Source organism: Aliiroseovarius conchicola, assembly GCF_041403445.1.
GTDB classification, from domain to species: Bacteria; Pseudomonadota; Alphaproteobacteria; order Rhodobacterales; family Rhodobacteraceae; genus Aliiroseovarius; species Aliiroseovarius conchicola.
Genome location: NZ_JBGEHL010000010.1, coordinates 1 through 56,863 on the forward strand (window position 1 = coordinate 1; position 56,863 = coordinate 56,863).

The 56,863-nt window shown below is 56.3% G+C and carries 56 protein-coding genes and 3 tRNA genes (1 of these 59 cut by a window edge); 23 read left to right on the forward strand and 36 right to left on the reverse strand.

What is annotated here, in order from left to right:
- Window positions 1-142: 142 nt before the first annotated feature.
- The 6 genes from V6N04_RS14725 to ypfJ all read right to left on the reverse strand — a co-directional run bounded on the left by V6N04_RS14725 (window position 143) and on the right by ypfJ (window position 5,843).
- Window positions 143-1,255: a cystathionine gamma-lyase gene (locus V6N04_RS14725; RefSeq protein ID WP_371170954.1), complete on the reverse strand. Its 1,113-nt coding sequence runs from the start codon at window positions 1,253-1,255 to the stop codon at window positions 143-145.
- A gap of 159 nt (window positions 1,256-1,414) precedes the next feature.
- Window positions 1,415-1,500: transfer RNA gene (locus tag V6N04_RS14730), tRNA-Leu, on the reverse strand.
- A gap of 73 nt (window positions 1,501-1,573) precedes the next feature.
- Entirely contained in the window at window positions 1,574-2,926 is a 1,353-nt protein-coding gene (locus V6N04_RS14735) for a TRAP transporter large permease (protein ID WP_371170955.1), read from the reverse strand.
- Window positions 2,923-3,507, reverse strand: coding sequence for a TRAP transporter small permease (locus tag V6N04_RS14740; protein ID WP_371170956.1), 585 nt, complete (start codon window positions 3,505-3,507; stop codon window positions 2,923-2,925). The genes V6N04_RS14735 and V6N04_RS14740 overlap by 4 nt, the downstream gene beginning before the upstream one ends.
- Window positions 3,508-3,618: 111 nt before the next feature.
- Window positions 3,619-4,656, reverse strand: coding sequence for a TRAP transporter substrate-binding protein (locus tag V6N04_RS14745; protein WP_371170957.1), 1,038 nt, complete (start codon window positions 4,654-4,656; stop codon window positions 3,619-3,621).
- 344 nt (window positions 4,657-5,000) lie between these two features.
- Window positions 5,001-5,843, reverse strand: coding sequence for a KPN_02809 family neutral zinc metallopeptidase (gene ypfJ / locus V6N04_RS14750; RefSeq protein ID WP_371170958.1), 843 nt, complete (start codon window positions 5,841-5,843; stop codon window positions 5,001-5,003).
- A gap of 168 nt (window positions 5,844-6,011) precedes the next feature.
- Between ypfJ and V6N04_RS14755 the strand changes: the two genes are divergently transcribed.
- Both V6N04_RS14755 and V6N04_RS14760 read left to right on the forward strand, forming a co-directional pair.
- Window positions 6,012-6,590: a YqaA family protein gene (locus V6N04_RS14755; protein WP_371170959.1), complete on the forward strand. Its 579-nt coding sequence runs from the start codon at window positions 6,012-6,014 to the stop codon at window positions 6,588-6,590.
- Window positions 6,587-7,063 carry a disulfide bond formation protein B gene (locus V6N04_RS14760; protein WP_371170960.1) on the forward strand — a complete coding sequence of 159 codons (477 nt, stop codon included), beginning with the start codon at window positions 6,587-6,589 and terminating at the stop codon, window positions 7,061-7,063. The genes V6N04_RS14755 and V6N04_RS14760 overlap by 4 nt, the downstream gene beginning before the upstream one ends.
- 43 nt (window positions 7,064-7,106) lie before the next feature.
- On the opposite strand, the gene V6N04_RS14765 is transcribed toward V6N04_RS14760, so the two are convergent.
- Complete coding sequence (locus V6N04_RS14765) at window positions 7,107-7,862, reverse strand: RNA methyltransferase (RefSeq protein WP_371170961.1); 756 nt, start codon at window positions 7,860-7,862, stop codon at window positions 7,107-7,109.
- A gap of 71 nt (window positions 7,863-7,933) precedes the next feature.
- Here V6N04_RS14765 and V6N04_RS14770 point away from each other — a divergent pair, with 71 nt between their 5' ends.
- Together V6N04_RS14770 and V6N04_RS14775 are read left to right on the forward strand one after the other, a co-directional pair.
- A complete protein-coding gene (locus tag V6N04_RS14770; protein ID WP_371170962.1) occupies window positions 7,934-8,263 on the forward strand; it encodes a TfoX/Sxy family protein in 330 nt (109 codons plus the stop codon).
- 80 nt (window positions 8,264-8,343) lie between these two features.
- Complete coding sequence (locus V6N04_RS14775; RefSeq protein ID WP_371170963.1) at window positions 8,344-8,973, forward strand: thiamine phosphate synthase; 630 nt, start codon at window positions 8,344-8,346, stop codon at window positions 8,971-8,973.
- Here V6N04_RS14775 and olsA read toward each other — a convergent pair.
- The 3 genes from olsA to V6N04_RS14790 all read right to left on the reverse strand — a co-directional run bounded on the left by olsA (window position 8,970) and on the right by V6N04_RS14790 (window position 10,877).
- The gene (gene olsA / locus V6N04_RS14780; RefSeq protein ID WP_371170964.1) at window positions 8,970-9,806 is read right to left on the reverse strand and encodes a lyso-ornithine lipid O-acyltransferase; all 837 of its coding nucleotides are present in this window, start codon (window positions 9,804-9,806) and stop codon (window positions 8,970-8,972) included. The two genes, V6N04_RS14775 and olsA, sit on opposite strands and share 4 nt — an antisense overlap.
- Window positions 9,803-10,585 carry an L-ornithine N(alpha)-acyltransferase gene (olsB, locus tag V6N04_RS14785; protein ID WP_371170965.1) on the reverse strand — a complete coding sequence of 261 codons (783 nt, stop codon included), beginning with the start codon at window positions 10,583-10,585 and terminating at the stop codon, window positions 9,803-9,805. The genes olsA and olsB overlap by 4 nt, the downstream gene beginning before the upstream one ends.
- Window positions 10,586-10,685: 100 nt before the next feature.
- Window positions 10,686-10,877, reverse strand: coding sequence for a DUF3553 domain-containing protein (locus V6N04_RS14790; protein ID WP_371170966.1), 192 nt, complete (start codon window positions 10,875-10,877; stop codon window positions 10,686-10,688).
- 27 nt (window positions 10,878-10,904) lie between these two features.
- On the opposite strand from V6N04_RS14790, the gene V6N04_RS14795 reads away from it, so the two are divergent.
- On the forward strand, window positions 10,905-11,504 hold the full coding sequence (locus tag V6N04_RS14795) for a histidine phosphotransferase family protein (RefSeq protein WP_371170967.1): 600 nt from the start codon (window positions 10,905-10,907) through the stop codon (window positions 11,502-11,504).
- Here V6N04_RS14795 and V6N04_RS14800 read toward each other — a convergent pair.
- The 8 genes from V6N04_RS14800 to V6N04_RS14835 all read right to left on the reverse strand — a co-directional run bounded on the left by V6N04_RS14800 (window position 11,501) and on the right by V6N04_RS14835 (window position 17,731).
- Complete coding sequence (locus tag V6N04_RS14800) at window positions 11,501-12,748, reverse strand: glutamate-5-semialdehyde dehydrogenase (protein ID WP_371170968.1); 1,248 nt, start codon at window positions 12,746-12,748, stop codon at window positions 11,501-11,503. The two genes, V6N04_RS14795 and V6N04_RS14800, sit on opposite strands and share 4 nt — an antisense overlap.
- Window positions 12,749-12,782: 34 nt before the next feature.
- A complete protein-coding gene (proB, locus tag V6N04_RS14805) occupies window positions 12,783-13,889 on the reverse strand; it encodes a glutamate 5-kinase (RefSeq protein WP_371170969.1) in 1,107 nt (368 codons plus the stop codon).
- Complete coding sequence (gene obgE, locus V6N04_RS14810) at window positions 13,877-14,908, reverse strand: GTPase ObgE (RefSeq protein WP_371170970.1); 1,032 nt, start codon at window positions 14,906-14,908, stop codon at window positions 13,877-13,879. Before obgE ends, proB begins: the two co-directional genes overlap by 13 nt.
- A gap of 91 nt (window positions 14,909-14,999) precedes the next feature.
- Window positions 15,000-15,515: a GNAT family N-acetyltransferase gene (locus V6N04_RS14815; RefSeq protein WP_371170971.1), complete on the reverse strand. Its 516-nt coding sequence runs from the start codon at window positions 15,513-15,515 to the stop codon at window positions 15,000-15,002.
- Window positions 15,512-16,030: a GNAT family N-acetyltransferase gene (locus V6N04_RS14820; protein WP_371170972.1), complete on the reverse strand. Its 519-nt coding sequence runs from the start codon at window positions 16,028-16,030 to the stop codon at window positions 15,512-15,514. The genes V6N04_RS14815 and V6N04_RS14820 overlap by 4 nt, the downstream gene beginning before the upstream one ends.
- Window positions 16,031-16,039: 9 nt before the next feature.
- Window positions 16,040-16,579, reverse strand: coding sequence for a GNAT family N-acetyltransferase (locus V6N04_RS14825; protein WP_371170973.1), 540 nt, complete (start codon window positions 16,577-16,579; stop codon window positions 16,040-16,042).
- A 197-nt stretch (window positions 16,580-16,776) separates the two neighbouring features.
- Complete coding sequence (rpmA, locus tag V6N04_RS14830; protein WP_371170974.1) at window positions 16,777-17,046, reverse strand: 50S ribosomal protein L27; 270 nt, start codon at window positions 17,044-17,046, stop codon at window positions 16,777-16,779.
- Window positions 17,047-17,068: 22 nt separating this feature from the next.
- The gene (locus V6N04_RS14835; protein ID WP_371171046.1) at window positions 17,069-17,731 is read right to left on the reverse strand and encodes a 50S ribosomal protein L21; all 663 of its coding nucleotides are present in this window, start codon (window positions 17,729-17,731) and stop codon (window positions 17,069-17,071) included.
- Window positions 17,732-18,059: 328 nt separating this feature from the next.
- Here V6N04_RS14835 and V6N04_RS14840 point away from each other — a divergent pair, with 328 nt between their 5' ends.
- Complete coding sequence (locus tag V6N04_RS14840) at window positions 18,060-20,231, forward strand: tetratricopeptide repeat-containing sulfotransferase family protein (RefSeq protein ID WP_371170975.1); 2,172 nt, start codon at window positions 18,060-18,062, stop codon at window positions 20,229-20,231.
- Window positions 20,232-20,357: 126 nt separating this feature from the next.
- On the opposite strand, the gene V6N04_RS14845 is transcribed toward V6N04_RS14840, so the two are convergent.
- Both V6N04_RS14845 and V6N04_RS14850 read right to left on the reverse strand, forming a co-directional pair.
- A complete protein-coding gene (locus V6N04_RS14845; RefSeq protein WP_371170976.1) occupies window positions 20,358-21,239 on the reverse strand; it encodes a hypothetical protein in 882 nt (293 codons plus the stop codon).
- Entirely contained in the window at window positions 21,236-22,144 is a 909-nt protein-coding gene (locus tag V6N04_RS14850; RefSeq protein ID WP_371171047.1) for a DUF2059 domain-containing protein, read from the reverse strand. Before V6N04_RS14850 ends, V6N04_RS14845 begins: the two co-directional genes overlap by 4 nt.
- 86 nt (window positions 22,145-22,230) lie before the next feature.
- On the opposite strand from V6N04_RS14850, the gene V6N04_RS14855 reads away from it, so the two are divergent.
- Window positions 22,231-22,320, forward strand: a tRNA-Ser gene (locus V6N04_RS14855).
- Between the two features lie 260 nt (window positions 22,321-22,580).
- Here V6N04_RS14855 and V6N04_RS14860 read toward each other — a convergent pair.
- From V6N04_RS14860 to V6N04_RS14875, 4 genes are all read right to left on the reverse strand, one after another.
- On the reverse strand, window positions 22,581-23,219 hold the full coding sequence (locus V6N04_RS14860; protein ID WP_371170977.1) for a MarC family protein: 639 nt from the start codon (window positions 23,217-23,219) through the stop codon (window positions 22,581-22,583).
- A gap of 125 nt (window positions 23,220-23,344) precedes the next feature.
- Window positions 23,345-24,799 carry a betaine-aldehyde dehydrogenase gene (gene betB, locus V6N04_RS14865; protein ID WP_371170978.1) on the reverse strand — a complete coding sequence of 485 codons (1,455 nt, stop codon included), beginning with the start codon at window positions 24,797-24,799 and terminating at the stop codon, window positions 23,345-23,347.
- Window positions 24,800-24,966: 167 nt separating this feature from the next.
- Window positions 24,967-25,698, reverse strand: a complete 732-nt coding sequence (locus V6N04_RS14870) for an RlmE family RNA methyltransferase (protein ID WP_371170979.1) — start codon at window positions 25,696-25,698, stop codon at window positions 24,967-24,969.
- Window positions 25,698-26,810 (reverse strand): Ppx/GppA phosphatase family protein, encoded by a 1,113-nt coding sequence (locus V6N04_RS14875; RefSeq protein ID WP_371170980.1) that lies wholly within the window; start codon window positions 26,808-26,810, stop codon window positions 25,698-25,700. Before V6N04_RS14875 ends, V6N04_RS14870 begins: the two co-directional genes overlap by 1 nt.
- Window positions 26,811-27,088: 278 nt before the next feature.
- On the opposite strand from V6N04_RS14875, the gene V6N04_RS14880 reads away from it, so the two are divergent.
- From V6N04_RS14880 to V6N04_RS14915, 8 genes are all read left to right on the forward strand, one after another.
- A complete protein-coding gene (locus V6N04_RS14880) occupies window positions 27,089-27,385 on the forward strand; it encodes a virulence factor (protein WP_371170981.1) in 297 nt (98 codons plus the stop codon).
- A 26-nt stretch (window positions 27,386-27,411) separates the two neighbouring features.
- The gene (locus V6N04_RS14885; protein WP_371170982.1) at window positions 27,412-28,350 is read left to right on the forward strand and encodes a methylenetetrahydrofolate reductase; all 939 of its coding nucleotides are present in this window, start codon (window positions 27,412-27,414) and stop codon (window positions 28,348-28,350) included.
- A 3-nt stretch (window positions 28,351-28,353) separates the two neighbouring features.
- On the forward strand, window positions 28,354-29,427 hold the full coding sequence (locus tag V6N04_RS14890; RefSeq protein WP_371170983.1) for a methyltetrahydrofolate cobalamin methyltransferase: 1,074 nt from the start codon (window positions 28,354-28,356) through the stop codon (window positions 29,425-29,427).
- 188 nt (window positions 29,428-29,615) lie between these two features.
- Window positions 29,616-31,043 (forward strand): alanine/glycine:cation symporter family protein, encoded by a 1,428-nt coding sequence (locus tag V6N04_RS14895; RefSeq protein WP_371170984.1) that lies wholly within the window; start codon window positions 29,616-29,618, stop codon window positions 31,041-31,043.
- Window positions 31,044-31,239: 196 nt separating this feature from the next.
- Window positions 31,240-31,671, forward strand: a complete 432-nt coding sequence (locus V6N04_RS14900; RefSeq protein WP_371170985.1) for an ion channel — start codon at window positions 31,240-31,242, stop codon at window positions 31,669-31,671.
- 165 nt (window positions 31,672-31,836) lie between these two features.
- Window positions 31,837-33,879, forward strand: coding sequence for an ASKHA domain-containing protein (locus tag V6N04_RS14905; protein WP_371170986.1), 2,043 nt, complete (start codon window positions 31,837-31,839; stop codon window positions 33,877-33,879).
- 53 nt (window positions 33,880-33,932) lie between these two features.
- Window positions 33,933-34,006 (forward strand) — tRNA-Gly (locus tag V6N04_RS14910).
- A gap of 53 nt (window positions 34,007-34,059) precedes the next feature.
- Window positions 34,060-34,548 carry an acyl-CoA thioesterase gene (locus V6N04_RS14915; protein WP_371170987.1) on the forward strand — a complete coding sequence of 163 codons (489 nt, stop codon included), beginning with the start codon at window positions 34,060-34,062 and terminating at the stop codon, window positions 34,546-34,548.
- A gap of 4 nt (window positions 34,549-34,552) precedes the next feature.
- Here the strand turns inward: V6N04_RS14915 and V6N04_RS14920 are convergent, their stop codons facing one another.
- A complete protein-coding gene (locus V6N04_RS14920; protein ID WP_371170988.1) occupies window positions 34,553-35,377 on the reverse strand; it encodes a sulfite exporter TauE/SafE family protein in 825 nt (274 codons plus the stop codon).
- 12 nt (window positions 35,378-35,389) lie between these two features.
- On the reverse strand, window positions 35,390-36,442 hold the full coding sequence (gene dusA / locus V6N04_RS14925; RefSeq protein ID WP_371170989.1) for a tRNA dihydrouridine(20/20a) synthase DusA: 1,053 nt from the start codon (window positions 36,440-36,442) through the stop codon (window positions 35,390-35,392).
- A gap of 205 nt (window positions 36,443-36,647) precedes the next feature.
- Between dusA and V6N04_RS14930 the strand changes: the two genes are divergently transcribed.
- Window positions 36,648-37,373, forward strand: coding sequence for a hypothetical protein (locus tag V6N04_RS14930; RefSeq protein WP_371170990.1), 726 nt, complete (start codon window positions 36,648-36,650; stop codon window positions 37,371-37,373).
- An 89-nt stretch (window positions 37,374-37,462) separates the two neighbouring features.
- Here V6N04_RS14930 and V6N04_RS14935 read toward each other — a convergent pair whose 3' ends face one another.
- Window positions 37,463-38,143 carry an ABC transporter ATP-binding protein gene (locus V6N04_RS14935; RefSeq protein WP_371170991.1) on the reverse strand — a complete coding sequence of 227 codons (681 nt, stop codon included), beginning with the start codon at window positions 38,141-38,143 and terminating at the stop codon, window positions 37,463-37,465.
- Window positions 38,143-39,363 (reverse strand): KpsE/RkpR family capsule polysaccharide export protein, encoded by a 1,221-nt coding sequence (locus tag V6N04_RS14940; RefSeq protein ID WP_371170992.1) that lies wholly within the window; start codon window positions 39,361-39,363, stop codon window positions 38,143-38,145. The genes V6N04_RS14935 and V6N04_RS14940 overlap by 1 nt, the downstream gene beginning before the upstream one ends.
- Window positions 39,364-39,546: 183 nt before the next feature.
- On the opposite strand from V6N04_RS14940, the gene V6N04_RS14945 reads away from it, so the two are divergent.
- Window positions 39,547-40,344, forward strand: coding sequence for an ABC transporter permease (locus V6N04_RS14945; protein ID WP_371170993.1), 798 nt, complete (start codon window positions 39,547-39,549; stop codon window positions 40,342-40,344).
- Window positions 40,345-40,412: 68 nt separating this feature from the next.
- Here the strand turns inward: V6N04_RS14945 and V6N04_RS14950 are convergent, their stop codons facing one another.
- The 4 genes from V6N04_RS14950 to V6N04_RS14965 form a co-directional block, all read right to left on the reverse strand.
- The gene (locus V6N04_RS14950) at window positions 40,413-41,345 is read right to left on the reverse strand and encodes an NAD-dependent epimerase/dehydratase family protein (RefSeq protein ID WP_371170994.1); all 933 of its coding nucleotides are present in this window, start codon (window positions 41,343-41,345) and stop codon (window positions 40,413-40,415) included.
- Between the two features lie 89 nt (window positions 41,346-41,434).
- Complete coding sequence (locus V6N04_RS14955) at window positions 41,435-42,499, reverse strand: sulfotransferase family protein (protein ID WP_371170995.1); 1,065 nt, start codon at window positions 42,497-42,499, stop codon at window positions 41,435-41,437.
- The gene (locus tag V6N04_RS14960) at window positions 42,496-43,743 is read right to left on the reverse strand and encodes a glycosyltransferase family 4 protein (protein WP_371170996.1); all 1,248 of its coding nucleotides are present in this window, start codon (window positions 43,741-43,743) and stop codon (window positions 42,496-42,498) included. Before V6N04_RS14960 ends, V6N04_RS14955 begins: the two co-directional genes overlap by 4 nt.
- 1 nt (window position 43,744) lies before the next feature.
- Window positions 43,745-44,746, reverse strand: coding sequence for a glycosyltransferase family 2 protein (locus tag V6N04_RS14965; protein ID WP_371170997.1), 1,002 nt, complete (start codon window positions 44,744-44,746; stop codon window positions 43,745-43,747).
- A 289-nt stretch (window positions 44,747-45,035) separates the two neighbouring features.
- Between V6N04_RS14965 and V6N04_RS14970 the strand changes: the two genes are divergently transcribed.
- From V6N04_RS14970 to V6N04_RS14980, 3 genes are all read left to right on the forward strand, one after another.
- Window positions 45,036-45,971 (forward strand): glycosyltransferase, encoded by a 936-nt coding sequence (locus V6N04_RS14970; protein WP_371170998.1) that lies wholly within the window; start codon window positions 45,036-45,038, stop codon window positions 45,969-45,971.
- Between the two features lie 175 nt (window positions 45,972-46,146).
- Window positions 46,147-50,019 (forward strand): hypothetical protein, encoded by a 3,873-nt coding sequence (locus tag V6N04_RS14975; RefSeq protein ID WP_371170999.1) that lies wholly within the window; start codon window positions 46,147-46,149, stop codon window positions 50,017-50,019.
- 457 nt (window positions 50,020-50,476) lie between these two features.
- Window positions 50,477-50,809 carry a TfoX/Sxy family DNA transformation protein gene (locus V6N04_RS14980; protein ID WP_371171000.1) on the forward strand — a complete coding sequence of 111 codons (333 nt, stop codon included), beginning with the start codon at window positions 50,477-50,479 and terminating at the stop codon, window positions 50,807-50,809.
- 22 nt (window positions 50,810-50,831) lie between these two features.
- Here the strand turns inward: V6N04_RS14980 and V6N04_RS14985 are convergent, their stop codons facing one another.
- Both V6N04_RS14985 and ndk read right to left on the reverse strand, forming a co-directional pair.
- Complete coding sequence (locus tag V6N04_RS14985; protein ID WP_371171001.1) at window positions 50,832-51,467, reverse strand: hypothetical protein; 636 nt, start codon at window positions 51,465-51,467, stop codon at window positions 50,832-50,834.
- A gap of 114 nt (window positions 51,468-51,581) precedes the next feature.
- Entirely contained in the window at window positions 51,582-52,004 is a 423-nt protein-coding gene (ndk, locus tag V6N04_RS14990; protein WP_260519041.1) for a nucleoside-diphosphate kinase, read from the reverse strand.
- A gap of 134 nt (window positions 52,005-52,138) precedes the next feature.
- Here ndk and V6N04_RS14995 point away from each other — a divergent pair, with 134 nt between their 5' ends.
- From V6N04_RS14995 to V6N04_RS15005, 3 genes are all read left to right on the forward strand, one after another.
- Window positions 52,139-53,995 (forward strand): ABC-F family ATP-binding cassette domain-containing protein, encoded by a 1,857-nt coding sequence (locus V6N04_RS14995; RefSeq protein WP_371171002.1) that lies wholly within the window; start codon window positions 52,139-52,141, stop codon window positions 53,993-53,995.
- A gap of 2 nt (window positions 53,996-53,997) precedes the next feature.
- On the forward strand, window positions 53,998-54,621 hold the full coding sequence (locus V6N04_RS15000; RefSeq protein WP_371171003.1) for a MarC family protein: 624 nt from the start codon (window positions 53,998-54,000) through the stop codon (window positions 54,619-54,621).
- A gap of 74 nt (window positions 54,622-54,695) precedes the next feature.
- Complete coding sequence (locus tag V6N04_RS15005; protein ID WP_371171004.1) at window positions 54,696-55,277, forward strand: retropepsin-like aspartic protease family protein; 582 nt, start codon at window positions 54,696-54,698, stop codon at window positions 55,275-55,277.
- A 27-nt stretch (window positions 55,278-55,304) separates the two neighbouring features.
- Here the strand turns inward: V6N04_RS15005 and V6N04_RS15010 are convergent, their stop codons facing one another.
- Complete coding sequence (locus V6N04_RS15010; protein ID WP_371171005.1) at window positions 55,305-55,817, reverse strand: DNA polymerase III subunit chi; 513 nt, start codon at window positions 55,815-55,817, stop codon at window positions 55,305-55,307.
- 4 nt (window positions 55,818-55,821) lie between these two features.
- Window positions 55,822-56,863: the 3' portion of a leucyl aminopeptidase gene (locus V6N04_RS15015; protein ID WP_371171006.1), read on the reverse strand. Its footprint extends 431 nt past the window's final position; only the last 1,042 of its 1,473 coding nucleotides appear in the window; the start codon falls outside the window, past its right edge — the gene reads right to left on this strand; the stop codon is at window positions 55,822-55,824.

Sequence of the window (56,863 nt, forward strand, 5' to 3'; positions counted from 1 at the left end):
ACATTCCCGCGCTGGACTGGCAAGTAGGGCTGGATCAGCGCGTATTGATTTTCTGTTATCTCATTCATAACAGATACCTAGCATCAAATAGCACTAAGTAATAGTGTTAACAGGCCCTAATTCGGGCACTGATTCTCAAAGGTCAGACGGTATCAAGTGCCGCACCGAGATCACGGATTAATACATCCACTGGCTCGCAACCGATCGAGATTCGGACAAAGCCGTCCGCCACCGCATCACCCCAACGCGCGCGCCGCTCGGCAGAGCTGTGGACCCCACCAAACGACGTCGCCGGACGCAGGTAAGCGCTAGCCTCGATGAAGCGTTCCGCAGTGGTTTTGTCCGACAACGTCAGACCGATCAAAAACCCAAAGCGCGACATCTGAGCCTGCGCCAGACCATGCGATGGATCGGTCGGCAATCCAGGATAGCGCAGAGATTTGACCGCACTGTGCTGAGTGAGCACCTCTGCCACCTGCCCCGCCGAACGGCACATCCTGTCAAAGCGAACCTCCAACGTTTCCAGTCCACGGTGAAGCTGCCATGCCGCGTTAGGGGACGGGATCGCGCCTGACATCTTGCGCCAATCGGTGACCGCTTCAAGAAGAGCGGGTTGACGGGTCGCAACATGCCCCATCAGCAGATCAGAATGACCACCGGGCGCTTTGGTGTCTGATGCAACGACAATGTCGGCGCCAAGGTCCAAAGGTCGCTGCCCAAACGGCGTCATGGTGGTATTGTCGACAATCGTGATGCCACCGGCAGCACTCACCTGCGCGGATATGGCCGCGATGTCACACAGGTCCAACCCCGGATTCGATGGTGTTTCAACAAACACGACGTCGATCCCGTCAAACCCGTCTTGGGCGTAGCGCACCGTTTCACGTTCGATAACCGTCACGCCAAGCTGTGACAGAAAGCGTGACGACAACAGCCGGGTCACATAGTAACCATCCGAAGGGACCAACAGAGTTTGACCGGCTTTTAAGGTGGAAAACAACGCTGCTGAAATGGCTGCCATACCAGACGGGAACGCAACACATGGGGCATCCTCCAAAAGAGCAAGCGTGTGCTCCAGCGCCTCCCATGTCGGATTGTCGACGCGCCCATAGGCAGCACCGCCGTCAGGATCACCCGGTAGGTGAAACATCGAGCTTGTGACCAACGGCAATGCCACAGGATCTCCCTTGGACAACCCCTGCCCCCGAAGGTGCAAAAGTTGCGCGGCAATATCGCTGTCTTGCTTGTCAGTCATATTCGTCTCCTCATCTCCTCGACAAACTAGACCGAGAGATGGCCGGTGTACTATCGAAAAGCGGTGAAGAGCCCGACGGGAAATTGGAACTCAGGCCCGGTGAAGGTGGGGCTTCGAATATGTATCAAGGCCGCAACAAATCTTGATCTGAAAGTTCGTTGGTGCCTCTCCCCGGACTCGAACCGGGACGCCCTTGCGAGCAAGAGATTTTGAATCTCTCGTGTCTACCATTCCACCAGAGAGGCACTGCGTTGGAATTACCCAAGCCGCGAGGCGAGGTCAACGGGCAAACGCACCCCGCCCGTCGCATTTTTTTGACTAGAACATAACTCCAACAAGCCAGAGCGTGATGCCGGGAAAGGCGACCAGAACGACGACCCGGATCAGATCGGACAGTACAAATGGTGCGACCCCACGATACGTGGCTGACATCGGAATATCGCGCGCCATTGAGTTGATGATGAACAAGTTCATACCCACAGGCGGTGTGATCAAGCCGACCTCGACCACAATCAGTGCAAGGATTCCAAACCAGATGCCTGCCTGCTCCGGCGTCAGGCCAAAATCGAGAATTTCAACGATAGGATAGAAGATCGGGATGGTCAGAAGGATCATCGACAGGCTGTCCATAACGCAGCCAAAGATCAGGTAGGCCGCCAGCATGACCGCCAGCACCATGAGCGGAGCAAACCCCTGCCCGACCACCCACTCTGCCAGCATTTGTGGGGCTTGTGTGAAGGCGAGGAACGAGTTGAATATCTGCGCGCCCAAGACGATGAAGAAGATCATTGCGGTGGATTGCGCGGTGGACAGCACGCTATCAAGGAACCCTTGCCACGTGAGCCCGCCCGTCATCACACCGTAGATACCGGTCGCCACTGCACCGACGGCGGCGCCCTCGGTCGGTGTAAACAAAGCCTGCACGCCGGGTTTGACCCAATTCCAGTCACCGGCAATACCACCCATCACCAGACCGAAAATCACCACCACAGGCCAGATCGATATCAAGGTCTTGAAACGATGCGCGTAGGGAACGCGCTCGGCGGTGGTTGCGCTGTCGGGATTGATGCGCACCATGACGGCGACGGTCAGCATATAACCAAGTGCGGCGAGTATACCGGGCACCAAAGCGGCGATGAACATCTTGACGATGTTCTGCTCGGTCAGGATCGCGTAAATCACCAGAATAACGGATGGTGGGATCAAGATGCCTAATGTCCCGCCGGCAGCGAGCACCCCGGTCGACAGCGCGTCCGAGTATCCACGTTTGCGCATCTCGGGCAGAGCCACCTGCCCCATGGTTGAAGCGGTCGCCAGCGACGACCCGCAAACGGCACCAAACCCCGCACAAGCACCGACGGCAGCCATCGCAACGCCGCCTTTGCGATGGCCAAGCCAATCGCTAGCAGCTTCAAACAGGGACCCCGACATCCCGGACTTGGTCGCAAATTGCCCCATCAGCAAAAAGAGCGGTACGATGGACAGCGAGTAGCTGGAGAATGTGTCATAAGACAGCGTCTTCAACTGGCTCAGCGTCACATTCGGACGCCCCATCATGTACCAAATTCCAAAGAACCCAGTCAGTCCCATCGCAAGCCCGATAGGCAGGCGCAGGAAGATCGCCAAAAGCATCAACGCAAAGGCGATGATGGCCAGTTCAATACCGGTCATACCCGTTCCTCCTTACCATCCAGCACCCAGTTGAGGGACCGCCAGACAGTGAAAATTGCTACGATGAAGAAGAACGCGGCGCCAATCAGGCAAAGGCCAAACGGGATCCAAAGTGGAACCTCAAGTTCATACGTGCTTTCAGCAAAGAATGGTTTTGACCCCATGCTAAGCGCCGCCCGAAACGCGTCAGATCCAAAGGGAACTTTCTCGCCAAACCCAAGCCACAAGCGCCACAAGATAATATAGGCCGCCCCCGCCAAGAACACGTCGCCAATCAGTCCCAACACGGCTTGGGAACGTTCAGATAGCCGCGAGATAAAGATATCGACGGTCACATGGCCGCGCTTCAATTGGCACCATGGCATGAAAGCAAAGACGGCAATTGCGCAGCCCATCTCGACGATTTCATAGTCGCCTTTGATCGGCCCCAACCCGAAGCCAAGAAGGGCGCGTCCGATCACCGAAAACACCGTAGTCAGCGCGATGCCCGCCAAGACAACCCCACCGGAATAGGCCATCCAACGGCTCAGAACCGTTATGACACGACCCACCCGCATCTCTGCCTGCTTTGCTATTGCCACGTTCTCTGCCTCAAAATTCTGTCGTGATCTGATTGTGCCACATACGTTGTGGTTGCGGATAAAAAATCTCCGGGCAACCACCGTCGCCCGGAGAGAATCCAAGTCTACAGATCAGTTGCCGCTGTGCTTCGCGACAAGGTCTTTTGACATCGATACCATGCCGTCGCCATCCAGACCCTTGGAGTTCATGTCTGCAATCCATTCTTCGGTCTGTTTGTCGCCAATGGCTTTAAGTTCGGCCACTGTCGCGTCGTCCAAAGTATAGATTTCATTGTCCAAACCTGAAATCAGCTCTAACGAACGCGCGTCGCCCTCGTCCATGGCGCGACCGGCCCAGCCAGACGCATCAATGCCAGAGTTGGCATCAATGATCGCCTTCAGATCATCCGGCAGGCCATTGTAGGTATCGTTGTTCATCGCCCAGATAAAGAACGTATTATAAAGCGCGCGATCGCCCCCAATTACGGTGTGGCTGTCCGCCAGCTCATTCACTTTCAGGGGGACAGTGATCTCCCAAGGGATAACACCACCATCGACAACACCCTTAGACAGCGCTTCCGGGAAGGCTGGGACTGGCATGCCAACGGGCGTCGCACCCAAGGTGGACAGCAAAGCATTGGCCTGACGCGATGGCCCACGAAGTTTCAAACCCGAGAAATCGCCAGAAGATTTGATCGGGCCGCCCTTTTTGTGAATGACACCGGGGCCGTGGACGTGAACCGCCATGACATGCACGTCATTCATGCGTTCTTTCAGATACTTATCAGTAAACTCCCATGCCGCACGAGACGAGTCTTCGGCACTTTGTGACGTCATGAACGGCAGTTCAAACGCCTCAGCTTCGGGGAAACGACCAGGTGTATAGGCAGGCAACGCCCAGCCACAATCAATCACGCCATCACGGATTTGATCGTAAAGCGCCTGTGGTTTTCCACCAAGCTGCATACCGGGATAAATCTCGACCTTGATCCGACCGCCAGATTCTTTTTCGATCTTCTCGGCCCATGGGGTCATAAAACCGCTTGGCACCGCGGATTTCGGAGACACAAAGTGTTGGCACCGCAGTGTCACTTCTTGTGCAAACCCGGCCGATACAGAAAGGCCCAGTGCCGCTGCACCCAACAAGGCTGCTTTCATGGTAAATTTCATCTCGCTTCCTCCCACGCGAACATTGTCTGTCTGGACACAGTGAGGCTCCTCCACCCTGCGCACACCCAGATAAGAACAGGCTCGAAAGCGTCACGCAAGTTTTTTTGACCGCGCGGTCGGCTTTGTGATTGACCCTGTCGCTGAAATATTCGTAATCAAAATTCGTTGCAAGCGCAACAAGCTTATAATTACTACATAAATACTGTTATTTAACAGGTACAGCAAATCAGGCGGCAGGTCCTAAACCTCCCGACACGAAAGCTCTGTACAGCTATCAGATAGAATCAAATTAGCGGTGAAAGCTCCAAACAATGGCTGTATCAGCGCGCAATCATTCCAGAGAATTATAGCTGCTGTGCCGAGAACGTGTCACAACTGCGCATGTCCCCGCTTTCATATCCGCGCACAAACCAGCGCTGCCGCTGCTCGGACGTTCCGTGGGTGAAGGTGTGCGGCATCGGCACCCGACCGGCGTTGCGCTGCAACGTGTCGTCTCCGATTTGGTGTGCTGCATTCATCGCCTCAGCAATGTCGCCGCGTTCCAATGATCCAAAGCGGGATTGCGCCTCGCGGGCCCAGATGCCCGAATAACAATCCGCCTGAAGCTCAATCCGGACCGAAATCGCGTTGCTTTCTTCTTCGCTCACCTGACTGCGGATCGAATTGGCCTGCCCCAGAATGCCAAGCTCGTTTTGGACGTGGTGTGCGACCTCGTGGGCCACAACATAGGCTGCCGCGAAATCGCCTTTAGCGCCAAGCTGGCGTGACATCGTGGTGAAAAAATCCGTGTCCAGATAGACTTTGCGATCACCGGGGCAATAGAACGGCCCGGTCGCGCCCGAGGCCCCACCGCACGGGCTTTGGGTCACACCTTTGTAAAGAACCAGCGTTACGGGATTGTACGCTTCGCCGACCTGTTTGCGAAAAAGATCGGTCCAGACCTCTTCTGTATCTGCCAGCGTGACAGACACGAACTGGCCAGCTTGTTGGTCGGCCTCTGTGATCTCTCCGCCGCCGCTGCTGCCGATGGTGCCACCGCCACCTTGCAGGAACGGAGACACGTCGACCCCCAAGAACAGGCCAATGGCCAAGACGGCCAGCATACCAAGTCCGCCAATTTGCGCCTTGCCGCCCATCCGACGACGATCTTCGATATTGCGGCTTCCGCGCCGACCCTGCCATTTCATACGCTCGTTCCCTTTACTCGTCCGGCACAGATAAACATGGTCCGGATTACAACATTGGTCACGACCAGTTTACCGGCCTGACCCGTTGCTTCAAGCCATGATAGCCTGCCTGTCCCTTGACGTCATCTTCTTGGCATGGTTCCAGAGGGGAAACAGAGGGCAAAGATAATGATCAGGCGTCTTTACGATTGGACAATGGGACTTGCGGACACGCGGCATGCGCTTTGGGCGCTGGCGGTGGTGGCGTTTCTTGAAAGCTCGGTCTTTCCCATTCCGCCCGACGTTCTGATGATCCCAATGATCATCGCCCGCCCCTCGCGCGCGTTTATCATCGCTTCGGTCGCATTGGCGGCCTCTGTCCTGGGCGGTGCGTTTGGCTATTTCATCGGCTGGGGCCTATTTGAAAGCGTCGGCCAACCCGTGTTGGAGTTTTACGGCAAGACCGGAGAGTTCGCGCATTTCACCGAGACCTATAACGAATGGGGCGCGTGGGCGGTGTTGATCGCAGGCGTCACGCCATTCCCCTATAAGGTCATCACGATCCTGTCCGGGGCGACGGGCCTGAACTTCGGGGTCTTTATGATCGCCAGCGTGATTGCACGCGGGCTCAGGTTCTTTGTCGTTGCGGCCCTTCTATGGAAGTTCGGCGCCCCTATCCGCGACTTTATTGAACGTCGCCTTGGCCTGATGTTTGTCCTATTCTGCGTCCTGCTTATTGGCGGCTTTTATGTGGTGAAATTCCTATGAAGATCTTCGACCGGTTCACAGCAACCCAGCTTATCGCCTTCGCCACCGTGTCATCGGTGGCCATCTTGGGCGGGGCTTTCGTCTTTCAGGCATTGGGCTATGCACCGTGCAAAATGTGCTTGTGGCAGCGCTGGCCACACGCGGCTGCCATCGTAATCGGAGGCGTTGCGCTGACCACGGGCAAAAAGGCACTGGCGTGGCTGGGCGCGCTGTCCGCCGCCATCACCTCGGGCATTGGCTTTTATCACTCTGGCGTCGAACGCAAGCTGTGGGAGGGTCCAAGCTCATGCACCGGCGGCGGTGTAGGCGATCTGTCGGTCGAGGATCTGATGTCCCAAATCAACGCCGCCCCGCTGATCCGTTGCGATGAAATCCCGTGGGAGATGTTTGGGCTGACCATGGCCAACCTGAACGCGTTGGGCTCGCTTGTGTTGGTGTTCGTTTGGCTCGCAGCCGCGACCAAGAAAGACTAAGGCGTTCCGGCTTTTGTTGGGTCACAGCAGGACTGGAAACGCTTTAGTCGGTTTTTCCCCGCAAAAGCTGCCGCAACACGCCGTGAAAGATTTGCACGTCTGCACGGGTCATCGGCATGCGGCTCCACATATTGCGAAGGGCGATTTTCATCACCGGCGCTTTGGTTGGCGGATAAAAGAACCCCGCCTCGTCCAGGCGCGTCTCGTAGTGTTGCGCCAGTTTCTCAACCTCAATGGCCTGGGCGCGCTCTGATCCGGCCCACTCCATCACCTCGTGATCGAACTCTGACGTTTGACGTCGCCATTCATACGCCGTGAGCAACACACACTGCGCCAAGTTCAGCGATGCAAATTCCGGGTTCACCGGGACCGAGATTATCGCGTTGGCCGGCGCAACTTCGTCATTTTCGAGCCCCGTGCGTTCTGGCCCGAACAAGATCGCCACTTTCTTGCCGGCAGCCCGCATCACGCGTGCCTCGGCCATTGCTTTTTCCGGGCTCAGGATCGGTTTTGCCAATCCACGCGACCGCGCGGTGGTCGCAAAGACATAGTCGCAATCGCTAATCCCACCGGCAAGCGTGTCGTAAACACCAGCCTTGTCCAGAACCCGCCCCGCACCAGAGGCCATCGCAACGGCCGATTGGTTCGGCCAGCCGTCGCGCGGTGCGATGATCCGCATCCGCTCCAGCCCGAAATTCAGCATCGCGCGCGCGGCCCCACCGATGTTTTCACCCATCTGGGGGCGCACCAGCACGATCTCGGGCTGCGGGCCAAGGTTTTCTGTCGATTGATCCGTCACGGTTGACCCTTCCTTTATCGTGAGCGCGTGATACGCTGACTGCCCAATCAGGGCAAGCAGGAGGGTGATCTATGGCATATGACCAAGGGCTTTATCAGCTCATGAAGGATGACCTTGTGGATATCGACGGTCTTGCCGAGAAAAAGATGTTTGGCGGGATCGCCTTCATGCTGAACGGAAACATGCTGTGCGGGGTCCATAAAGACGGTGCGATGTACCGCGTTGGCAAGGATAACGAGGCATCGGCCCTTGCGGTGCCGGGCGCTGAACCAATGGCTTTTACCGGACGACGGATGGGTGGTTTCATTGACGCCGGGTCTGATGCAATGGCCGATGACGCCGCCCGCGCCGAGTTACTGCGGCTCGCGCTTGATTTCGTATCTGCCCTGCCCGCGAAATAACGCCGGCGGCGCGCAATTACTTGCATTGCCAGCTAAGCGCTTTATGAAGCTGCAAACACCGATGTGAAGGACTGCGTGCGATGGCCGAGACAGACATGGAACTTCCCCAGCTTTACCTTGTGACCCCGCCAGAAATTGAACTGTCGCAGTTCCCGAGCGAGCTGGCGCGCGTGCTGGACACCCATGAGACAGCCTGCCTTCGTCTGGCGCTTGCCACCACAGACGAGGACCGGATCATGCGGGCCGCCGATGCTTGCCGCGAGGTCGCGCATGCCCGCGATGTACCGATCGTCATTTCCGAACATGCGCTTATGGTCGAACGCCTTGGCCTTGACGGTGTGCATCTTGGCGACGGCGCGCGCCGAGTGCGCAACACGCGGGATGATCTGGGTGCGGACGCCATTGTTGGCGCATATTGCAGCGCCTCGCGCCATGACGGAATGAACGCAGGCGAAGCGGGGGCGGACTACATCAGCTTTGGTCCGGCTGGCGCGACCGCCCTTGGTGACGGAACCCGCGCCGACGCCGAGCTTTTCGACTGGTGGTCACAGATGATCGAAATCCCTGTTGTGGCCGAGGGCGCGCTGGACGAAGACACGATCCGCGCCCTGACACCCGTTACGGATTTCTTTGCTATCGGCGAAGAGATCTGGCGCACCGATGATCCATCGGCCACCCTGACCCGGTTGCTTGGGGCAATGCGCGGCTAAGCCACCTCAATGTTCAGATCGCCAAGACCTTCGCGAACCTTGGCCTCGCAATAAGCTGCCAGCTCCTTGCGGCCCGCAAAATCAGAGACCTTAACCGGCGCGTGGTACACGACCTCGACCCGACCTTGCTTGCGAGACGCCAGTGTTTGTATCAAATGTGGTGCGAACTCCATGTCGCCCCACCACCCATAAAACCGCGGATCCTGATCCTCGGGGGCGATGTAGCGAACTGTCACCGGCTGTACCCACATGAAATCACGCAGCTCTGGCGTAAAGAACGCCGCAAAGAGCGTTGATTTAAAAGGCAATACCCGCAGCGAGTCACTGGACGTCCCCTCGGGAAAGAACAGCAGTTTATGACCTACGGATAGCCGGTCTCGAAACACCTCGATCTGCTGTGCGGCCTCGCGCCGATCACGATTTATGAACACGGTGCCGGTGGCCCGCGCCAACCAGCCTATGCCGGGCCATTGGGCGACCTCGGATTTTGACACGAAATAGACCCGCTTGCGTGCATTGAGCGAGAATATGTCCAGCCACCCCGCATGGTTTGACACAATCGCCCCCTTTTCGCGCATCGGCTCGCCCATGGACGAAAACGGAATACCCAACAAAACAAAGGCCATCCGGCATACAAACTGGGTAATATGGGGCGTCATCGGGCGTTTTACACCGAATATCGGCCGTTCAATCAAACGGATCAGAAGCAGGACTATCAAACCGCCGAAGACAAGGATGGCCAACGGCAACGCCCGGCAAATGATCCGCACCCAGTCCCATCCTTTGGGATGGAATGAATTTGGTTCAGGTTCCCCTTGCCACAACGCAGTCATCGGCCACCTCGCGCGGTGTAGAACGCCTTGTGCTTTGCACTCATCTGGTTGGTATCCATGATCAAGCACACATCCGTCGTGTTGAAGGCATGATCAATATAGGCACCGTCCCCCACATATCCGCCCAAGCGAAGATACGCCTTGATCAACGCCGGTACCGCGCGCATTGCCGCTGGTCGGTCAATTTGATCTTCTTTCATCAGGTTCATGTCCTGATACACATCAGGTTGCGCGCGGGCGCGGAGCGTTAGGGGGGCCAAATGCCGATGATACAAAAGGGATAGCGGAGCCTTCAGCTGGTCAACATCCGTACCATGAAACGAGGCAACGCCGAACATCACTTCAATCTCATGTTGAACCACATAGTCGGCAAGCCCGCTCCAAAGCACCATCATCGCACTGCCACCCCGATAGTCCGGGTGCAGGCAGGATCGTCCAAGTTCCAAGAGCTTGCGCCCCGAGGATTTTAGCGGCGACAGGTCATATTCATCTTCAGAGTAAAACCTGTTCAATCCGGTCTCGCCTGCCGTCAACTGATCACCGCGTAACAGCCGGTAAACACCCACAGCCGGAGCACCTTCGCGGGCTTCATCAAACAAGATCAGGTGATCGAAGTAAGGATCGAAAGCATCACGTTCCAGCCGCGCGTCATGATCCACCAATGCGCCGTTGCCCCCAAGTTCATCGACGAAAACATCATAACGCAACCGCTGAGCCGCGATCAGGTCGGCCTCGTCACGGGCCAGTCGAAGGGTAAATTCGGGCTGGGTCATCGTCATTAATGTTTTGCTAACTTTGTTGGGCTTCTATGGTGGAAGATCACAATTTGCAACCAGAGGAAATGCCCGCTAAGGTTGTTTTAACAAGGGTGACACACGGTTAAACAGCTGGCGGAGGGTCAAAGACAATCATGAGATCAACGTATTCGGACAGGATCACCTGCTTGCCAGCGTGTTTGAAATTGACCGTCACTTTGCCACCCACATTTGACTGCACCTGCCCCACCCCCCAATCGGGTTGATTAGGGTGACGGACCCTCATCCCTGGCTCAAGCAAAGCTCCTAAACTCATTCCATTTCCCCTTCCAAGGCACGCCCCATGACAAAACAAGACCGCGATCTGACCGCTCTGATCGGCTCCCGTATCTGCCATGACCTTATCAGCCCTTTGGGGGCGATCGGCAACGGCGTTGAACTTTTGCAGCTTTCCGGCCTTCCCGATAGCCCGGAAATGGCGCTGATCGCCGAAAGTGTAACAAATGCCAATCTGCGCATCCGCTATTTTCGCATCGCTTTCGGTTCCGCCACAGATGGCCAGATGATCAGCGAGGCCGAGATCCGGTCAATCCTCGCCCCTGATGTTGATGGACGCAAGCTTCACATCAACTGGACCCCAGAGGGCGACCAGCCTAGAGGCGCAGTCAAACTTGCCTTCCTGGCCTTGCAGTGCTTTGAAAGCGCGATGCCATGGGGTGGTCAATTGACTGTAACACGAGATGCCAACCACTGGCGCATACACGGCGAGGCCGAGAAAATGAAAGCCGACCCGACACTCTGGCACCTGCTATCGGGCCCGCAAGACCATACCGAAGTGCCTCCGGCGCAAGTTCACTTTGCCCTGATCGCGCCCGAATTGGCGCGCCAGGGACGCAGTGCAGGTGTCACCCTGTCAGATCATTCCATTAGCGTCGAGTTTTAGGCCCGCGTGGTCCCATCCCCCTCGACCAGATATTTGAACGAGGTCAGCTGAGCCGCCCCCACCGGGCCGCGTGCGTGCATTTTGCCAGTGGCGATGCCAATCTCGGCCCCCATTCCGAACTCTCCGCCATCTGCGAACTGGGTCGACGCGTTACGCATCAGGATCGCACTGTCGAGCTGGGTGAAGAATTTTGACGCCGCTTCATCATTTTCGGTCAGGATCGCATCGGTGTGAGAGGACGAATGCTTATTGATATGTTCAATAGCACCGTCCACATCATCAACGATCTTGGCCGCGATGATGCTGTCCAGAAACTCTTTGCCCCAATCCGCGTCCGTGGCTGCGATGGTTCCGATAAGCCCTTCTCCGGCATGAACCTCAACCCCGGCGGCCATCAGATCATCAAGGATGCTTTGGCCAAGCTGGACCGCGTCCCTATGCACCAACAAACACTCCGCCGCCCCGCAAATGCCCGTGCGACGGGTCTTGGCGTTCATCACAACGCGCGCAGCTTTTTCGGGGTCCGCATCTTTATCTAGGAAGACGTGAACGATGCCCTCCAAATGCGCAAAGACCGGCACGCGTGCTTCGCGTTGAACCAATCCGACCAACCCTTTGCCACCACGCGGGACGATCACGTCGACATAATCCGTCATGGTTAGCATTTCACTGACAGCGGCACGATCACGCGTCGGCACGCGCTGGATGGCATCTTCGGGCAGACCAGCAGCACGCAGCCCGTCTTGCAGACACTCATGGATCAAGCCGGCCGAATGAAAGCTCTCCGACCCACCGCGCAGGATCACGGCATTGCCCGCCTTCAGGCACAACGCACCCGCATCGGCGGTCACATTGGGGCGGCTTTCATAGATCACACCGATCACACCCAACGGGGTGCGGACGCGTCTGATCTGCAGACCCGAGGGCTGATCCCACTCGGCCAGAACCTCTCCCACAGGGTCGTTTTGTGACGCCACAGCCCGCAGCCCATCACACATGCCCTTGATGCGATCCTCGTCCAGCATCAACCGGTCCATCATCGCAGGCGACAGCCCCTTATCGCGTCCAAACGCCATGTCCTTGACGTTGGCCGCGATGATTTCGTCCCGACGGGACCAGCAGGCGTCCGCTGCCGCAAGCAAAGCTTGCTCCTTCGCCGGAGCCGGAGCGAACGCGAGGGTCTTGGCGGCCACGCGGGCGCGGCGTCCGATCTCGGTCATCATGTCTTTGATGTCTTCGCTCATTTTGGTGTCTCCAATATTGGTGGTCTTGTGTCCCTCAAAGGGCCATGTCGTCGCGGTGGATCAGGGCTGCACGTCCCGGGTATCCCAGCACTGGTTCGATTTGATCCGAGCGTTTGCCCTTGATTGCGCGCGCCTCATCAGCGGTATAGCGACTTAGCCCGGCACCAAGATGCGTACCGTCTGCGCTTTGAATATCGACGGGATCACCGCGCATGAAACTGCCACGCACATCAGAAACACCCGCCGGCAGCAGAGATTTGCCCGACCCAAGAGCCTTCGCAGCGCCCAGATCAACGACGATCATGCCCTGCGGTTTCATCGAAGCAATCCAGTGCTTACGCGCCGCTTTGGGATCTGTGCGCGCCGTGAACAACGTTGCTGCCCCGCCATCCGCCAATGCCGACAGCGGCCCCATGCGCGATCCTTCGGTGATCGTCATATCGCACCCTGCCCCGGTGGCAGTTTTCGCGGCCATAATCTTGGTTTTCATACCGCCCTTAGACAGTCCAGTACCCGCGTCCCCGGCCATTGCCTCGATTTCGGAAGTGATCGTGTCGATAATGTCATAGCGCGTCGCGCCCGGATCATCCTTGGGATTACCGGAGTAAAAGCCGTCGACATCGGACAACAGGACCAGATGATCGGCCCCGATTGTCACGGCCACTTGGGCCGCCAGACGGTCATTATCGCCAAAGCGAATTTCGTCGGTGGCGACAGTGTCGTTTTCATTCACGATGGGCACGACATCCAAAGACAAAAGTGTCTCCAAAGTCGCACGCGTATTTAAATAGCGGCGGCGATCCGCGCTATCTTCCAACGTCACCAGCACCTGCGCGGTGGTTGCCCCCAAAGGCGTCAGCGCCTCTTCATACGCCCGCGCCAAGCGGATTTGACCGACGGCTGCGGCAGCCTGTGATTGCTCAAGCGCCAGCGTGCCTTTGGGCAATTTCAGCACCCCGCGCCCCAACGCGATCGAGCCTGACGAGACCAGCACAACATCCGCACCACGTGCTTTAAACGCGGCTACATCGGAGGCCAAAGACTGCAACCATTCGGACTTCAACGCACCGGTTTCGGCGTCAACCAACAAGGCCGAACCGATCTTAACGACGATGCGCTTGGCGTCCGTCAGGGCTGCCACGTCTCTTGCTCCTCTTCGGGTTTCTGGCGAATGCGATCTTCAGAAATCTCTTTGCGAAGCGCGCGCAGTACGTCGACCGTGCCCTGTTGCGCCACGCCGGACATCAGCATGACGGGGCCAGCCGCTGCTTCCAATGCCGTGCGTTTTTCGTCGCGCTCCTCGTCGTCCAAGGCGTCTACTTTGTTCAGCACCGTCACGCGCGGTTTGCCGCCAAGAATATCGCCGTAAGCCTCGATTTCGGTGATGATCGTTTGCCAGTCCTCAACTACGTCCTCAGAGGTGCCGTCGACCAGATGCAACAGAACCGTGCAACGCTCGACATGGCCCAAGAACAAGTCGCCAAGCCCCCGCCCCTCGGACGCGCCCTCGATCAAGCCGGGAATGTCCGCCACAACAAATTCAGTGTTATCGACGCCAACCACACCCAAGTTCGGGTGCAGCGTGGTAAACGGATAATCTGCGATTTTCGGCCGGGCGTTCGACGTGGCGGCTAGGAAGGTCGACTTCCCCGCATTGGGCAGACCCAACAAACCCACGTCTGCGATCAGTTTCAATCGCAGCCAAATGGTGCGCTCGACACCTTCAAGTCCGGGATTGGCGCGACGTGGCGCGCGATTGGTGGAGCTGGTGAAATGCAGGTTTCCAAACCCACCATTACCGCCCTTGGCCAACACGAAACGCTGCCCGACCTCGGTCATGTCAGCGATGACGGTTTCTTCGTCCTCGTCCAGAATTTCGGTGCCGACCGGAACCCGCAAAACGATGTCATCGCCATCTGCGCCAGTGCGCTGTTTGCCCATGCCCGGGCGGCCGTTTCCTGCAAAGAAGTGTTGCTGATAGCGGAAGTCGATCAGGGTGTTCAGACCCTCGACCACCTCAATAATCACATCTCCGCCACGACCGCCATCGCCACCATCTGGACCGCCGTATTCGATGTATTTCTCGCGCCGGAACGAGACACAGCCCCCGCCGCCCGAACCGGAGCGGATATAGACCTTTGCAAGATCGAGGAATTTCATGGGGCACACGCCTTTTCTGGTTTCGGTATTGGCGATAGAGGGAAATGCGCGCAAGCTCAAGTGATGAGGAGCATACGCGGCGTGTTCTTGGTCAGATTTGAGGCGGTCGTGGCAGTTTGAAACACCGCATCGGAAATTCGCCACCACGCGCTTTGCAACTGCCCATGGCCGGTTCAATTTCGGCGAACCCGAGTTTTTCCAACACCCGCGCCGAGGCTGGGTTGTCGTCATAGGCGCAGGCGCCAATTTCATCCCAGTCGTACCGTGCCCAACAATGGTCGACCAAAGCTTGCGCCATTTCGGTCGCATAGCCTTTGCCCCAGTGCTCTGGTGCAAACATGTAGCCAAGTTCGGGACCGTCTTCGTAATGGGACGCGATGCCCATCATTCCGACCATTTCACCTTCGCGAAAGACTGGCCCCACCATGCTCAGTTCTGGGTCAAACGGCTTGCTGCGTTCGGCAGTATGCGCGATGTCGGCAGGCCACGGCCAACTTGCGGTCCATTTCACGACGTCATAGATCGACACAATTCGATGGTAGTCATCCACATCTGAAGGCTGCGCGCGGCGCATCATCAAGCGGTCGGTGACAAGACGCGTCATCATTGTGACTTCTCCCAAACAGATCGATCTAAGCTGACTTTTATTAGCTTTGTATCAATACCTTGCGAGGTACAGTGAACATCCTCGATCATACTCGTTTCTCGAAAGCCGATCCTATGAAGGACGGTCTGAGAGGCCGTGTTTCCTTCGAAGTACCCAGACCCTAATTCAGTGATGTCCTGATTGCGGAACGCCCAATCAACGAGCCCGCCTGCCGCCTCGGTCATCACTCCACGATTGTGATGCGCACGCCCCAGCCAGTATCCAAGCGTCGGATCCAGCCCGACGACACCCAGCACCTGACCGTCTTCTTCGATGGCAAGACCGCCCAATACGGAGGTATCCGCGAGATGGGTCAAGAAATCGGTATAATCAGCGGCAGTATAGGGATGCGGAACGACGGTCAGCCAGCGCGCCACCTCGAAATCATCGAGCAGGCGCACCACCTGATCACGGTCTGACTCTGTCAGAGGACGGAGCGTAAATCGCTCCGTCTGAATTCGTATTTCGGATGACATGGCAAAGACTTACCCCATCTTCCTGATGTAGGTCCATGTCGGAACATTTGCGCCGCGCGCCACAGAATGGCTTTCAGCGTCGCCGATGTATTCAAACCCTGCATGGGTCAGCACACGGGCCGACGCGGCGTTGTCCTGAAAGACCTCTGCGAAGACAGACGTGTTTTCCTGAGGGTTTGCGTCCATCACAGCCTTGACCGCCTCGGATGCGATACCGGAGTTCCAGAACCCCGGCGCGACCCAATAGCCAAGCTGAGATTGCGCCCGGTCAAGGTGGCTTAGGCTGATAACGCCCAAAACCTCGCGCCCTTCCGAGCGTGCAGCATCCATCACCCAAACATCTTCATTGCGCTCTTCTTGGATAGAGCGATTGATGAATGCCTCAGTTGTACCGGGCGGCAACGGATGCGGGATCGATCGCGTGCCCTTAGCCACACGTTCATCCGCCGTATAAATGGAAAGCATCCCCACGTCCGAGCGACGGACTGGGCGAAGAACAAACCGATCCGCCTCAATAAGCGGTTGGCGTGTGATCTCTACATGCTTCATGGCTTTCCCTCCTTCGAAAGCTCTGAACGCACCGGGCATTCGCGGCCTTCATCCCCGTGTCATATCCACTGATATGGGGGGCAATAAGACCAAAATATGAAATCCCGGTGAATGGCAGATAGGAACTTGATACAAAAAGAAAAGGGGCCGGCTATCACAGCCGGCCCCTGGTTTTTCACAACCTTGTTAGGTTCGGCTTACTCAGCGGCCTCCGCCACTGGGAGAACCGAAATAAAGGTGCGGCCTTTCAGGCCCTTATGGAATTTGACTTGGCCTTCGGTGGTCGCAAAGATGGTGTGATCTTTGCCCATACCTACGTTTTCGCCCGGCCACATCTTAGTGCCGCGCTGACGCACGATTATGTTTCCAGGGATCACGGCTTCGCCGCCATATTTCTTAACACCAAGGCGACGACCGGCTGAGTCGCGGCCGTTACGGGATGAACCGCCTGCTTTTTTATGTGCCATTCTATCTCTCCTTAGCTCTCAGTTAGCCTTTAACCAGGTCTTTGGCCTGATCAACCCAACCTTCACGTTCGATACGGCCTTTGAACGACAGTTTCTCGTCGAACTCGGCAATCTCATCTGCGCCCCAAGAGGCAATCTGAGCGAAAGTCGTCACACCGGCGGCGTGCAGCTTTTTCTCAAGCGCCGGGCCAACGCCGGACAGCTTTTTCAGATCATCTGCGCCTGCGGTCGCGGCCGGAGCCTCAGCAGCTTTGGCGGCAGCTTTCTTGGGTTCGGCTTTCTTAGCCGGTGCTTTCTTGGCGGGTTTGGCAGCAGCTGCAACAGCAACGCCAGATACCGAACCTGCACCGATTGCAGCTTTTACGCCCGACTTGTCAGCACCCTTTTCCAGGATGTCGGTCACGCGGAGCAGCGTCAGTTGTTGACGATGACCCTTTGTGCGCTTCGAGCTGTGCTTACGGCGACGCTTCACGAAGTGAATGACCTTTTCGCCTTTGATCTGGTCGATGACTTCGGCCTGCACGCCAGCACCGGCAACGGTGGGTGTGCCGACGGTCGCGCCGACCATCAGAATCTCGTTAAACTGGACTGTTTCGCCAGCATCAGCGGCCAGCTTTTCGACGCGAAGAACGTCTCCAGCTTGAACCTTGTACTGCTTGCCGCCGGTTTTCATAACCGCAAACATTTGATCTTCCTTCATATTCCGCGTCCTGTGGCCCCGGTTGCACCGGTGTTTGACGAAGGGACGATCCCTTCACTTGCCTCGAACGGCGCGCCCACCTCCGATCGAGGCGAACATAGTTAAACACACCCGCACGGGAAATCCCTGCAGGAGTGGCGGCTTATCGGGTGATTTGGGGCGCAAGTCAAGATGATTTGCCAGATTTCTTGCGCGCGATATCCATGGCCAATCCCCTTGCGGGTCTGAGCCTGACATAATAGGCCAATATGGGAAATGTCCAGCATGCGATGTTGCGCATGCGCCCTGCCCTTCGGATGCCAAGGAACTGACCATGCTGCCTTTGAACACAAACCAGATACCAGCCATGTTCAAACGGGCGATGGAACTTGCGCGCTCGGGCAATACGGGCGACGCACTCAAGGTTTTGTCGCAGCTGTCTCGCATGGCGCCAAACCGCGCGGAAATTCCTTTCCATATGGCGCAGCTTCATATGCAATCCGGCCGCCCAAAAGAGGCCATAGAGCTTCTGGCCCGCGCCACGGATCTTGCCCCCTCAGAGGTCAGTGTCTGGCAGACCTACGCCGCGGCACTTGCCGCCGCGGGCACCGACACGGCCAAGGCTGCGGCGAAGACCAAGCTCAAACACAGCAATATTGGTCACAAAGACCGCAAGGCAATCTTGAACGCGATGAATGCGGTCCAATCAAGCTCTGCGCGGGTGTCGACCAAGGTCACGGGCCAAGAGGTCAATGCGCTTGTTGCAATGATCAACGCCGGAAAGATGACCGGGGCGGAAGCGCAGGCGCGCCAGCTTATCGCTCTTCGCGGCGAGAGCGAGATTCTTTATGCCATTCACGCCGCCGCACTGGCCGCTCTTGGACGCGCAAAGGACGCAGAGACCGCATATCACGCCGCGCTGAGAATTGATCCCAACTATGGAGAGGCCGTGGCGCAATACGGGCAGTTCCTGTTGGCCCACGGACGTCGCGCCGAAGCCAAACCCCACCTTCTGCGCGCCCGCCAGTTAATCCCGCGCAGCCCGGTTGTTTTGGGCAATCTGGGCAAACTCTATCACGAAATCGGCGCACCACGTGACGCGGTCGAGTGTTTTGACCTGCTTTTGGAGCAAGACCCGAACAATCAGTTGGCCCTTCTGACCCGCGCACAGGCCCATATCACGCTTGAAAACGCTGAAGAAGCGTTGACCGATTTAGAACGACTTCAGAAACTTCATCCACCAACTGGCGAAACACTGGCGTTGGGTGCGGTGGCCTTGAAACTTCGCGGCGATTTGGACGGCGCACGTGCGCGGATCGACGCCGCCTTGAAGGCAGACCCGAAAAGTCTGCGCGTCATCACCATTGCCGCCAATATCTTGCAACAAGAAGGCGCGATGGACGCCGCCGACGAAGTGCTGCGCGCAGCGCTGGCACGCGGTGTGCGCTCGGGTGCGATCTATCGAATGATTGCGCAGGGCAAGAAGCTTGCCGCAGACGATCCCGTGGTCCTTGAGATGCAAAAGCTATGGGAGCGTGACGACCTGCCTGACGAGGGGCGGATGGATCTGGGCTATGGCCTTCTAAAAGTGATGGAAGACAATGGGGACTATGATCTGGCATGGCAGTATCTGTCGCGCGCCAACCAGATTATGACATCTCTGCACCCACATGACCGTCACAAAGCGCAAGGCGACTTTGATCGCCTCACAGCCTTTCTAGAGGGCTTTGATGCCGGACGTATTGGGACGGTAGGTTATCAGGACAACCAAACAATCTTTATCACCGGCCTGCCCCGATCTGGCACCACACTTGTTGAGCAAATTCTCGCCAGCCACTCGACTGTCACCGGCGGAGACGAACTGGGCATCCTACACCCGCTGGCTTTCGACGCTGTGGCGCAAACCGACCGAACCGGTGGTAAAGTCACCGACATGACCGACGATCAGCTCAGCGCTATTGGCCGTGATTACCAAGCCGCAATTGACCGGCGTGTACCGGGCGCTGACCGGATCACCGACAAGACAATCTCGACCTATCAGATGGCCCCGCTCGCATGGCTTGCGCTGCCAAATGCGAAGATCGTCGCGTTAAGACGCGACCCGCGTGACAATCTGTGGTCTATGTTCAAGAACCGCTTCGTCTCAGGGCTTCACCTCTATACCTACTCGCAATCTGATCTGGTCGACACCTACCGGCTTTACACAGAGTATTTGGCCCTTTGGCGCCAAATGGCCCCGGACCGGATATATGAGATTGAATACGAAGCCCTGGTGTCCAACCCCGAAGAAGAAACCCGCAAACTGCTGGAGTTCTGCAATCTTGAGTGGGAGGACGCCTGCCTTGATTTCCACAAGACCGAGCGGGATGTGAAAACACTGTCACTCGCGCAGGTGCGTCAACCTTTGTACAACTCTTCGATCGGGAAGTGGCGTAGATACGCCCCGCAACTTAGCGAAATGACAGATGGGCTTCGCGGGATGGAGGGCGTCCCAGACGACGACTGACACGACAGCGCCATTCAGAGTTTTCTGTCAGCGTCTACTTGGGTCGAAAGATACCTGGACTGAATGTGTATTACAGCAGAGGTGTAACGTTCCATAACTCGGCAGGCCACGTCCCCAATGGCAAAATCAAAGCTCTTCCTGCGCCCCGATTTCGCTGACCGCCCGACCAAGCTCTGCCGATAGGCGCACGTAAATGATGTCAAAAGCATCAAACAATGCATGGTTCAGCGCATGCCCTGCTTCGGTTTCGGAAAACGCAACATATTCGTTCAGGTCGTCGACCGAAACCGGCGCATAAGCTGTAGACAAGAAAGCAAGCAGCCACTCTGATGTATCGCGACGGATTTCGACTTCCTGCGACCAAACCTCGGTCAGGATTTCATCCTCGGTCATTCGTTCCGAAACCACCGGATGCGCATCTGTCAGCGCTTGCAAAAAAGCGTAGTTTGAGTTCATCGCCCCAACCACATTGCGCTCAACCAAATCATTCACCTCGACAAAGTGAAAGATCGCGTCCTCATGAGGTGTGAGCGCACGACCGCTCAGCCATTCACTGCGCGCAAGGTCTTCAATCCCCTGATCCATAAAAGCGCGACGGGCCGAGATTTCCAGATCAACGATCGTCTGCATCTCGTCTGATTGATAAAAGCGGCACAGCACTGGCAAATGCTCTGCTGCCAAAGCGGACTCCATCGCCTTTTCAGTATCTGATTGAATGCGCGCTTCATCATAGATGGTCGCGACACGATCACGCCATGGGGCACCGCCCGGGCGCCCCAGGAACCCCATATCCGCATCCAATGCCATGGCCGTGCCCTCTTCGCGCATAATGTCGACCAAATCATCAAGCCTCAGCAAGACCCAAAGCGCGTCGTAAGCCTCTGCTTCGCTTTGCTCGACGGCAGAGCATCCAACCTGTGCAGAACCCGCCACAGGCATTGTCACCGTCAACATTCCCATGGCCACTGCGGCCAATCCTTGTCGAAGCAGAGATACGCGGCGTGTCAAAGCTCTTGCTCCGGCTGTAAGTCAGCCAAACGGCGTGCCAAATCTTCGTATCGATCCGCCATAATCTGGTACTGAATAGCGTTCAAAATCTCGTACACCTGCCCCATCTTCGGGTCCTGCAATGCGGCAAGATAGTCGATCAACTCCTCGTCTGACAGATCCCGATAGGCATAGGCGTTGGCGATCAATGTATTGACCTCGATCCCCTGGCGCATCTGGGCGGATTGCTCCATCAACATCAGGCGCAAGTCCTCTTCGCTGATATCGAAATCGCTGACACCGGCGGATACAGCGGCCATTAGATACCGCACTTGAATTTCAACAATCGAGCGGATCGCTGTATCTGTCGAACCGATGGCGTTCGACATTTCACGGAACAATTGCACGCGTAGGCTATCGTCTTCGATCAGCTTCTCGACGATCTTCTCGCCTTCTTCGTATTTCTGGGCGTCGTCGGCCATATGGCTTTCATTTTCCACCTCGACCAAACGCTGACCCAAAGGACTGCCGTAGAAGTCAGCGCCGTGTTCCAACAGATCGTCTGGCATCACGGCATCGATCATCTCGACCGCGTCTGAGACCATCGCAGATGGATCAAAGACCTCCTCGGCCAGCTTAACCCACTGGCGCCCAAACATATTCGGATCCTCGCCGGTTAAGGCGGGGCCCGCCATCGCACCCTGCTGGATCGAGGCAATGGCGACATCAAACCCCGTCACCTCAAGAAACTCTCGGATATCTTCTTCGCTTGCTGCCTGGGCCGTGCCCAAGGCACCGATCGTTAAGAAAATCGCCGCCATCAGAGGCGCAAAAATGTTGGATTTCATTGAAATAGCCATCCCTAGGATACGTCTTGTCGGTGTTAGCCTAGCCCCACCAACAACCAGTGCCAAGGTCTGGTCCATCACGAATAAGTCCGTCGGCGGTGATTTGTACAAAAAATGGCTTGCACATGCCGCGCGGGCCAATTATGCCCCCGCAAGACCCCCGCGGAGAGGTGCCGGAGTGGTCGAACGGGGCGGTCTCGAAAACCGTTGTGGGTGCAAGCCCACCCAGGGTTCGAATCCCTGTCTCTCCGCCACTATCCCAATACCAGTTTTGCTGGTTCGGGGTATAGAGCACTCCAACCAACATCAGCTTGCATACCGATCATCGCAACCGCAACCTGTTACTCCTGAGATGACTTGCAACTTGGAATGTATGAACAGGGTTTTAGGGGAAGTTGATCCTATCAATAACGCCTTAGTGTGGTCGACGGGATACGCACCAACCGTGCAAATCCCTTTCTCCGCCCCGTGCTAACTGCAGTGCGATAAGCCCGGCCGAATTCCATGCTGCAAGCTACATTGCGCCCGTCCGAACGATCTCCAACACCGCCGACAAGACTGCGTCTGCCGCCACGGAGGCGAGGATCATTCCCATGACACGACTGATGATCGCGGCTCCGGAGTTTCCGATAAGTCGAATAATCGGATCCGCAAGCAGCATGAACACACATGCGATGGCCACAACGCTTACCATAACGACTGCGGTCAATAGTTGATCACCCACGCCAAATTGGTTGTTGTCGGTCAAAAGTACGATGGCAAGCATCGCTCCGGGCGACGCCAGAGAGGGGACCGCAAGAGGGAAGATTGCTGGGGATGGTCTGTTGTCTTCGGCCAACTCGGCATCGCTCTCAACGGCACGCTGGTCCGCGTCGGGTTTGGCCTCGCCAAAGATCATCGTAAGCGCGAATAGGAATAATATGATCCCCCCGGCGACTTGGAACGACAGCAAGCTGATGTTCAGCGCATCTATGAGAAGTTGCCCAAAGATGAGGAAGAACAGCAAAACACCCACGCTAACCGCGCAGGCAAGCAATGCTGTCGCGCGGCGTGCCGCTGACGCCATTCCCGCCGTGACCGCGATAAATACAGGTATTGTTCCGATCGGGTCGATCACAACCCAAAGTGTTACGAAGCGCTCTAGAATATCCATTTTGGGATAAAATCACATTTGCTGCTCTGCGTCACTCGTTCTTTCCCGATGCAAATTCAGATGCAAAATTTCGGCGCATGATTGTCCGGTCATACGCCAGTACCTAGAATCACAAAAGCGCGTTGTCAGAACGGTGCTTCCAAATCGCTCAGGCGCACATAGACCGTTTTCAGTTCGGAATAGTGTTCGATCGCGACCTTGGAGTTTTCGCGACCAACACCCGACGATTTCGCGCCGCCAAATGGAGCCTCGACAGGGGCGTCATTATAGGTGTTGATATAGCAGGTCCCGGCCTCGAACCCGGCAACAACGCGGTGGGCGCGGGTCAGGTCGTTGGTGAAAACACCGGCCGCCAAGCCAAACTCGGTGTCATTCGCACGCGCCATGACTTCTTCTTCGGTGTCGAAATCAAGGACGGACATCACCGGGCCGAAAATCTCTTCACGCGCGATGGTCATATCGTCGGTGACGTCGGCAAACACGGTCGGCTTCAGATAGAAGCCCTGCCCCTCGATCCGCTCTCCGCCATAAACAAGCCGCGCACCTTCGGAATTACCTTTTTCGATGTAATTCATGACGATGTTCAACTGACCTTCGCTGACCATCGGACCGAAGCTGGTGGCGGGATCAAGCGGGTCTCCGATAACCGCGCCGTCCAGACGTTCAGCGAGGCGTTTGAGGAACGCTTCCTTAATGCCTTTCTGAACGAAAACCCGCGTGCCGTTCGAACACACCTGCCCGGATGAATAGAAGTTGCCAAGGATGGCACCAGACACGGCGTTTTCCACATCGGCGTCGTCGAACACGATCATCGGGGACTTGCCGCCAAGTTCCATCGTGACGTGCTTCATTTCGGCGGCCGCGGCGGCGTAGACTTTCTTGCCCGTCGGCACAGAGCCGGTCAGAGAAACCTTCGCCACACGCGGATCGGTGACAAGCGCTGCACCAACTTCTCCGTAACCCTGGACGACGTTGAATACACCCGCGGGCGCGCCGGCTTCCATCAGAATCTCGGCCACTTTCAGCGCGGAAAGCGGTGTGGTTTCCGAAGGTTTAAAGACAGATGTGTTGCCGCAGGCCAATGCCGGTGCCGCTTTCCAGCATGCGATCTGAGTTGGGTAGTTCCATGCACCGATGCCAACGCAGACACCGAGCGCCTCGCGGCGCGTGTAGACGAAATCGCCGCCGCCCAATTGGATGTGTTCGCCCGTCAGACTGCCTGCAAGACCGCCAAAATACTCCAACGCGTCCGCACCCGATGTCGCATCCGCCACGCTGGTCTCCTGATAGGGTTTACCGGTGTCGAGCGTTTCGAGCACTGACAGGTCGTGGTTGCGTTCACGCATGATGTCGGCGGCCCGGCGCAGGATGCGGCCCCGTTCGGTCCCGGTCATTGCTGCCCATGCGACTTGAGCCGCTTTTGCGGCATCAAGTGCCTGGTTGACGATCTCGGGCGTCGCCGCGTGAAGTTTCGCAATCACCTCACCGGTTGCCGGAAACACAACGTCGATGGGGGTGCCGGTGGTGTCCTCGACATACGCTCCATTGATAAAATGGCTGGCTTTGGGTTGAGCTTTCATTTCGTTGCCCTTTCAAGGATGTCTGTCCGCGGCAATGGAATCGCCGGAATGTACTTGGGTGTTTGTCTCAGATATGCGCGGTTCGGGCCATCCAAAAGGCGACCGGGTATATGTCGTGATCGACAGATGCACGCCCCCTGCCCCTGAAACATCGACCAGCGGAAAATTCAGCCTTTGAAACCGGTGGCGACCACAAATTTCTCGGAACTGTCTGACCGGCTAGAGGGCGGTTTCACATTGAGCACTTTCTCAAACTTGATTTTCAGGAGTTTTTGCAGCTCTGCCTCTGCCCCGCCTGCCAGAACCTTCGCAACGAAAGTGCCGCCCTCGTCCAGCACGTCGAAAGCAAAATAAGCCGCGGCTTCGCAAAGCGCCATGATGCGCAGGTGGTCGGTTTGTTTGTGGCCAGAGCTTGAGGCAGCCATGTCGGACATAACCACATCGGCCTTGCCACCCAAAAGCTCTCGCACGGCGATGTCTGCGTCGTCTTCCATGAAATCAAGTTGGTGGAAATTGGCACCCGCCAGCGGTTCAACTTCTTGCAGGTCAACGCCAAGGAATGTGCCGACCTTCTTGCCGCTCTTTTCGCCAAGCGCATTGATGCGCGGGACCGCAACCTGCGCCCAACCACCGGGCGCGCAGCCCAGGTCAACCACGCGCGCACCGTTCACAAGAAAGCGGAACTTGTCGTCCAACTCCATGATCTTGAAAGCCGCACGTCCACGGAACCCTTCGGCCTTGGCGCGCGCCACGTATGGGTCGTTCAACTGGCGTTGCAACCACCGGGTCGAGCTGTTGCGCCGACCACGCGCTGTTTTCACCTTCACGGTCAAATCGCGAAGCCCGCGGCCCGAGCTTTTACGCGTCCGGCCGCCTTTTTTTCCACCCGTTCCTGTCATCAGAATGGTCCGCCTTCTAAAACCCCGTCCGCCGACATCTGCGAATAAAGGATACCTTCGCGCAATCCGCGATCTGCCACGCTTAGCCGATCCGTCGGCCACACGCGCAGTAACGCCTGCAAGATCGCAGCGCCAGACATAATCAGCGATTGCCGGTCTCGTCCGATATGGGAATTCATCCGTCGCCCTTGAGGACCCATCGCCAGATAGCCTTGGATGACTCTCTCGATCTGATCAGAGGTCATGCGCAACCCATCAACCTTGGTCCGGTCGTATCGCCTAAGGCCCAAATGGGTCGCGGCAACCGTGGTCACGGTCCCCGAGGTCCCAATGATCTGAAACCCTTCGCGGGCGGGTTCGTGATAAAACGGGCTAAAGCCCGCCAATTGTTCCTCGAAATGCACAGACATCAGCGCGTAGCGACCGGAATCATCTTCCACATCATCAAACATCTCGCGCAATGTCGCGACGCCCAAGGGCACCGAAATCCAGTCGACGACGCTGGCGGCGGGGAAATCCCCTATGCCGCCATCAAATCCGCGGCCCATGCGCATGATAGAACGCGGGCGTTCAATTGGTGGCACTTTGGACAAGTCGATCCAAACAAGTTCGGTCGAACCGCCACCGATATCGACGACCAACAACTGTTCGGTCTTGGTGGACACCAAAGGTGCACAGGACACCACGGCCAAGCGGGCTTCTTCTTCCGGCTTGATAATCTCAAGATCAAGACCGGTTTCACGGCGAATATAGCTCATGAAACTTTTGCCGTTTGTGGCCCGGCGACAGGCTTCGGTGGCGACAAGACGCATCCGCTTCACATCATGTTTGATCAGCTTTTTTCGGCAAATACGCAGCGCCTGCACAGTGCGAGACATGGACGATCGGCTCAGCCGGCCTGACGCCTCTAACCCTTTACCAAGCTGCACAGATTTCGAGAAGCTGTCCACGACGTGAAACTGGCTACCCTTCGGTTGGGCAACCAGCATTCGACAACTGTTTGTTCCGAGGTCCAAAGCCGCATACAAGCTGGCTGGATCCACCGGTGACGGCGCGGGGGTTACGACCGCTTTCGGGAACGCGCCCGCACCATTGGGACGCTTGGGCGCCATGGTTCACGCCCTCCATTTTCGAGTTGCTTTCAAGATAGGGATGCGGGGCAGTTTAAGCAATCCCCTCCCTGCCCCAATTGCAGGCAAATTGACCCGACACATAATGATGTTGAGAAGATTTCAGCCTTGCCTCCATGGCCCATCGCGGCCCTTTCGCGTATTCCGCGTTTGTCAATCTTTACCCCGCGCGTCGCTTGTGGCGTGTGTGGTGTCGAAAAACGACGTGGGAAACTGCCTGCCCGCGCGTAGGAAATGGGTATCGGAGGAGGAAGAATCGCATGCCAGACGTGACCATTGTTTATTGGAGGGACATTCCCGCCCAAGTTATCGTCGGCAAAGGGCGTCGCGGGTCGAAAGCCGCATTGCCTGAGCGGTTCGAACAGGCCATTGACCGGGCCGCCATGAAAATCGGCGCTGAAGACAGCGACGCGTATCTGGCGGAGTGGCGCAAGGCTGCCCCCTATTCCGTGGACGGAGACCCGCAAGAGGTTGCAACAGCGGAAGCTGCCAAAATCGATGCGGAATATGATAAAGAGCGCCTGATCGCTCTGATTGGCAACGACGGATGGGCGTAAGCCTTTCCACGATAAAGGAGGCAGCCATGGCGCTGTTGAACTTCCGCAAGAAGCCGACCGAAGGTCAGGCCAATGCCACGTCCCCCGAACTTCAGGCTTTCCTGAAGGGCTATTCGATCGAGGTGATGCCGCGCACGGCTGCCAAGGTCGAAGATTTCCGCGATCTGCTACCAGAAGGCACGCGCGTCTATATCGCCCATATCGAAGGCACGCCCATTGAAGAAATGGTCGAGACCGCCAAACGCATCAACGGCGAAGGCTATGAGGTTATGCCTCATTTCCCAGCCCGCATCATCAAAGATGAAGCAACACTGGCCGACTGGATTGCCCGCTATCAGGGTGAAGCCAACGTGAAGCAGGCGCTTTTGCTGGCAGGTGGCGTCGCACAGCCTCACGGCGATTTCGACAGCTCGATGCAGCTTTTGGAAACTGGCCTTTTCGACAAGGCCGGGTTCACCAACCTGAACGTCGCCGGTCACCCAGAGGGCAACAAAGACATCGACCCTGACGGATCTGTGAAGAACGTCATGGAATCTGTTCTTTGGAAACAGAAATTCAACGAACGTACAGATGCGCAGATGGCTCTGGCCACTCAGTTCGCGTTTGAAGCGGGTCCGATCATCGACTGGGCAAACGGCCTGAAAGAGGCTGGTGTCGACCTTCCGATCCACATCGGCATCGCCGGTCCAGCCAAGCTCCAAACACTGATCAAATTCGCGATTGCGTGTGGTGTTGGACCTTCACTGAAGGTTCTGCAGAAGCGCGCAATGGATGTCTCCAAACTGTTGCTGCCATATGAACCGACCGACGTTCTGAACGAACTGGCCAACCACAAAGCAGCGAACCCCGACTTCAACATCACTCAGGTGCACTTCTTCCCGCTGGGCGGGATCAAGACCAACGCAAACTGGGCCATCAACAATGGCGGTGAAAACACTGCCCCAGTCAATGTGACAAAAGGATAAAGAATGACCCGTACTATCGTTGAATCTGCTTCGAAAACCGCCATTATCGGTTTTGATCAACCGTTCTGCGTGATCGGAGAGCGGATCAATCCGACCGGCCGAAAAATCCTGAACGCTGAACTGGAGGCCGGCGATTTCAGCCGGGTGGAAAGCGACGCGTTGGCGCAGGTGGCGGCGGGTGCCACCGTCCTCGACATCAACTCGGGTGCTGTATTCTCAGGCAAAATGGCCGAAGATCCGCGCTATGCCGACAACAACTTCGTTGAACCCACTTTGATGCGCGAACTGGTAGAAAGAGTACAGGCCGTCACCGATTGCCCGCTCTGCATCGATAGCTCGGTTCCCGGTGCGTTGGAGGCTGGTCTTGAAGCCGCGAACGGTCGTCCCCTTCTGAACTCGGTCACGGGCGAAGAAGAACGGCTGGAATTGGTGCTGCCGCTGGTCAAAAAGTACAACGTGCCTGTGGTTGCGATCTCAAACGACGACACCGGCATCTCGGAGGACCCAGACGTGCGGTTCGCCGTCGCCAAGAAAATCGTAGAACGGGCCGCCGATTTCGGCATCCCCGCCCATGATATCGTGGTTGATCCGCTGGTTATGCCTATCGGCGCAATGGGCACCGCTGGCCTGCAGGTTTTCACCCTTGTGCGTCGCCTGCGTGAAGAACTGGGCGTGAACACGACATGCGGCGCGTCCAACATCTCGTTCGGTCTGCCCAACCGTCACGGCATCAACAATGCGTTCCTACCGATGGCAATGGGCGCAGGCATGACATCTGCGATCATGAACCCGGTCGCCCTGCCCGTTGGCCCTAAGAAACTGGCCGAGAAGAAGGCCGAAGTTGAAGCCAAGGGCATCGTGATCCCGGCTGATATGGACGACGAAACATTCTGCCAACTCTTTGGTGTCGGATCGACCAAGGCCAAAGCAGGCAAGGAAATGGAGGCCATCCGCGCCGCGAACTTCCTGACCAACAACGACGATGGCGGGGCCGAGTGGATCAAATTCAACTCGACCAATGCCGGTGCGGCTGGTGCCGCAGGCGGTCGTCGCGGAGGTCGTCGCCGTCGCGGATGACACGTTCATAGCGTTGAATTAAAGGGCTCACCTTGTTGGTGGGCCCTTTTTTATATGGAGGCGCCTCGGTCACATCTGTCTTCTGAAATGTTTCAAAAATGTTGCCAGTGTTAATTATTCAGTCCAAGCTCAACTCTACCATGACCAGAAATGGCCAAAGGTTAACAAGAGAATAAAGGGACAGTACCATGACCTTTCTAGAGAATGTTTTTGGACTCATAGGCGATCTAACTTGGGGATGGGCATTGATCCCATTTCTGGTGATCTTCGGCCTATTCCTCACCATCGCAACGAACTTCGTCCAGTTCCGCTACTTCAAACGAATGTTTCGTGTGCTTAAAGGCGACAACCAATCTGACGACCCGAACACGATCTCGGCGCGCGAAGCTTTGTTCGTGTCCGTTGGGGGCCGTGTCGGAGGCGGCAACATCGCTGGCGTTGCAGTCGCCATCACGCTTGGCGGACCAGGCGCGGTGTTCTGGATGTGGATGATCGCACTTGTCGGTATGGCGACCAGCCTTGTCGAATGTACTCTTGCACAAGTTTTCAAACGCAAGCAGGACGACGGCTCTTATCGCGGCGGGCCCGCACGTATGATTATGCACGGGCTTGGTGATGACTATAAATGGCTCGCAATTCTCTATGCCATTTGCCTGATTGCCGCGTTTGGCATCGGTTTTCCGGCGTTCCAAGGCAACACCGTTGCTGGCGCTGCCGAAAACTCGTTTGGTCTGAGCCGTTATATCACCGGCGCTGTTCTGACAGCGGGCACTGGATTCATCGTGTTTGGTGGAATTCAGCGGATCGCCAAAGCTTCGGACATCATCGTTCCGGTGATGGCATTGGGATATATCGCGATGGCGCTCATCGTTATTGTGCTCAACATCGGTGAGATCCCCGGCATCGTCGCAATGATCGTGAAGAACGCTTTGGGGTTCGAAGAAGCAGTCAGTGGCGGCATGGGAGCTGCAATCGCGCAAGGTCTGCGCCGCGGATTGTTTTCGAACGAAGCCGGTCTGGGATCAGCCCCGAACGTCGCGGCCGCAGCGGACGTGAACCACCCGATCAGCCAAGGCATCACGCAGTCATTCTCGGTCTTCATTGACACGATCCTGATCTGTAGCTGTACCGCCTTCGTCATCTTGATGAGCGACGCCTATCAGCCCGGAGCGGATATTGACGGCGTGGTTCTGACGCAAGACGCTCTGGTATCGCATCTTGGCAATTGGACCCAGTATTTCTTGACCATCGCAGTGTTGTTGTTCGCGTTTAGCTCGATCATCTACAACTACTATCTGGGCGAGAATGCGCTGTCCTTTATGACTCCCGCGCCGTCGGCGTTGTTGATATTCAAGTTTGCGCTCATGGCGATTGTCTTCCTTGGTGCGGTTGCACCGGGTGCAACATCGGTATTCTTCTTCTCGGATCCGATGATGGGCGTTCTGGCGTTGGTCAACCTGCTGGCGCTGATGATGATGTTCCCAACCCTGCGCCGGGTACTGCGTGACTTTGATGATCAACGGAAGGCCGGCGTTGCCCGACCCACGTTCAATCCCGAGAAGTTCCCCGACTTGGATCTGGACCACTCCGCTTGGCATCACAAGGATCCCAACTAATACGTTGGTAAAAACCCAAAAGGACAAGGCCCGCGAAACCCGCGGGCCTTTTTCATTAAGCCGGATGCCCTTGCAAATTCTCCACCAAAGGTTCGAAAGGCGCGACCAGCCGCTTTGCACAGTTTAGACTTTTGCTCGGACGAAAGGTCGCTATACAACACCAACCAAGCTGCGAGACAAAAACCCGGAGAGAGACGTGTTCTTTCAACTACTGGTCGGATCCGCCCTGACCCACATATCACTGGTACTGGCCGCAGGCCTTTGGTGGATGCTCAGCTCGGCGGTAAGCCGGTTGGACAAACGGCTTAATGGGCTACATCACGGAGCAAGGGCGCTGATTGTTATCGTTCTGACAGTCTCGACGGCGATGATTATGATGACGGTCGGGGTTTGGTCCTGGGCGCTGGTTTATTATAAGCTCATGGCATTTCCGACCTTAGAGGACGCGGCCTATGTTTCACTTGTGGCCTATACCACCCTAGGTTTGGGGGATATTGAGTTGCCGCACGAACTGCGTTTTCTGGGCGGCATGACTGGCGCAAACGGCTTTCTCATGTTTGGCCTGATGACGGCCATGTTGACGGATACGCTTAGAAACATTCGGCGCGGATCATTCGATGCGGACTAGATACTCGATGCGACTTTGGCCGCGCACCGTCCAGTCGGGGCTTGTACATAATATTTCGCGGGAACCCCAAAAACGACGTTTCCGGCATCGACATGCCGCAGGCAGGCATTGCACCTGCCCGTGCCTTCCGTAAATTGATCAAAATTAAACAGGAAAGACGCGCGCATGTCTCAAGATCCTTTGGTCGTTTTCACGCCATCTGGCAAACGTGGGCGGTTCGCGGTGGGCACGCCCATCCTGACCGCTGCCCGGCAATTGGGCGTCGATCTGGATAGCGTTTGTGGCGGGCGTGGCATTTGTTCGAAATGCCAGATCACACCAAGCTATGGCGAGTTTCCGAAACACGGCGTCACAGTGTCCGAGGGTGCTTTGTCCGAATGGAACAAGGTTGAGCAGCGCTATGACGACATTCGTGGCCTACCCAAGGGCCGCCGTCTGGGCTGTCAGGCCAAGGTTGAAGGCGATGTTGTCATCGACGTGCCGCCCGAAAGCCAAGTTCACAAACAAGTTGTCCGCAAACGTGCCGAGGCGCGGGACATCACAATCGATCCGTCTGTGAAGCTTTATTATGTCGCGGTTGAAGAACCCGATATGCACGAACCCTCAGGCGATTTGGAGCGGTTGGTGCAAGCGCTGAAAGACCAGTGGGAACTGGATGACGTCAAAGCTGACCTCCACATCCTGCAAGCGATGCAACCCATTTTGCGCAAGGGCGAATGGAAGGTCACTGTGGCCGTTCATCTGGGCGACAAAGAAAACCCGCCGCGCATCATGCATCTGTGGCCGGGATATTATGAAGGCGCGATTTATGGCATGGCGATCGACCTTGGGTCGACCACCATCGCCGCGCATTTGTGCGACTTGGCAACAGGTGAAGTCGTTGCCTCTTCTGGTCTGATGAACCCGCAAATTCGCTTTGGCGAAGACCTGATGAGCCGGGTCAGCTACTCGATGATGAACCCGTCCGGCGCGCAGGAAATGACCGATGCAGTGCGTGAAGGGTTGAATGCCCTATTCACTCAGATCGCGTCAGAGGCCGAGATTGACAAAGGCCTGATCATGGATGTCGTGGTCGTCTGTAACCCGGTCATGCACCATCTGCTGCTGGGCATCGACCCGTTCGAACTGGGACAGGCCCCGTTTGCCTTGGCCACATCGGATGCGCTTCGACTTGAGGCCCGCGAGCTAGACCTTGTCATTCATCACTCTGCCCGTGTGTATCTGCTGCCCTGTATTGCAGGCCATGTGGGGGCTGATGCGGCCGCGGTGGCGTTGTCCGAAGCGCCAGACAAGTCCGATGATCTTGTGTTGGTTGTCGATGTGGGCACCAACGCAGAAATCCTGTTGGGTGATAAATCGGGCGTTCTGGCGTGCTCTTCCCCGACGGGACCCGCGTTCGAGGGCGCACAGATCAGTGCTGGTCAACGCGCCGCCCCCGGCGCGATTGAACGGGTCGAGATCGACCCCATCACCAAAGAACCGCGCTTTAAGGTGATCGGATCGGACCATTGGTCGACCGACCCGGAATTTGACATGGCGATTGCCACCACCGGCGTCACCGGCATTTGTGGTTCTGGCATCATCGAGGTGATCGCCGAGATGCGCATGGCCGGGCTGGTGGACGCCAGCGGGTTGATCGGATCCGCCGAGCAAACCGGAACCGACCGCTGCTTTGCCGACGGGCGCACCAATGCCTATCGCCTATGGGACGGGGACGAAGAAACCGGGCCGATCACGGTCACCAATGGCGACATCCGCGCCATCCAAATGGCGAAGGCAGCACTTTATTCCGGCGCACGTTTGTTGATGGACAAGCGCGATGTGGATCGGGTGGATCGGGTGGTTCTGGCTGGTGCGTTCGGCGCGCATATCTCGGCCAAACACGCCATGGTTTTGGGCATGATCCCAGATTGCGAACTGGACAAGGTCACATCCGCCGGGAACGCTGCCGGCACCGGTGCGCGCATCGCCCTTTTGAACCGGGCCGCCCGCGCCGAGATCGAAGATACGGTCCGCAAAATCCTGAAAATCGAAACGGCTGTAGAGCCACGTTTCCAAGAGCATTTCGTCAATGCCTCGGCCATGCCGAATTCCTCGGACCCGTTCCCAATCCTACGCACCGTCGTCGAGCTGCCCGAACCCAGCTTCAACACTGGTGGCGGAGACGGCGAGGATGGCGGGCGCAGGCGCAGGCGTCGCCGGGGATAAGGGCGTCAGATCACCTTGACGCCCCCCGCGTGCTGGCATACCCAAAGACGACTGCGGGTGTAGCTCAATGGTAGAGCAGCAGCTTCCCAAGCTGACGACGAGGGTTCGATTCCCTTCACCCGCTCCATTTCCCAGCCCGTCCCGGACCCACCCGCAAGGCCGAGACGTCCCGAGGTGCCCATGTCTGACCCGTTTGCCAACATCCCACTTGTCACGCCGCTCAGCCCTGAACAGATGAAAAGCGTGGGTGTGCCTGATGGATGGGCCTATGCCATGGCCGACCGCGTCCGGTTTCACGAGCTGGACGCGCTGAACCACGTGAACAACGTGGCTTATTTTCGGTGGTTTGAATCTCTGCGCATCCCGTATTTCGGACATGTTCATGTCAGCACCTATAGTGAGGGTGATCCGCAAGTCGTGGTGGCCAGCAACTACGCGCAGTATATGAAGCCACTGCATCTTGGCGACAATTACGTGGTGACCACGCGCACAAGAAGCTTTCGCGCGACTTCATTCATGTTGGAATACGCAGTATTTCTGGATGGCGAGATGATGTGCAGCTCGGAATGCCTTGTTGTCACGTTAGAGCATGACGGCGTGACCAAACGTCCCTTGCGGCCCGAAACGGTCGCCGCCTTTCTGGCCGAGGGCGCAGAAGGTCCCCCTTAGCCCCCTATCCCAACAACGCCTTCCTAAGCATGTTCAGCGCGACCAGCGTCAGGAACACCGCGAATACGCGCTTTAGTGGTTTCGGGTCCATCGCATGCGCAAGCTTCACCCCCCAGGGCGCGGTGATCAGGGTCATTGCAACCACCACTGCAAAGGCGGGTATATTAACCGCGCCGATGGTGTAAGGGGGGCGGATATCGGCGGCGATCGGCAGAAACAAGAACCCAAGAACTGACGGCACGGCGATCAGCACGCCGAACCCCGCAGCCGTGGCAACCGCGTGGTGAATTGGGCGGCCATAGAGCGTCATCAACGGCACGCCAAAACTGCCGCCGCCAATCCCCATCAGGACGGACAGAAAACCAAGGATCGGAGACATCACCGCACGCCGAACCCCATCGGGCATCCCTTCACCCAAACGCCAGCCCGACTTGCCCAAGCCCAGATAGGCCCCGATCACCAACCCAAGCCCGCCAAAGATCGCCTGCAACACGACCGAGCGCAAACCGGCAGCCACGAAAACGCCAATGATGGCCCCCAAAGCAATGCCGGGTGCCCAGGTTTTCAGAATATCCCACTCAACCGCGCCCTTACGGTTATGCGCCATAACTGACCGCAGCGATGTCACGATGATGGTCGCCAAAGAGGTCGCAAGACAGACCTGCATCAACTGATCCGACCCATAGCCCAAAACCGTGAATGCATAGAAAAACGCAGGCACCAGAACGATGCCACCACCGACCCCAAGCAACCCGGCCAGCACCCCCGCAACGCCGCCAATGACCAGCAAAAACAGAAGCATCGGCAAAAGGGTGGACATGTCGGGCATGGCGATCTCGGCTTATACGGTTTCTGTGGTCGGTTGTTGGGACACATGAGATAGCGCTTCTGCAACCAGAGCACCCCCTGCCCCGTCCCGCGTCGCGCCTTCGGATAACACGCGTCGCCATTTCCGCGCACCGGGTCGGCCGTTGAACAGCCCCAACATGTGCCGCGTGATGGAATGCAAACGCGCACCGCTTGCAATTTGCGCATCTATGTACGGATACATCGCTTCGACCACGTCATGGGCTGTTTTCGCAGGCGCGCGATCGCCGAAAATCTGTTGATCTGCCGTCAATAGAACAGAGGCCGGATCATGATAGGCGGCGCGCCCGATCATCACACCGTCCATGATCTGCAAATGCGCCTGCACCTCCTCAAGCGAGGTGATGCCGCCATTGATTGACAAATGCAGGTCTGGAAACGCGGCTTTCATCTGGTGAACCAGCGGGTAATCCAGCGGGGGGATGTCGCGGTTTTCTTTCGGAGACAGCCCTTGAAGCCACGCCTTGCGCGCATGGACTGCGAACCGGGACACACCGGCATCGGCGACGGTTTCTAGAAAATTTGGCAATACATCTTCAGGGTGTTGGTCATCAACGCCAATACGACATTTAACCGTGACTTCAATGCCTTGCGAAGCATCTTTCATCGCAGCCGCACAATCTGCCACCAACGCGGCGTCTCGCATAAGCACAGCCCCGAACGTCCCTGACTGTACCCGGTCCGAGGGACAGCCAATGTTCAAATTGACCTCATCATATCCCCGATCCACACATACTCGCGTCGCCGCTGCCAGCTCTTTCGGATCAGACCCGCCCAGCTGAACCGCCACAGGTTGCTCTTCTATGTTGTAGTCAAGCAGATGAACCGCCCCGCCGCGAACCAAAGCAGGCGCTGTAACCATTTCGGTATAAAGCAACGCATGACGGCTCATCAGCCGGTGAAAATACCTGCAATGACGGTCCGTCCAGTCCATCATGGGTGCCACACTCAAACGAGCAGCGTAAACCACCCCGGTTTGTTTGCATGTATTTGTCACCTGCTCTTGCCCACCCGCGAAGTTCTCCATCGTATCTTGTCCGGTTCGTGCCGTCTTGCGACGGGCTTTACAACACGCTTTATCGACCTTTTCCGGCCTAAGCCCGTACCTATCACCTTCAGACACCCGCCGCCACGTATCCATAGCTGCCGGCGGACCCGCCGGATCGTTTTCCGCTCTGGAAACTTTGCGATGAATATGATTGAAACGCCACCAAGGGTACCGCAGGAGCGAGATGGCATTGCGCATCGTATCGAAAGCGACAAATTTGCAAAAGGGGCTGGTCATGTCAAAAACACCAAGAATTATGCTGCACTTGACGAAGACTGCGGGCGGCACGCTTAACACGGCCCTTCGTAGTGCTCCGAATCTGAACGTAGAGATGGTCTACTCGGTAGATGAGGAACACCAGTTGAATGGCCAGGATCATGGACATATCGATCTGTTTTATGGCCACATGTTCTTCGGCGTGCACGAGCGGATCGGACTGCAACCCACGCCCAGATATCTTTGCTTTATGCGGCATCCAGTCACACGAACGATCTCGCACTACTATCATTTGCGAAATCACGACGAGAGCTTCATCGGCGATATCATGCGAAAATCGTCTGACATCAATGACTTCTTTGAAACAACCGGATACTGGGAGTTCTCGGATCTCATGTCGAAAGTGATTTCAGGAAAGCAAAAGCACGACGACAAAGAGGAATTGTTTCGAATGGCAGTACATAACCTCGACAATTATTTCGACTTCGTCGGTTTCCAGGAGTTCTTCGCGCTGTCGGTCCGCGATCTGAACAAGACCCTGGGAACGAAACTGGATATACAGTCCAACGCCAACGTTGGCGTGTACAGCTTCGATGAAGTTTCGGAGGAAACCGTCCAGCGTATTGAGAGCCTTAATGCGATTGACCTGCGATTGTACCGACATGCCTTGGATAAATTCCTGGGAGCGCAGTAAAGCGATCCGAGAGTACGTACTCTGCGGCGTTGATGGACATGTGCAGCAGCTTACCTTCCGTTTTTTAAGGCAACCCTGCGACTGTGGTCTCAGGGCTGCACCCAATCAGGGTTTTGTCCACGCATTGCTGCCTCGTGGACCGCAATGGCCTCTTTGATATCGTCGTAGACTTGCGCTTGGCCGTCGATCATCACAATCCCGGTATCGCAAAGTTGCTGCATCAGTGGCATCGAGTGTGAGACGATAATCGCGGCACTTTCGTTGATGCGCTCGCGAAGCAACGCTGTACTAAGCTCGCGGAATGCCGCATCCCCAACCGATGTGACTTCGTCAACCAGGTAAGTGTCGAATTTGATTCCCATCGACAAACCGAACGCCAAGCGAGAACGCATTCCGGATGAATAGGTTCGGAACTTACCGTGAAAATGCGCGCCCAACCCCGCGAAGTCCTGTACAAACTCGATCAACTCGTCGGTATCGACACCATACACCCGGCCCACAAACCGGACGTTTTGAGCGCCTGTCAATTCGGGGTGAAAGCTACCCGCAAAGCCCACCGGCCAAGACACTGTACCATCAGATACAATGTCGCCACTGTCGGGATCCTCTGACCCAGCGATCATACGCAAAAGCGTCGACTTACCGGCGCCATTCCGACCAAACAGGCCAACAGATCCGCGAGACGGGAATCGCAAGTTTAGCCCCCTTGCGACCGTCTTGCCTTCGCCTTTGACATAATACGTTTTCCACAAATCGCGGATTTCAATCATCAGCGGCGATCCCTAATCGCGTAGTAAATCAATGCTCCTATCGACCACGAGAAGAACAGGAAGCCACTAACCAGCAGCACCATGACAAGGCGTTTTGGGTACTCTGGCCGTTCAGCCAATGTGGGCTTGATATAGGCCGCCAAATACCGGCTCTTTCGCTGTGCCTCGGTCAATGCAGCATCGTAGGCCGCGAGCGCGGCGAGGTAGCTTCTTTCGGCAAACTCCCGGTCAACGGCAAGCCCTTCGTATTCCCCGACAAGAGATGAAAAATCACCGCCGTCCGTGTCATTGCTTGCATACTTCTTTCGCTCTTCGTCAATCCGTTGTCGAATGACATCAATGCGCAGAATAGCTTGCTCCAATCTGGGATCGTTCTCCCCGGCGCTCTCCTTTAGCAGGTCATAGGTGATCAGCGCATTTGACAAACGCGTCTGAAGCGCTGTCAGAAGGCCCGTCTGCGCCCCAATTTCGGCTGCCGGGTCGACGATCTGATTCTTCGATCTAAACTCCGTCACGGCTTGACGGGCTTCGCGCAGACGCGCGACAGCGCGTTCCAACTCTTCGCGGGCATAGCGCGTTGCATCCTCGCGCGCGATTGCGCTTAGTTCGTTGATCATGTCCGAGCTTCTGACAAAGATAAACTCGGAAATCTCCTGCGCCTTCTTGGCGTCGAAGGCATGAACACGCAGCTCAATCAAGCCCGTACCATTGTCGTAAAATATCTTGACCATGTCCTTCCAATAGCTGGACAAATCCTCAATCGTGCCATCAGCGTCGAACGAAAAAATAGGGTCAACATCATATGTGGTCGAATAGATGCTACGAAGATCCAGGGCCTCGTCAGTCGCCCGCACAAGTTCGCGACTTTGGATAAACTCATACAAAATGTCCGCGTCTTCCGAACCGCTTGAGCCAAATGCACTGAGACCACCGAACAAATCCAGCGCGGAGCCAACATCCTCGGAGCGCACGGAGAACGCGACATAGGATACGTATTGATCCTTGGCGCGCGCGTACATATACCAAGCGGTTGCCAAAAGCGGCAGCAAGACGACGACAAAGAAACTGCCAATCAAACGACGGTGGCGCGGTCTGAGACGAGCGGGCCTGGCAAGCGGCTTATGGATGATCGGATCAGGGGCAGCGGGCGGCGGCGCTGCTGCTGGAGCAGCAGATTTTGCAGCCTCCAATTTTGTTTGCTCGGGCTCTTGCTTCGACACTTTTTTATCTGATGTTCCAGATTGATCTGGTTTCGACGACTTATCTGTCAATGTCTTATCCACTATTCTGTGACATTTCGGGTTCTTACACTGAACCGTCGGTTTAGAAAAGAGCTACCGTAACCTGACGATGACACTTCTTTTTCACTTGAAGTCGGCTGGATTTTACGGCCATGAGAGGTCATGAGTTTTTCGGCAAAAGGGCTTCACGCCCGCAGTTACAAGACATCGCGGACAATCATCGCACTAGTATTGCGCGAGATGGCCACTACCTATGGCCGTTCACCGGGCGGCTATATCTGGGCAATTCTTGAGCCCATCGGCGGCCTGGCGATCATGACGGTCGCCTTTTCGATGGCATTCGCCGCTCCGGCATTGGGAAACAACTTCCCCTTGTTCTATGCAACGGGCTTTTTGCCCTTCATGTTGTATTCAGATCTATCGGTGAAGATCAGTCAATCGATCCGATTTTCACACGCATTGCTCTTTTACCCGTCGGTGACCTATCTGGACGCGATTATCGGGCGTTTTTTGTTGAATGGACTAACCCATATCATGGTTTTCTACGTGCTCATGTACGGAATAATGACATTCTTTGATACCGGAAACATCCTTGACTACCCAGCAATTGTGAACTCGCTTTGTATGGCATTGGCAATTGGTTTGGGGGTTGGCATTTTTAACTGCTTCGTTTTATCGCGTTATCCGCTTTGGGACCGGCTGTGGGCCATTATCAACCGCCCACTCTTCATTATTTCATCCATCTTCTTCCTGCTTGAAAGCCTGCCCCAGCCTTTCAGGGATTACATGTGGTATAATCCGTTGGTGCATGTCATTGGTGAAATGCGGCGCGGCTTCTATGCGACCTACGACGCGACGTGGGTCAGCCCGATGTATGTCTACGGAATCTCGATGGGATTTGGTCTGATTGGTCTGATCTTTCTAGGCCGGTATCACCGTGAAATTCTGAACGACAACTGATCCGCACTGTATTTCACCGCCCCCGTCCGCGTCATCCGAAACAATTGACCCGCGCGCGCAGGACGCGGTCAGCCCGGTTGCAAAAATCCCGTTATCAGTTCGCGAATTCCGTCATTGAGCGCGGTGGTGGGCGACCAACCCAATTGCGTCTTGGCCTTGTAAATATCCAAATAATTCCGCTTCACATCAATTGCACGTGCTGCCTGATAATCACATCTGACTTTGCGCCCCAGCACCGCTTCGATTTCTGCAATTAATGTGTTCAGTGACGTGCCCTGACCAGACCCGATGTTGATTTCGGTCCCCGAGACATCCGACTTCCCCGCAACCTCCAACGCGTCAGCAACATCCCGGACATGAATAAAGTCGCGTTCGACCTCGCCGTCCCCCCAGATCGTTATCATTTCGTCCTCAGCCGCCTTGGCACAGAAGGTCGTCAGCGCGCCCTGCGCCTTTTTTATGTTCTGGTGTTGCCCATAGGGATTGGCAATCCGCAGTGATAGAGTCGAGATCGGCCCGTCTTTGCCCTCGCGCCCATTGTAAAGCCGCAGGTACTTTTCGCACGCCAGTTTTGAAACGCCGTATGCGTTTATCGGGTGAGTAACGTGGTCTTCTTTGATGGGGACCATGTCGGTCGGGCCATATACCGTGCCCCCCGACGACGAGAAAACAATCCGCTTCACGCCAGCCGCCAGTGCTGCGTCCAAAACACCTAACGTGCCACCAACATTGTCTAAGCAATCGCGATAGGGATTTATGTCCGCTTCCCGCGGCATGGCCGTCGCGGCCAGATGAAAGACCGTGTCCACACCCGTCAACGCCTCTCGGAGCAATTCCTGTTGCAAAAAACTGCCAGACCACGTTGACAACCGATCATGAGAAATCCCGCTTGGACCGAGATCAAGCGAGCGCACTTCAGCCCCGTCATCCAGCAACTTCTGTACTAGATTTCTGCCGATAAATCCGCTGCCGCCGATGACCAAATTAGTAGATGCCGCCATGATACTCACCTGAATTGATCTTTGGGGATCGAGGATCCCACCAGATAGTCACACCATAACGCGTTTGCGCACACAACTTGTCAATACGCCTATTTTCTAAGACGGGTCAGTCGCCGAATAACCGCAGGAACCTTCAGGTAGTCCCGCATCAAATCCTCGCGCGATGCCGCCGACGTTTGATAGGCTTCAAGCAATTCCTGTGCCCGGGCTGCCAAAGTGTCGCGTTCCTCACCAAGGGCATTGTGTTTTTCAAGCAGGTCAGCAAAACCGGTGCGATAAGCCTCAAGATCGCGCTTGGCGGCAAACGTCGCCGTATCCCCAACTTCGGATCGAATAGATGTCGCAAGAACAGACATCAACTCAGCATTCTCAACTATCCCCCGCGCGCGCTCAACCATCTTGGTCGGGACAGCGTCACCGCCTGAGACAGAAGACAAGTCGTGCCACCAACGCGCCACGAGTGCATTTGAAGGCTCTCCTTCATCCACATTGTTGACCATAGAATCATCGAATGGATCATCGACATTCGACACATCAAGCCCAACGAACCCTCCCAACCGGGTCATAGCGTTGACATTGTCATCAAGCCATTCGTTGTATTGGCTCATAAACACAGGAACGTCCTGTGCGTTTACCAAGCTCGACGCCGAATACGTCAACCAGAGCGCCATGCTTATCTCTTCGCCGGTCTTATCCCGCTTCTGAAGGCTGTTCGCGACCGCCACCGGATGACGCATACAGATGATCACGCGCGGTTCGACACCCAGATCCTTGGCCGCGTCGATCCAAAGCGGCAAGAACAGCGACATGCGCGGGTCCTTAATGGCAAGCACGTCGTCGTCTGACAAAGTTGCCAATCGCTCCTCTAGCAGCGCGCGCACCTGCGACCGGGATGTCAATGCCTGGCCCGTGGCAAACCAGTCGGGAGATACTGGTATCACGTGCTCTGGCAGCCCCCAACCTCGGCCCAACTGGCTAAGTAACTCGTCATGAAAGGCAACAATATCCGAGGCTTCCCAATAGCCTTTCATGTTGTGATCATCGCCGGCGATCATCGCGCCACCAGGTTTTGCGCCAATTGCGCTAAGTGCCTGCATGGTGAGCGACGTCCCAGAGCGGTGCATACCGACGACGAATACAATTTTGCGGGTCATGAGTTACCTTTCGTGGGTCTGGCCCTTAACTGCGACAACAGCTCGACGAAACGGTCGCCTTCGGACTGCCAGGATGACGTGAGCGCTATATCACGCGCTCGTTGGGCGGTCTGTTGACGCAGCGTCTCGTCGTCAATCAGGCGCAATATCTCTTGCGCCATCGCATCCGGGTCGACGGCCGAGTAAAAGGCCGCCCCGTCGGGTAGCAACCATCGAGCGGATGCGGAGTCGTTCATGATGACCGGACAGCCGCAGGCCGCAATCTCCAACGGAAGCAGCGATAGGTTCGTGCCGGACAGAACGAGTGCGAGGTCGCTTTGTGAATACAAATCAGGCAGCGCATCGAGCTTCTGTTCGCCACTGTTGACATGCTTGAAAGGTATCTCAACACCACTGACGTCACCACCGACGAAGGTCACCGATACATCAGGGCGCGCCTCACAAACGCGCGCCAACGCGACCAGACCAATCTCGAAGTACCGGCGCGGCGTGACATGCCGCGAATAGAAGATGATGTTGAACGTGTCAGTGTCACGGCGTGGGCGTGGCTGGTAAAACTCTTTGTCTACACCGAACGACACAGCCCCACATTCCATACCATACTCATCGGAAAGCTTCCCGGACAGCCACGACCCTGCGGTGATCCCCTTGAGCCCGAGCTTGTAGGTGTTTTCACTCAGTGTGTACTCGGACGAAACCGGGAAGAAATATGGCTCGAAATCCTGGACAAAGTAGAACTTATCACGGCTGCCGCGATGTTTGGCCACCCAATAGGCCGTCTGCCATCCGGTCGCGAATGTGACCGCCGACGGCGCAAACCCATCAACGCCCAATGCAATTTCTGCATGAACCGGGAAGTACCAATCCTCAATAGCTGCGCGCGCTTTTTCTGACGTTTCCCAGTCATACGGAGGTAAAATCACCAACCGCTGGTTAAATCCCCTTTCGGACAGCATATTAATAAACCGAAAGATGTTCAGATGTCCGCCGGACCCAAAACCGAAATTGGGAATGACCCACTGAATAGTGTTATCCGCGACCCCATCAGTCGTAAACTCATCGCCATGGGGGTATCCAAGGATGTTATTGTAATAACTGATGAAGTCAATTTTTCCCGAGGCGCCCGTTGGGGCCTTTGACCCACCATGCACTAAACGTCTGTGGACGGCGACAAGCGCGCTTCGAACGCCATGTTGTTTCACAATGCGCGCGAACTTTGCTGTCGCGTTTCGAATGTCTACCACGTCACAAATTCCTTATCCAATCATCACGCGACAGCTTTCGCGTTAAGCCAGTGGGCAGTCGGTCACGGGCGCCGAGATAGTGGCCCAGTGGGCGCGCGAAGGATTCGAAGAACCTTGAAACTGTCTTGGCAGGGTGCGTTTTCCACCATCCATTTTTCACGGCCAGTCCGATATCCCGCTTAACCAGGTACAGCGAGCTCTTGAAGACGTTTCCTAGGCTTCGACTTAAGCGGTATCCGAACAGTTTTCGAAATGCCCTGGATTCGTCAAAGCTCCGCTGCAACGTTTCAAAGGGTCCAAAACTGTGAGAATGGCGAACGACGGAATCAAAAGCAAAGGCCTTCTTATACCCTGCCTCGACAATCTCTTTTGCCCATATCTGGTCCTCGGCAAACTGTACATCGGGATACGGATGATCTGTCCAGATACGGCGCGGCATTGCCGATGCATTGTCTGAATAGAAATGATAGATCTGTCGCAGCCCCTCATTCGTGTCATATTCCGCACGATCCGTGATCTCGACCACCGGGAAATCCGCCAAGCCCTTAAAATGCTGCTCTAGCTCCCAAGTGATGAACGGATCTGCATCATTGTGGGCAAGGTGTCTTGAAAACACGCCGGCCACCTTCTGGTCATCAAGCATGGGCCTGATTAGGTTTGCCAACCAGTTCGCATTATTCGGAATGGCATCATGGGTAATAAAGGCAAGATAGTCAGCCTGGCTTTGCTCGGCCCCAAAATTGCGGGTCTTGCCATGCCCAAAATCGGTTGATGCAATCCTAACAAGGCGAAACCCGTGTGCTTCAGCAATTTGGTCCGAACCGTCGGTAGAACCGCTGTCAATACAGATTACATCGAATGGAGCATGATAGTCCTGTTGTGCGAGCATTTGGCAGACCTCGGCAAAATGAGGCTGCCCATTTTTCACAGGGATAATAACTGACACGCTATCAGGACCCAAGGCGGGATCGGAAGTGACTGTCGGGGTCGATTCTTGTTCCAATTGATCGTCTCTTGTTCTTTCACGTCGTCCAGCGGAAGCCGGTAGGTAGACGCGTGCCCGGTTGAAAGATGGCAAACACCCGTCGCCGTCACTGGCTTGGATGTGAATAAACCCTCGCGTGTGACCTAACCCAACACAGCCCCCCTGACAACATCCGAGTTTGCGCCCCTGCTGAGCCCCATCCACCACGTGGGCGACCGCAGACGTCCAACCTGTACCCGAATTGTTTGCCAATGCCGCTGATGCACGTTATCTGCAAAAAAGTCCAACAGCGCGAGTTCAACCGAAAATGTCCTCATCCCCACATGTCACCATCCTTCTGGCGACATATAACGGCGCACTCAATCTGGCCGAGCAGCTTAACAGCATCGAAAACCAGACTTATCGAAACTGGTCCATATTGATCAGTGACGACGGATCGACCGATGACACGCGCGCTATTGCAAATCAATTTGCGGATAAAGGGCATAAGGTGACCGTGTTGGACGGCCCCCAGAACGGAGCCGCTGCGAATTTCATGTCCCTGATCGAGCGGCTTCCTAACCATGCCGTCGCAAACAGCTGGGCTGCATTTTGTGATCAAGATGATGTCTGGCTACCTAAGAAGCTTGAACGCGCGGTCACCATGCTCAAGGCGGCCGACCCGGGCCGCCCTGCCCTTTTCTGCAGCCGCACTCTGATCACGGATGAGGCACTGGAGGGGCGACGCCTTTCCGCCCCTCGCCCACGCCCGCTTGGGTTTCGAAATGCACTGGTCCAGAACGTCGCTGCCGGCAACACCATCGTCCTTAACCAACCCGGCGCGCATCTGTTGGCGGGCGCAGCACACGAGGCAAACGAGGTCGTAATACACGACTGGTGGGCGTATCAGATTATGTCGGGTGCCGGGGGCCAGCTTATCCATGACGATGAGCCCGCGCTTCTTTACCGTCAACATCAGGTCAATCAAATCGGTGCAAATGACAGCAAACGGGCAAAAGCCAAACGCATTGCGATGTTGCTGAGCGGCACCTACACGAAATGGAACAAGATTAACGTTGCCGCGATGCGGTGCTCGGCCCACAGGTTCTCCGACGAAAATCGGGGCGTTCTTGAGGACTTCGCCAGTTTGCATGATTTGCCCCTCCTTCAGCGTTTGCGCTGCCTCTCTCGTCTCGGGTTGTATCGTCAGACCAACGCCAGCACTGCGGCTTTGTGGTTCGCGACCTTCACGCGACGCATTTGAAGAAACGCACACCCCGCCGCTATGGCAAGGGGCATTAAGACCGCGTTCACTTGTTAATTATAAACTGTAAGTGCTTTAGCCCACCGAAGGGCGCAATTTTCAAGTCATCCTTAAGACTTCCACCTCAAATTCAACCTCGCAACATCGTTTGCATGGGTGAAAATTGGGGGTTGTGGTGACCAGTTTTGGGTTTACCGGGGTCATTTCTGGCCCGGGTCTGGAGTATACGGCAAACATAACAGATATGGCGGTCGCGAATATCGGCAGCGGCATCTATCTATATACGACCTCGGGCGCGGGTGGCGGCGCGATGGTCTTTTCTGTGACATCGGCGGCTATCCCGAGTCTGACAGCTCAGCACGGCTATACTTTCACCGAAATGTCGTCCCCCCACGCAGCGATTTCGTTTCTAAACTATTCTGGTCAGTCCAACTTCGTCGCTTATGGTCGATATGACTGGACACTCGACGGGATCGCGATCGGGGCTGACGGCTCGTTCGGTGCGACGACTGCCCTGAATTGGGGGACTGGTGGCTACGGCTTTTTGTCTGCCGTCATCGCAACTGAAATCGACGGCACTACACATGTGTACGGCGCAAACGCCCGTAGCAACGGGTTCAATCACTACACGATTGATGCAACCAACACGTTCAGCCTTGTAGAGACCTATAGCTCCGGCGGCGCGAACCCATCGGCCGACATCGTCGACATGCTCACCATTGGCCTAGACGGTCAAACCATACTCGTCGCCGCATGTCAGACCACGAATTGTATTAAAAGCTATCTGCTGGATTCGACCGGCACCCCCACAGAGGTAACGAGTTTCAGCGCAGATGCCTATCTACCGGTCGCGGCTCCCAACGCGCTCGTCGCAGGACAGGTCGCCGGACAACAATATGTTGTGCTCGCAAGCGCCGGAACCTCATCCCTTACAGTTTTGGAAGTGCATAGTGACGGCACAATGAAGCCAGTCGATCACGTAATCGACAGCTTGATGACACGATTTTCAAGTGTAACGGAGCTTGCCTCGGTGCAGGTTGGTGATCGACTATACGTCGTGGCGGGTGGCGCAGACGATGGTCTTTCCCTTTTTGTTGTCGCGCCGAACGGCCAATTGGTGCTTCTTGATACTGTATATGACACCCACAACACTTCGCTACAGAATATCTCGGCGCTGTCTGCGGCCTATGTCGACGGCGACATCCGTGTCTTTGCGAGCAGCGAGACCGAGGCCGGGATCACAAGCTTCGAGATTGACCTTGGCCCCATTGGGCAAACAGAACTGAGGGGCGGTGGCGGTGGCCCAACCACCGGCACAGGGGGTAATGATATCCTTGGTGGTGCATCCGGGCACGATGTCGTCCAGGGCCTAGGCGGGGACGACATATTGTTGGATGGCGCCGGAATCGATACGCTCACCGGCGGTAGTGGAAGGGACGTGTTTGTCTTGTCGGCGGACGACATGGTCGACACAATCACTGATTTCGACCCCGGTGTGGATCGCATTGATCTGTCGGGGTATTTCATGCTTTACGACGCCCGTCAGATCAGCGTGCAGTCAGCCTCTTGGGGCGCGACCCTGACCTATCGGAACGAGGTCCTGCATGTCCACCGGGCGGGCGGCGGATCGCTTGATGCATCTCACTTTACCACGGCTGATTTGTTGGCGCTCAATCGGCCACCAAGCGGTTTCCGCCATATCCCCGAAGTTGTAAACGGCACCGAGAACGCGGACATCCTGCAGGGCGATGAGGGCACGGAAACCTTTAACGGCATGGGCGGCGACGATCTGATGCTGTCATCGCTAGGAGCAGACATCTACAACGGAGGGGACGGTCAAGATACGGTCTCATTTGCCAACGCAACCGAAAGTGTGTTGGCAAATCTAACGTCAAACCAGTTTGGCGGTGCTGCAGCCGGAGACGTCCTGAACTCTATCGAGAACCTCGCTGGTTCAGATTACAGCGATACACTCGGTGGGACCGACGCGGCAAATGTGATCAACGGCAACAACGGCAATGACACAATATTCGGATACGGGGGCGACGACGTACTGAACGGTGGCGGTGGGAATGACATCTTCCATGGCGGCGCAGGGGCTGACCACATGGCAGGCGGAAACGGCAACGACACCGCATCCTACGCGCTGTCAGGCCAAGCTGTTCAGGTCTCCCTGACCACGGGCGAAACGTCCGGAGGCGCAGCCGGGGATACGCTCACCAGCGTCGAAAGTCTTGACGGTTCAAACTTCGGCGATGTTCTAGTGGGCAATGCCACCGGCAACACCATTCACGGCAGAGCGGGCAACGACCTGATCGAGGGACACAATGGGGCCGACAAGCTTTACGGTGGAAATGGCAATGATCTTATCGAAGGGGGAACCGGCAACGATCTCATCAAAGGCGGTGACGGGAACGATGAACTCGATGGCGGTGACGGCGCCGATATCCTGGACGGCGGAAGTGGCCAGGACAGCGCGACGTATAGAAAGGCCAGCCAAGGCGCAAATGTCCATCTTGGGACGGGGCTCACGTCGGGCGCCGCGCAGGGCGACAGCTTCACATCAATCGAAACCCTGATCGGCAGCTCGTTTGCCGACACCTTCAGCGGAAACGATGCCGCTAACCTGCTGCGCGGCTGGGAGGGCGACGACTCGCTTGACGGTGGCGGGGGGAATGACCGGTTGGAAGGCGGCGCCGGCGATGACCACATAAACGGCGGTGCCGGAAACGATGCTTTGTTCGGCGAAAGTGGTGACGATCACTTCCACCACAGTCAGGGCTTTGACCACTATTCCGGCGGTACGGGCTTGGACACGGTCGACTATTCGACGGCGACGTGGCGGGTCACTGTCAATCTTGTATCAAGGCAAGGTGGACATGCAGGCCACGGGGACAGTTATCACTCGATCGAGTCGGTGATTGGGGGTGCTGGCAACGACGATTTCACCGGGACCTACGGTGATGATCGCCTCGCCGGGAATGGTGGCAATGATCTGATCAAGGGCAATTGGGGCAACGATATACTGTATGGCGACGCCGGTCACGACTTCCTGCTGGGGGGCGTTGGCCACGACGTCCTTTACGGCGGCGCAGCGTCAGACACATTGTGGGGTCAATCTGGCAATGACACGCTTGACGGAGGTCCAGGCGGCGACGTCCTTGACGGTGGAGCGGGTCGGGATACCGTCAGCTATGCAAGCTTTACGCAGGCCGTCGGAGTCGACCTTTCCAACAATTATACATGGGGTGCGGCCAAGCACGACCGGATCAGTTCGTTTGAAAATATTACGGGCAGCAGCAGCGGCGATCAGCTTTATGGCGACGGGATCGCAAACGCTATTTTTGGCGGAGCGGGCAATGATCTACTTTACGGCCGTCGCGGCGCCGACATGCTGTTTGGTCAGGATGGCAACGATACCCTTCGCGCGGGACCAGGTGGAGAACTCTTCGCGGGAGGCACTGGCTTCGACACAGTCGTCATGACTTGGAATGCTGCGCCTGCCTATGTGTGGCTTACCGACGGGGTAGGCGCAGGGAGCATGGCGGGGGACCGGTTCCACAGCATCGAAAACCTGCTTGGATCCCGTTACAACGATCAGCTCAACGGTGACAGTCAGTCCAACCAGTTTTTTGGGTCGTGGGGCAATGACATTATGCGTGGCTACGACGGCGACGACTTCTTGTTTGGCGAAGGTGGCGGTGACTGGTTATTTGGCAACGACGGAAATGATTATCTGAATGGTGGTCCCGGTACGGACCGGTTGTTCGGCGGCTCTGGAAACGACACCTATATCGGCGGCAGCGATGCCGACCATTTTGTCTATGTCGATGGAATGGACAACATACGTGATTTCGACCCCCGCAGTGATCGAGTTCAAGTCCATGCGGCGAGCTTGGATACAGATTACATATCCGATCAAGACATCCTTAGTTTCGGCGAAGTCACATCAGAGGGCGCATACTTTGATTTTGGAAACGGTGACACGCTTCTGATAGACGGCATCGTCGACTTGGGGCAGCTCGAAGACTCGCTCCTGTGGATCTAGCCACTTAAATACGTTGCTGATCGGAATCTTGTGGGACCTCGGAGGCCATGCCAAACTATCTCGTCCGATCCTGACCGAACTTCAGGCGGCCATCCTAGGACCTCACTTGTGGCCGCCGCGCCACATTATTACTCCTGGCGACCTATTCACGTAATATTTATTCACTGCGTTGCGTTAATTTCTGTTAATGTAGTCTTACCGAAAGGTCTCTGGTGGGGAAACTGGTGCGTCAATTAGTGGCGCGAACCTCAGTATCTGGAGTGGGGAAATGATTGATAAAACAAAGAATAAACAGATTAAAACACCGAAACGTGTCGTTCGTTATCTTCGACAACAAACACCGCCGAAAACTGACAGAACGAAGACCGAGGAACCCGAGACACCCGCTGTGGTGTTCACGGACTGGGCCAGTATCTGACGGGTTTTAACCTGCGGACAACACGTTTAGCTTAGGGTCATGACTGATCCTGTTTCGTCCATACGCAATCTTGGACCGGCGTCGGATATTTCCTTCGCTCGTGCCGGTATCCGCTCGGCGGATGAGTTGCGAGAGATGGGCGCCGATGAAGCTTATCGCCGCCTTCTGGCTGCGGGCTCTCGTCCACATTTCATCGGATATTACGCCATGGTCATGGGGCTGCAGGGCCGCCCGTGGAATGACTGCAAAGGCAAAGAGAAGGACGAGTTGCGCGCGCGCTTTGATGCGATCAAGTCCGAGGCCAGCGCGAACACCCCCCTAAAAGACAAGATGGAAGCGATCTTGGATGAGATTGGGGTGCGATCAAGATAGTTTGGTGGCATCAATCAATCCGTCAGTATGTATGGACAAACATCTCACGCCCAACCCTAACCGGCTTCCCTAGCGATGCAGAAAGGCTTACCACTTTTTTGGCTCTGATGGCATCGTTCATATTTTTAAAACTACATGGGTAAATCGTGAGACCGCCTTCAACTAAAACAGGATTCCCAGGTTCAAAGGGCTCCATTCGGAATTTCTCGTTCTTTGTGAATGCGTTGTCGTAGACACCCGACCTTACAATTGTTTGATAGGAGCTTAGCCGATATGGCCCTGACGGAGGTCGCTCCTGTGACCAGAGTGGTAAATCTTCCAATTTGGTGGTGCTTCGGCGAGTATCAGGATTGGGGGGCGGTAACTCGGGGCCGTAAAATATGTGCTTCTTTGAAGACGCATCCCGAAGATTAACAAACATTGCATACTCGACCGACTGCGTGGTGCAAAACTCCGCAGCGTCTGGATTTTTCAGTTCCATCTCAAATCCAGCACCGTCTTCGTCGGTGCCAACGTAACGATGGATGATCAACTCAATGTTTCTTACGTCTTCCTTAAAAGTCAGCACTTTATTCGTGAGTGATACATCTTTGCAGGAAGCAAGCAATGACAAGGCAACTGAGCCAATGACAACCAACTTCGGAACTACTTGCTTCAATTGAAATCACCTCTAGGTATTCGCCACAATCAAGCTAACGGTAATATCGAAAAGGTAAAGAAAAAGGCCGCCCGAGTTCCCTCGAACGGCCTTCCGTCATCCTAACAGCTAAGCTTAGCCGACCAGTTCAAGACCCGAGAAGAAGAATGCGATTTCTTCTGCGGCTGTTTCTGGTGCGTCTGAACCGTGGACCGAGTTTTCGCCAATCGAAAGAGCGAACTCTTTACGGATGGTGCCTTCGGCAGCGTCAGCTGGGTTGGTTGCGCCCATAACTTCGCGGTTTTTCGCAATGGCGTCTTCGCCTTCCAGAACCTGAACAACAATTGGCTCAGAGATCATGAATTCGCACAGTTCGCCGAAGAAGGGGCGCTCGGCGTGTACGCCGTAGAACTGCTGTGCTTGTGCCAGGGTCAGCTGGATGCGCTTGGAGGCGACGATGCGCAGACCAGCTTCTTCGAACTTGGCCGCGATTTTGCCGGTCAGGTTGCGTTTGGTGGCATCGGGTTTGATGATCGAGAAAGTGCGTTGAATGGCCATGTCGGTCCCTTTTGCTTTTGAGGCAGCGGGACCCCTGCCCCGATGCACGTGTGATTTGCCGCCCCCGTAACATGGGATCGGCGTTTTGAAAAGCGGCGATTGACGCCCCCTCAATGCTCAGGCACATGGTGGCCATGCTTAGAATTTCAGACATCACATATTCCATCTCTGGTCGCACCTTGGTCGAAAACGCTTCGGTGACCATTCCGACAGGCCACAAAGTGGGTCTGGTGGGGCGCAATGGCTCTGGCAAAACCACGTTGTTCAAGATCATTCGCGGCGAGATGGTGCTGGACACCGGCTCGGTATCATTGCCCAAGGGCTGGAAAATCGGCGGGGTCAGCCAAGAGGTGCCCGGCAACGAGGTGTCACTGATCGACACGGTCTTGCGCGCGGACACGGAACGCGAAGCCTTGATGCAGGAAGCTGAGACCGCCACCGATCCGACCCGCATCGCCGAGGTTCAGACCCGCCTGTCTGACATTGACGCTTGGTCGGCCGAGGCGCGCGCAGCCTCGATCCTGAAGGGGTTGGGCTTTACTCATGACGAACAGCAAATGCCCTGCTCGGCGTTTTCGGGCGGGTGGCGGATGCGGGTGGCTTTGGCGGCGGTGCTGTTTTCCGAGCCTGACCTTCTGTTGCTGGACGAGCCGACCAACTATCTGGACCTTGAAGGTGCGTTGTGGCTTGAGGCCTATCTGGTCAAATACCCCCACACGGTCCTGATCGTTTCGCACGACCGCGAACTGTTGAACCGCTCGGTTGGTGGTATTCTACACCTCGAAGACAAGGGGCTGATTTACTACACCGGCACCTATGACATGTTTGCCAAGCAGCGCGCACAGAAACGGGCTCTGATGGCGTCAGCAGCGAAGAAGCAAGACGCGAAACGCGAGCATTTACAAGCATTTGTGAACCGTTTTAAAGCCAAAGCCTCCAAGGCCAAGCAAGCCCAGTCACGTGTGAAGGCGCTAGAGAAAATGGAAACCATTCGCGCGCCAGAAGATGCCGCGCGTACCGTGTTCACCTTCCCAAAGCCCGAGGAATTGTCGCCGCCCATTATCGCCACAGAAAAGGCGGCTGTGGGCTATGGCGAGACCGTCGTTTTGCGCAATCTGAACCTTCGTATTGATCAAGACGACCGGATCGCACTGTTGGGGCGCAATGGTGAAGGAAAATCCACGCTATCGAAGCTTTTGTCGGGCCGACTGGACCTGATGGAGGGCAACATGGTGTCCTCGAACAAGCTGCGCATCGGGTTCTTTGCCCAGCATCAGGTGGACGAGCTTTATGTCGACGAAACGCCCCTGCAACACCTGATGCGCGAACGTGCGGCCGAGGGCCAGGCGAAGCTGCGCGCGCGACTGGCAAGTTTTGGTCTTGGGCCAGATCAGGCGGACACTGAGGTCGGGCGGCTGTCTGGCGGTCAGAAGGCGCGCCTGTCGCTGCTGCTCGCCACACTGCCCGCCCCGCACTTGCTGATCCTCGATGAGCCGACCAACCACTTGGACATTGAAAGCCGCGAGGCTTTGGTCGAAGCGCTGACCACCTATAGCGGTGCCGTAATTTTGGTCAGCCACGACATGCATTTGCTGTCCATGGTGGCGGATCGTTTGTGGCTGGTGAAAAACGGGCATGTCGACCCGTACGAGGAAGACCTGCAAACCTATCGCAAGATGCTTTTGTCCTCGGACGAGGATAAGAAGCCCGCCAAGGTTAAGGCACCGAAGCCCAAGCCAAAACGCGCGGATCGCGATACGATCCTTGCCCTGCGCGCAGAGCTGCGCAAAGCCGAGGCGCGGGTCCAGAAACTGGAAGAAATGCGCGACAAGTTGGACAAGAAACTAGGCGATCCAGAGCTTTATGAGCCTGAACGCAAAGACGAGGTTATCGTCTGGCAGCGCAAGCATGCCGAGGTGCATCAAGGCTTGGAACGCGCCGAGGAAATGTGGCTGCGCGCACAGGAAAAACTTGAAAGAGCAGAGGGTTAAGAATGGAACTTGATCTGTTCATTCCAGCCTTCGTCACGTTATTTGTCGTCATGGACCCTATCGGATTGTCACCGATGTTCATGGCCCTGACCCAGGGCATGGCCGAAAACAAGCGCCGGGCGATCGCCATACGCGCCTGCGCCATTGCCGGTGTCATTCTTACCCTGTTTGCGTTCTTAGGCGAAAGCGTTCTGGGTTTCCTTGGTATCTCAATGGCGGCGTTTCGGATTTCCGGAGGTATCCTGCTGCTTCTGACCGCGCTTGATATGTTGTTTGAGCGGCGCACCAAACGGCGCAAAGATCAGACCGAGGAAGGTGTGGACAGCGACGATGACCCGTCGGTCTTTCCGCTTGCGATGCCGTTGATCGCCGGGCCTGGGTCAATCACAGCCGTCATCTTGTTGTCGGGTCAGGGCGAAGGCTTCTCGGGTGTCGGGCTGGCGATGACGGTGATGGTATTGGTCTTGCTGATCGCACTTATTCTGTTCATCGCGTCCTCGTTTCTAGAACGCCTATTGCGCGAAACGGGGATCAAAGTCGTCACACGTATTCTTGGCATGCTTCTGTCCGCACTGGCCGTGCAATTCGTGCTGGAAGGACTGCGCGACTTCGGCCTGATGGGATAACGTGCGTGCATGGCGGGTGACAAAAACCCACACCGTTCCTATATCAGATCGATGAACAGTAATCGGAGACCGCAATGACCGGCGACGACTATGGCCGCATTTTGTATCTGGCGCTGCTTTTGGTGGCGGTGGGCGGATATTTCGTTGCCGAAAGCCGTCAGAACCTAGGACAGACCGTGCGTCATGCGCTGATCTGGGTGCTGATTTTCGTGGGCGCGCTGGCAGGTATCGGGCTTTGGCAGGACATTCGCGATGACATCGTCCCACGCCAAAGCATTGTGCAAGAAACGGGCCAGATCACCCTACCGCGTGCCGAGGACGGCCATTTCTACGCGACCATCACGATGAACGGGGAGCCTGTCGAATTTGTGGTTGATACCGGCGCCAGCCAGATCGTGCTGACCAAAGAAGACGCAGCACGGATCGGGGTCGACATGGATCGATTGCAATATTTTGGCCGCGCCATGAGCGCCAATGGTGTCGTGCGCACCGCCCCCGCGATCATTGATGAGGTTGACCTATTGGGCGTCGGTGATCGTCAGGTCGAGGTTTGGGTGAATGGCGGTGACATGCCGGGGTCCCTGCTTGGCAACGACTATCTACAGCGCTTCCACAAGATCGAGATTGGCCGCGACGAACTGGTTTTGACACGGTAAGCAGCGCTGGCGTGCCGGGGCTTACTGTCAGGCAGAGCTTGCCTTCATCGCCCATGGGCCGTCTTCCTGGCTCCAGTATTTGGCGACGCATCCTGCCGCCACGACCGACTTCCATTGCGCACGCGCATGCGCCACAGCATCTGCATCATTTCCATCAAACAGCACCGACACGCGGGTTAGGCCCGTCATGTCGGCTTCGTTCACCTCGGCTCCGTCAACTGAAATTAGGGCGTTTGGAATGTTAAGCGCCTCGGTGGATGTGGTCAGCAATATGGGTTGATCCGCGTCATGGGCACCACCAGCAAGCCCATGCGGTAGAAACCCTTCTTCCGCACCGGTCCATAGAATTTCGTCAAGGCGCTGAAGACGTTCGATATTTTGCCCTCGGACGCAGACCCTCCAGCCCGCGTCCAGAGATTTTTGCAACAAGATCGGCAACGTACCCTCAAGCGGGGTGCGGGTCATATGGTAGAAAAAGACCTCTGCGCCTTTTTCCGACACATCCCGCCCGCTTTCGGGTTCGCTTGCCGCCTCGGACATAGGTTTAGACCTCGTACATATCCTGAACCAGACGGTTCAACGTCAGCACACCCCAACCGGTTGCGCCCTTTGGTGCCAGCGGACCATCCTGCGCCACTTGTGCGGTGCCGGCGATATCAAGGTGAATCCAAGGCTGATCTTCCTTGACGAAACGGCCAAGGAACTGGGCGGCCGTCACAGAGCCAGCCGCGCGGCCACCGACGTTTTTCATGTCGGCCTTGTGGGACTTGATCAGTTGATCATAGCCCGGACCCATGGGCATACGCCATGCGCCCTCACCCTCTTCCTTGGCGGCATCCAGAAGACCATCACACAGCGCATCATTGTTAGAGAAGACGCCCGTATTTTCATGGCCCAGGCCAATAATGATCGCACCGGTCAGCGTGGCCAGGTCGATCATACCGGCTGGTTTGTATTCCTCTTGCGCGTACCACATGACATCACACAGGACGAGCCGCCCTTCGGCGTCAGTATTGATCACCTCGATCGTATCACCTTTCATCGAGGTCACGATGTCGCCAGGGCGCTGCGCCTTGCCATCGGGCATGTTTTCCACCAGACCGACAAGCCCAATCACATTGGCCTTTGCCTTACGCATGGCGAGAGTTTTCATCACCCCAGCGACGGTCCCGGCACCGCCCATATCCATGGTCATGTCTTCCATGCCAGCCGCGGGTTTGATGCTGATGCCGCCGGTATCAAAGACAACGCCTTTGCCCACAAGCGCCAGCGGGGCCACGTCTTTCTCGCCGCCCATCCATTCCATAACGACAACTTTCGAGGGGGCCTCGGACCCCTGCCCAACCGCCAGCAGCGCGCGCATACCCAGCTTTTCAAGCGCGGCCTCGTCAAGCACTTTGACCTTCAGGCCAAGGCTTTTCAGGGCAACCAAGCGGTCTGCGAACTCGGTCGTTGTCAGAACATTCGCAGGCTCGTTCACAAGGTCGCGGGTGAAGAACACGCCTTCACTTTGCGCCGCGATACGATCCGCCGCGCCGTCAAACTGGTCGACACGTGACACCATCAACCGCAGCTTGCCCGGCGCT

What these genes read in the sequence shown, in the direction of transcription:
- V6N04_RS14955 (WP_371170995.1), bottom strand. Translation starts at nt 42,499, where the DNA reads ATGACCCGCAAAATTGTATTCGTCGTCGGTATGCACCGCTCTGGGACG.
- V6N04_RS14820 (WP_371170972.1), bottom strand. Translation starts at nt 16,030, where the DNA reads ATGTCATCCGAAATACGAATTCAGACGGAGCGATTTACGCTCCGTCCT.
- V6N04_RS14790 (WP_371170966.1), bottom strand. Translation starts at nt 10,877, where the DNA reads ATGAGTTTAGGAGCTTTGCTTGAGCCAGGGATGAGGGTCCGTCACCCT.
- obgE (WP_371170970.1), bottom strand. Translation starts at nt 14,908, where the DNA reads ATGAAATTCCTCGATCTTGCAAAGGTCTATATCCGCTCCGGTTCGGGC.
- V6N04_RS14885 (WP_371170982.1), top strand. Translation starts at nt 27,412, where the DNA reads ATGGCGCTGTTGAACTTCCGCAAGAAGCCGACCGAAGGTCAGGCCAAT.
- V6N04_RS15010 (WP_371171005.1), bottom strand. Translation starts at nt 55,817, where the DNA reads ATGTCCGAGGCGGCAAGCGAACCCGAAAGCGGGCGGGATGTGTCGGAA.
- olsA (WP_371170964.1), bottom strand. Translation starts at nt 9,806, where the DNA reads ATGACTGCGTTGTGGCAAGGGGAACCTGAACCAAATTCATTCCATCCC.
- V6N04_RS14870 (WP_371170979.1), bottom strand. Translation starts at nt 25,698, where the DNA reads ATGACAGGAACGGGTGGAAAAAAAGGCGGCCGGACGCGTAAAAGCTCG.
- V6N04_RS14905 (WP_371170986.1), top strand. Translation starts at nt 31,837, where the DNA reads ATGTCTCAAGATCCTTTGGTCGTTTTCACGCCATCTGGCAAACGTGGG.
- V6N04_RS14840 (WP_371170975.1), top strand. Translation starts at nt 18,060, where the DNA reads ATGCTGCCTTTGAACACAAACCAGATACCAGCCATGTTCAAACGGGCG.
- V6N04_RS14775 (WP_371170963.1), top strand. Translation starts at nt 8,344, where the DNA reads ATGGCCGAGACAGACATGGAACTTCCCCAGCTTTACCTTGTGACCCCG.
- ypfJ (WP_371170958.1), bottom strand. Translation starts at nt 5,843, where the DNA reads ATGAAATGGCAGGGTCGGCGCGGAAGCCGCAATATCGAAGATCGTCGT.
- V6N04_RS14770 (WP_371170962.1), top strand. Translation starts at nt 7,934, where the DNA reads ATGGCATATGACCAAGGGCTTTATCAGCTCATGAAGGATGACCTTGTG.
- V6N04_RS14920 (WP_371170988.1), bottom strand. Translation starts at nt 35,377, where the DNA reads ATGCCCGACATGTCCACCCTTTTGCCGATGCTTCTGTTTTTGCTGGTC.
- V6N04_RS14970 (WP_371170998.1), top strand. Translation starts at nt 45,036, where the DNA reads ATGTCCTCATCCCCACATGTCACCATCCTTCTGGCGACATATAACGGC.
- V6N04_RS14795 (WP_371170967.1), top strand. Translation starts at nt 10,905, where the DNA reads ATGACAAAACAAGACCGCGATCTGACCGCTCTGATCGGCTCCCGTATC.
- V6N04_RS14725 (WP_371170954.1), bottom strand. Translation starts at nt 1,255, where the DNA reads ATGACTGACAAGCAAGACAGCGATATTGCCGCGCAACTTTTGCACCTT.
- olsB (WP_371170965.1), bottom strand. Translation starts at nt 10,585, where the DNA reads ATGACGATGACCCAGCCCGAATTTACCCTTCGACTGGCCCGTGACGAG.
- V6N04_RS14915 (WP_371170987.1), top strand. Translation starts at nt 34,060, where the DNA reads ATGTCTGACCCGTTTGCCAACATCCCACTTGTCACGCCGCTCAGCCCT.
- V6N04_RS14815 (WP_371170971.1), bottom strand. Translation starts at nt 15,515, where the DNA reads ATGATGACGCGTCTTGTCACCGACCGCTTGATGATGCGCCGCGCGCAG.
- V6N04_RS14935 (WP_371170991.1), bottom strand. Translation starts at nt 38,143, where the DNA reads ATGATTGAAATCCGCGATTTGTGGAAAACGTATTATGTCAAAGGCGAA.
- V6N04_RS15005 (WP_371171004.1), top strand. Translation starts at nt 54,696, where the DNA reads ATGACCGGCGACGACTATGGCCGCATTTTGTATCTGGCGCTGCTTTTG.
- V6N04_RS14860 (WP_371170977.1), bottom strand. Translation starts at nt 23,219, where the DNA reads ATGGATATTCTAGAGCGCTTCGTAACACTTTGGGTTGTGATCGACCCG.
- V6N04_RS14755 (WP_371170959.1), top strand. Translation starts at nt 6,012, where the DNA reads ATGATCAGGCGTCTTTACGATTGGACAATGGGACTTGCGGACACGCGG.
- V6N04_RS14895 (WP_371170984.1), top strand. Translation starts at nt 29,616, where the DNA reads ATGACCTTTCTAGAGAATGTTTTTGGACTCATAGGCGATCTAACTTGG.
- V6N04_RS14760 (WP_371170960.1), top strand. Translation starts at nt 6,587, where the DNA reads ATGAAGATCTTCGACCGGTTCACAGCAACCCAGCTTATCGCCTTCGCC.
- dusA (WP_371170989.1), bottom strand. Translation starts at nt 36,442, where the DNA reads ATGGAGAACTTCGCGGGTGGGCAAGAGCAGGTGACAAATACATGCAAA.
- V6N04_RS14825 (WP_371170973.1), bottom strand. Translation starts at nt 16,579, where the DNA reads ATGAAGCATGTAGAGATCACACGCCAACCGCTTATTGAGGCGGATCGG.
- V6N04_RS14850 (WP_371171047.1), bottom strand. Translation starts at nt 22,144, where the DNA reads ATGGACCAGACCTTGGCACTGGTTGTTGGTGGGGCTAGGCTAACACCG.
- ndk (WP_260519041.1), bottom strand. Translation starts at nt 52,004, where the DNA reads ATGGCCATTCAACGCACTTTCTCGATCATCAAACCCGATGCCACCAAA.
- V6N04_RS14800 (WP_371170968.1), bottom strand. Translation starts at nt 12,748, where the DNA reads ATGAGCGAAGACATCAAAGACATGATGACCGAGATCGGACGCCGCGCC.
- V6N04_RS14950 (WP_371170994.1), bottom strand. Translation starts at nt 41,345, where the DNA reads ATGGCGGCATCTACTAATTTGGTCATCGGCGGCAGCGGATTTATCGGC.
- V6N04_RS14890 (WP_371170983.1), top strand. Translation starts at nt 28,354, where the DNA reads ATGACCCGTACTATCGTTGAATCTGCTTCGAAAACCGCCATTATCGGT.
- V6N04_RS14995 (WP_371171002.1), top strand. Translation starts at nt 52,139, where the DNA reads ATGCTTAGAATTTCAGACATCACATATTCCATCTCTGGTCGCACCTTG.
- betB (WP_371170978.1), bottom strand. Translation starts at nt 24,799, where the DNA reads ATGAAAGCTCAACCCAAAGCCAGCCATTTTATCAATGGAGCGTATGTC.
- V6N04_RS14930 (WP_371170990.1), top strand. Translation starts at nt 36,648, where the DNA reads ATGGCATTGCGCATCGTATCGAAAGCGACAAATTTGCAAAAGGGGCTG.
- V6N04_RS14745 (WP_371170957.1), bottom strand. Translation starts at nt 4,656, where the DNA reads ATGAAATTTACCATGAAAGCAGCCTTGTTGGGTGCAGCGGCACTGGGC.
- V6N04_RS15000 (WP_371171003.1), top strand. Translation starts at nt 53,998, where the DNA reads ATGGAACTTGATCTGTTCATTCCAGCCTTCGTCACGTTATTTGTCGTC.
- V6N04_RS14980 (WP_371171000.1), top strand. Translation starts at nt 50,477, where the DNA reads ATGACTGATCCTGTTTCGTCCATACGCAATCTTGGACCGGCGTCGGAT.
- V6N04_RS14835 (WP_371171046.1), bottom strand. Translation starts at nt 17,731, where the DNA reads ATGTTTGCGGTTATGAAAACCGGCGGCAAGCAGTACAAGGTTCAAGCT.
- V6N04_RS14735 (WP_371170955.1), bottom strand. Translation starts at nt 2,926, where the DNA reads ATGACCGGTATTGAACTGGCCATCATCGCCTTTGCGTTGATGCTTTTG.
- V6N04_RS14945 (WP_371170993.1), top strand. Translation starts at nt 39,547, where the DNA reads ATGAGTTTTTCGGCAAAAGGGCTTCACGCCCGCAGTTACAAGACATCG.
- V6N04_RS14880 (WP_371170981.1), top strand. Translation starts at nt 27,089, where the DNA reads ATGCCAGACGTGACCATTGTTTATTGGAGGGACATTCCCGCCCAAGTT.
- V6N04_RS14875 (WP_371170980.1), bottom strand. Translation starts at nt 26,810, where the DNA reads ATGGCGCCCAAGCGTCCCAATGGTGCGGGCGCGTTCCCGAAAGCGGTC.
- rpmA (WP_371170974.1), bottom strand. Translation starts at nt 17,046, where the DNA reads ATGGCACATAAAAAAGCAGGCGGTTCATCCCGTAACGGCCGCGACTCA.